Source organism: Deinococcus roseus (genome assembly GCF_014646895.1).
GTDB lineage: Bacteria > Deinococcota > Deinococci > Deinococcales > Deinococcaceae > Deinococcus_C > Deinococcus_C roseus.
In genome coordinates this window covers 112,986-169,612 of sequence record NZ_BMOD01000005.1, presented here as the reverse complement: position 1 = coordinate 169,612, position 56,627 = coordinate 112,986, and the positions used below count along the sequence as shown (strand labels likewise).

54 protein-coding genes (2 of these 54 cut by a window edge) are annotated in these 56,627 nt (G+C 57.4%); 29 read left to right on the top strand and 25 right to left on the bottom strand.

The window, feature by feature from the left end; genetic code table 11:
- Together IEY52_RS09475 and IEY52_RS09470 are read right to left on the bottom strand one after the other, a co-directional pair.
- Nucleotides 1-600, bottom strand: the 5' portion of a protein-coding gene (locus IEY52_RS09475; protein ID WP_229684701.1) for a sterol desaturase family protein. It extends 177 nt beyond the left edge of the window; only the first 600 of its 777 coding nucleotides appear in the window; it begins with the start codon at nt 598-600; its stop codon lies beyond the left edge, outside the window.
- 77 nt (nt 601-677) lie between these two features.
- Nucleotides 678-2,042 carry a DUF2252 domain-containing protein gene (locus IEY52_RS09470; protein ID WP_189002438.1) on the bottom strand — a complete coding sequence of 455 codons (1,365 nt, stop codon included), beginning with the start codon at nt 2,040-2,042 and terminating at the stop codon, nt 678-680.
- Nucleotides 2,043-2,110: 68 nt separating this feature from the next.
- Here IEY52_RS09470 and IEY52_RS09465 point away from each other — a divergent pair, with 68 nt between their 5' ends.
- From IEY52_RS09465 to IEY52_RS09455, 3 genes are read left to right on the top strand one after another with little or no spacing between them, the layout of a single operon-like run.
- Entirely contained in the window at nt 2,111-2,485 is a 375-nt protein-coding gene (locus tag IEY52_RS09465; protein WP_189002437.1) for a hypothetical protein, read from the top strand.
- A 51-nt stretch (nt 2,486-2,536) separates the two neighbouring features.
- Entirely contained in the window at nt 2,537-3,484 is a 948-nt protein-coding gene (locus IEY52_RS09460; RefSeq protein ID WP_189002436.1) for a sucrase ferredoxin, read from the top strand.
- Entirely contained in the window at nt 3,481-4,389 is a 909-nt protein-coding gene (locus IEY52_RS09455; protein WP_189002435.1) for a hypothetical protein, read from the top strand. Before IEY52_RS09460 ends, IEY52_RS09455 begins: the two co-directional genes overlap by 4 nt.
- Nucleotides 4,390-4,422: 33 nt before the next feature.
- Here IEY52_RS09455 and IEY52_RS09450 read toward each other — a convergent pair whose 3' ends face one another.
- The 3 genes from IEY52_RS09450 to uvrC form a co-directional block, all read right to left on the bottom strand.
- Nucleotides 4,423-5,193, bottom strand: coding sequence for a methyltransferase domain-containing protein (locus IEY52_RS09450; RefSeq protein WP_189002434.1), 771 nt, complete (start codon nt 5,191-5,193; stop codon nt 4,423-4,425).
- A 68-nt stretch (nt 5,194-5,261) separates the two neighbouring features.
- Complete coding sequence (locus tag IEY52_RS09445) at nt 5,262-5,504, bottom strand: hypothetical protein (RefSeq protein ID WP_146883898.1); 243 nt, start codon at nt 5,502-5,504, stop codon at nt 5,262-5,264.
- A gap of 80 nt (nt 5,505-5,584) precedes the next feature.
- A complete protein-coding gene (gene uvrC / locus IEY52_RS09440) occupies nt 5,585-7,429 on the bottom strand; it encodes an excinuclease ABC subunit UvrC (RefSeq protein WP_189002433.1) in 1,845 nt (614 codons plus the stop codon).
- Between the two features lie 681 nt (nt 7,430-8,110).
- Between uvrC and IEY52_RS09435 the strand changes: the two genes are divergently transcribed.
- Together IEY52_RS09435 and IEY52_RS09430 are read left to right on the top strand one after the other, a co-directional pair.
- Nucleotides 8,111-8,992 (top strand): EamA family transporter, encoded by an 882-nt coding sequence (locus IEY52_RS09435; RefSeq protein WP_189002432.1) that lies wholly within the window; start codon nt 8,111-8,113, stop codon nt 8,990-8,992.
- A gap of 45 nt (nt 8,993-9,037) precedes the next feature.
- Nucleotides 9,038-10,330 carry a CCA tRNA nucleotidyltransferase gene (locus IEY52_RS09430; protein ID WP_189002431.1) on the top strand — a complete coding sequence of 431 codons (1,293 nt, stop codon included), beginning with the start codon at nt 9,038-9,040 and terminating at the stop codon, nt 10,328-10,330.
- Between the two features lie 86 nt (nt 10,331-10,416).
- Here IEY52_RS09430 and IEY52_RS09425 read toward each other — a convergent pair whose 3' ends face one another.
- The 4 genes from IEY52_RS09425 to IEY52_RS09410 form a co-directional block, all read right to left on the bottom strand.
- Entirely contained in the window at nt 10,417-11,409 is a 993-nt protein-coding gene (locus tag IEY52_RS09425) for a dipeptidase (RefSeq protein ID WP_189002430.1), read from the bottom strand.
- Nucleotides 11,410-11,664: 255 nt separating this feature from the next.
- On the bottom strand, nt 11,665-12,339 hold the full coding sequence (locus IEY52_RS09420; protein ID WP_189002429.1) for an HAD family hydrolase: 675 nt from the start codon (nt 12,337-12,339) through the stop codon (nt 11,665-11,667).
- Nucleotides 12,336-13,745 (bottom strand): alpha-amylase family glycosyl hydrolase, encoded by a 1,410-nt coding sequence (locus tag IEY52_RS09415; protein WP_189002428.1) that lies wholly within the window; start codon nt 13,743-13,745, stop codon nt 12,336-12,338. Before IEY52_RS09415 ends, IEY52_RS09420 begins: the two co-directional genes overlap by 4 nt.
- A gap of 166 nt (nt 13,746-13,911) precedes the next feature.
- Entirely contained in the window at nt 13,912-14,505 is a 594-nt protein-coding gene (locus IEY52_RS09410) for a hypothetical protein (RefSeq protein WP_189002427.1), read from the bottom strand.
- A gap of 208 nt (nt 14,506-14,713) precedes the next feature.
- Between IEY52_RS09410 and gluQRS the strand changes: the two genes are divergently transcribed.
- The 3 genes from gluQRS to trpA are packed head-to-tail and all read left to right on the top strand — an operon-like array spanning nt 14,714 to nt 17,666.
- Nucleotides 14,714-15,628 (top strand): tRNA glutamyl-Q(34) synthetase GluQRS, encoded by a 915-nt coding sequence (gene gluQRS, locus IEY52_RS09405; RefSeq protein ID WP_189002426.1) that lies wholly within the window; start codon nt 14,714-14,716, stop codon nt 15,626-15,628.
- A gap of 8 nt (nt 15,629-15,636) precedes the next feature.
- On the top strand, nt 15,637-16,887 hold the full coding sequence (gene trpB, locus IEY52_RS09400; RefSeq protein ID WP_189002425.1) for a tryptophan synthase subunit beta: 1,251 nt from the start codon (nt 15,637-15,639) through the stop codon (nt 16,885-16,887).
- Nucleotides 16,884-17,666 (top strand): tryptophan synthase subunit alpha, encoded by a 783-nt coding sequence (trpA, locus tag IEY52_RS09395; protein ID WP_189002424.1) that lies wholly within the window; start codon nt 16,884-16,886, stop codon nt 17,664-17,666. The genes trpB and trpA overlap by 4 nt, the downstream gene beginning before the upstream one ends.
- Nucleotides 17,667-17,722: 56 nt before the next feature.
- On the opposite strand, the gene IEY52_RS09390 is transcribed toward trpA, so the two are convergent.
- Nucleotides 17,723-18,073, bottom strand: a complete 351-nt coding sequence (locus IEY52_RS09390) for a hypothetical protein (RefSeq protein ID WP_189002423.1) — start codon at nt 18,071-18,073, stop codon at nt 17,723-17,725.
- A gap of 43 nt (nt 18,074-18,116) precedes the next feature.
- A complete protein-coding gene (locus IEY52_RS09385; protein WP_189002422.1) occupies nt 18,117-18,437 on the bottom strand; it encodes a hypothetical protein in 321 nt (106 codons plus the stop codon).
- Nucleotides 18,438-18,574: 137 nt separating this feature from the next.
- Here IEY52_RS09385 and IEY52_RS09380 point away from each other — a divergent pair, with 137 nt between their 5' ends.
- Complete coding sequence (locus IEY52_RS09380; protein WP_189002421.1) at nt 18,575-19,570, top strand: NAD(P)/FAD-dependent oxidoreductase; 996 nt, start codon at nt 18,575-18,577, stop codon at nt 19,568-19,570.
- Between the two features lie 79 nt (nt 19,571-19,649).
- Nucleotides 19,650-21,476 (top strand): ABC transporter ATP-binding protein, encoded by a 1,827-nt coding sequence (locus IEY52_RS09375; protein ID WP_189002420.1) that lies wholly within the window; start codon nt 19,650-19,652, stop codon nt 21,474-21,476.
- 61 nt (nt 21,477-21,537) lie between these two features.
- Here IEY52_RS09375 and IEY52_RS09370 read toward each other — a convergent pair whose 3' ends face one another.
- Entirely contained in the window at nt 21,538-23,118 is a 1,581-nt protein-coding gene (locus IEY52_RS09370; RefSeq protein WP_194510045.1) for a hypothetical protein, read from the bottom strand.
- A gap of 530 nt (nt 23,119-23,648) precedes the next feature.
- Between IEY52_RS09370 and IEY52_RS09365 the strand changes: the two genes are divergently transcribed.
- Nucleotides 23,649-23,957 carry a hypothetical protein gene (locus IEY52_RS09365; RefSeq protein WP_189002418.1) on the top strand — a complete coding sequence of 103 codons (309 nt, stop codon included), beginning with the start codon at nt 23,649-23,651 and terminating at the stop codon, nt 23,955-23,957.
- On the opposite strand, the gene IEY52_RS09360 is transcribed toward IEY52_RS09365, so the two are convergent.
- Entirely contained in the window at nt 23,937-24,260 is a 324-nt protein-coding gene (locus IEY52_RS09360) for a hypothetical protein (RefSeq protein ID WP_189002417.1), read from the bottom strand. The genes IEY52_RS09365 and IEY52_RS09360 overlap by 21 nt on opposite strands.
- A gap of 116 nt (nt 24,261-24,376) precedes the next feature.
- On the opposite strand from IEY52_RS09360, the gene IEY52_RS09355 reads away from it, so the two are divergent.
- From IEY52_RS09355 to IEY52_RS09345, 3 genes are read left to right on the top strand one after another with little or no spacing between them, the layout of a single operon-like run.
- Nucleotides 24,377-26,137, top strand: coding sequence for a sensor domain-containing protein (locus IEY52_RS09355; protein ID WP_189002416.1), 1,761 nt, complete (start codon nt 24,377-24,379; stop codon nt 26,135-26,137).
- A gap of 11 nt (nt 26,138-26,148) precedes the next feature.
- Nucleotides 26,149-27,222, top strand: coding sequence for a DUF4097 family beta strand repeat-containing protein (locus tag IEY52_RS09350; RefSeq protein ID WP_189002415.1), 1,074 nt, complete (start codon nt 26,149-26,151; stop codon nt 27,220-27,222).
- 1 nt (nt 27,223) lies between these two features.
- Nucleotides 27,224-27,853, top strand: coding sequence for a response regulator (locus IEY52_RS09345; protein ID WP_189002414.1), 630 nt, complete (start codon nt 27,224-27,226; stop codon nt 27,851-27,853).
- 41 nt (nt 27,854-27,894) lie between these two features.
- On the opposite strand, the gene IEY52_RS09340 is transcribed toward IEY52_RS09345, so the two are convergent.
- Together IEY52_RS09340 and IEY52_RS09335 are read right to left on the bottom strand one after the other, a co-directional pair.
- A complete protein-coding gene (locus IEY52_RS09340; protein WP_189002413.1) occupies nt 27,895-28,620 on the bottom strand; it encodes a copper homeostasis protein CutC in 726 nt (241 codons plus the stop codon).
- Nucleotides 28,621-28,747: 127 nt separating this feature from the next.
- The gene (locus IEY52_RS09335) at nt 28,748-30,604 is read right to left on the bottom strand and encodes a glycosyl hydrolase family 18 protein (protein WP_189002412.1); all 1,857 of its coding nucleotides are present in this window, start codon (nt 30,602-30,604) and stop codon (nt 28,748-28,750) included.
- A gap of 223 nt (nt 30,605-30,827) precedes the next feature.
- Here IEY52_RS09335 and IEY52_RS09330 point away from each other — a divergent pair, with 223 nt between their 5' ends.
- Nucleotides 30,828-31,289 (top strand): cupin domain-containing protein, encoded by a 462-nt coding sequence (locus tag IEY52_RS09330; RefSeq protein WP_189002411.1) that lies wholly within the window; start codon nt 30,828-30,830, stop codon nt 31,287-31,289.
- 96 nt (nt 31,290-31,385) lie between these two features.
- Here the strand turns inward: IEY52_RS09330 and IEY52_RS09325 are convergent, their stop codons facing one another.
- Nucleotides 31,386-32,045, bottom strand: a complete 660-nt coding sequence (locus tag IEY52_RS09325) for a class I SAM-dependent methyltransferase (RefSeq protein WP_189002410.1) — start codon at nt 32,043-32,045, stop codon at nt 31,386-31,388.
- Between the two features lie 163 nt (nt 32,046-32,208).
- On the opposite strand from IEY52_RS09325, the gene IEY52_RS09320 reads away from it, so the two are divergent.
- The gene (locus IEY52_RS09320) at nt 32,209-32,409 is read left to right on the top strand and encodes a hypothetical protein (RefSeq protein ID WP_189002409.1); all 201 of its coding nucleotides are present in this window, start codon (nt 32,209-32,211) and stop codon (nt 32,407-32,409) included.
- A gap of 219 nt (nt 32,410-32,628) precedes the next feature.
- Nucleotides 32,629-36,006: an ATP-binding protein gene (locus IEY52_RS09315; RefSeq protein WP_189002408.1), complete on the top strand. Its 3,378-nt coding sequence runs from the start codon at nt 32,629-32,631 to the stop codon at nt 36,004-36,006.
- Between the two features lie 58 nt (nt 36,007-36,064).
- Here the strand turns inward: IEY52_RS09315 and IEY52_RS09310 are convergent, their stop codons facing one another.
- Nucleotides 36,065-37,444 carry an FAD-binding oxidoreductase gene (locus IEY52_RS09310; protein WP_189002407.1) on the bottom strand — a complete coding sequence of 460 codons (1,380 nt, stop codon included), beginning with the start codon at nt 37,442-37,444 and terminating at the stop codon, nt 36,065-36,067.
- Between the two features lie 230 nt (nt 37,445-37,674).
- Here IEY52_RS09310 and IEY52_RS09305 point away from each other — a divergent pair, with 230 nt between their 5' ends.
- Nucleotides 37,675-38,103, top strand: a complete 429-nt coding sequence (locus tag IEY52_RS09305) for a hypothetical protein (protein ID WP_189002406.1) — start codon at nt 37,675-37,677, stop codon at nt 38,101-38,103.
- Nucleotides 38,104-38,257: 154 nt separating this feature from the next.
- On the opposite strand, the gene aspS is transcribed toward IEY52_RS09305, so the two are convergent.
- From aspS to IEY52_RS09290, 3 genes are all read right to left on the bottom strand, one after another.
- A complete protein-coding gene (gene aspS / locus IEY52_RS09300; RefSeq protein WP_189002405.1) occupies nt 38,258-40,009 on the bottom strand; it encodes an aspartate--tRNA ligase in 1,752 nt (583 codons plus the stop codon).
- Between the two features lie 76 nt (nt 40,010-40,085).
- Nucleotides 40,086-41,363, bottom strand: coding sequence for a histidine--tRNA ligase (hisS, locus tag IEY52_RS09295; protein ID WP_189002404.1), 1,278 nt, complete (start codon nt 41,361-41,363; stop codon nt 40,086-40,088).
- A gap of 120 nt (nt 41,364-41,483) precedes the next feature.
- A complete protein-coding gene (locus IEY52_RS09290) occupies nt 41,484-41,843 on the bottom strand; it encodes an IPT/TIG domain-containing protein (RefSeq protein WP_189002403.1) in 360 nt (119 codons plus the stop codon).
- A 247-nt stretch (nt 41,844-42,090) separates the two neighbouring features.
- Here IEY52_RS09290 and IEY52_RS09285 point away from each other — a divergent pair, with 247 nt between their 5' ends.
- The 3 genes from IEY52_RS09285 to IEY52_RS09275 all read left to right on the top strand — a co-directional run bounded on the left by IEY52_RS09285 (nt 42,091) and on the right by IEY52_RS09275 (nt 45,114).
- Nucleotides 42,091-42,609, top strand: coding sequence for a hypothetical protein (locus IEY52_RS09285; RefSeq protein ID WP_189002402.1), 519 nt, complete (start codon nt 42,091-42,093; stop codon nt 42,607-42,609).
- A gap of 95 nt (nt 42,610-42,704) precedes the next feature.
- Nucleotides 42,705-44,048, top strand: coding sequence for an MATE family efflux transporter (locus IEY52_RS09280; protein WP_189002401.1), 1,344 nt, complete (start codon nt 42,705-42,707; stop codon nt 44,046-44,048).
- 55 nt (nt 44,049-44,103) lie between these two features.
- Nucleotides 44,104-45,114: a polysaccharide deacetylase family protein gene (locus IEY52_RS09275; protein WP_189002400.1), complete on the top strand. Its 1,011-nt coding sequence runs from the start codon at nt 44,104-44,106 to the stop codon at nt 45,112-45,114.
- A gap of 3 nt (nt 45,115-45,117) precedes the next feature.
- On the opposite strand, the gene IEY52_RS09270 is transcribed toward IEY52_RS09275, so the two are convergent.
- The gene (locus tag IEY52_RS09270) at nt 45,118-45,273 is read right to left on the bottom strand and encodes a hypothetical protein (RefSeq protein WP_189002399.1); all 156 of its coding nucleotides are present in this window, start codon (nt 45,271-45,273) and stop codon (nt 45,118-45,120) included.
- A gap of 250 nt (nt 45,274-45,523) precedes the next feature.
- On the opposite strand from IEY52_RS09270, the gene IEY52_RS09265 reads away from it, so the two are divergent.
- Nucleotides 45,524-46,003, top strand: a complete 480-nt coding sequence (locus tag IEY52_RS09265) for a hypothetical protein (RefSeq protein WP_189002398.1) — start codon at nt 45,524-45,526, stop codon at nt 46,001-46,003.
- Between the two features lie 350 nt (nt 46,004-46,353).
- Here IEY52_RS09265 and IEY52_RS09260 read toward each other — a convergent pair whose 3' ends face one another.
- Nucleotides 46,354-46,572 (bottom strand): hypothetical protein, encoded by a 219-nt coding sequence (locus IEY52_RS09260; protein WP_189002397.1) that lies wholly within the window; start codon nt 46,570-46,572, stop codon nt 46,354-46,356.
- A gap of 136 nt (nt 46,573-46,708) precedes the next feature.
- Between IEY52_RS09260 and IEY52_RS09255 the strand changes: the two genes are divergently transcribed.
- Entirely contained in the window at nt 46,709-47,668 is a 960-nt protein-coding gene (locus IEY52_RS09255; RefSeq protein WP_189002396.1) for a D-2-hydroxyacid dehydrogenase family protein, read from the top strand.
- Between the two features lie 18 nt (nt 47,669-47,686).
- Here the strand turns inward: IEY52_RS09255 and crcB are convergent, their stop codons facing one another.
- Together crcB and IEY52_RS09245 are read right to left on the bottom strand one after the other, a co-directional pair.
- The gene (gene crcB, locus IEY52_RS09250) at nt 47,687-48,064 is read right to left on the bottom strand and encodes a fluoride efflux transporter CrcB (RefSeq protein WP_229684700.1); all 378 of its coding nucleotides are present in this window, start codon (nt 48,062-48,064) and stop codon (nt 47,687-47,689) included.
- Between the two features lie 28 nt (nt 48,065-48,092).
- Nucleotides 48,093-48,575, bottom strand: coding sequence for a GGDEF domain-containing protein (locus IEY52_RS09245; protein WP_189002395.1), 483 nt, complete (start codon nt 48,573-48,575; stop codon nt 48,093-48,095).
- A gap of 567 nt (nt 48,576-49,142) precedes the next feature.
- On the opposite strand from IEY52_RS09245, the gene IEY52_RS09240 reads away from it, so the two are divergent.
- The 6 genes from IEY52_RS09240 to IEY52_RS09215 all read left to right on the top strand — a co-directional run bounded on the left by IEY52_RS09240 (nt 49,143) and on the right by IEY52_RS09215 (nt 56,166).
- Entirely contained in the window at nt 49,143-51,005 is a 1,863-nt protein-coding gene (locus IEY52_RS09240) for a glycosyl hydrolase family 18 protein (protein ID WP_189002394.1), read from the top strand.
- Between the two features lie 241 nt (nt 51,006-51,246).
- On the top strand, nt 51,247-51,885 hold the full coding sequence (locus IEY52_RS09235) for a Crp/Fnr family transcriptional regulator (RefSeq protein ID WP_189002393.1): 639 nt from the start codon (nt 51,247-51,249) through the stop codon (nt 51,883-51,885).
- Nucleotides 51,882-53,423, top strand: coding sequence for a bacillithiol biosynthesis cysteine-adding enzyme BshC (gene bshC / locus IEY52_RS09230; protein WP_229684699.1), 1,542 nt, complete (start codon nt 51,882-51,884; stop codon nt 53,421-53,423). Before IEY52_RS09235 ends, bshC begins: the two co-directional genes overlap by 4 nt.
- 7 nt (nt 53,424-53,430) lie before the next feature.
- Nucleotides 53,431-55,107 carry a chloride channel protein gene (locus tag IEY52_RS09225; RefSeq protein WP_189002392.1) on the top strand — a complete coding sequence of 559 codons (1,677 nt, stop codon included), beginning with the start codon at nt 53,431-53,433 and terminating at the stop codon, nt 55,105-55,107.
- Nucleotides 55,104-55,610: a hypothetical protein gene (locus IEY52_RS09220; RefSeq protein WP_189002391.1), complete on the top strand. Its 507-nt coding sequence runs from the start codon at nt 55,104-55,106 to the stop codon at nt 55,608-55,610. The genes IEY52_RS09225 and IEY52_RS09220 overlap by 4 nt, the downstream gene beginning before the upstream one ends.
- A gap of 73 nt (nt 55,611-55,683) precedes the next feature.
- A complete protein-coding gene (locus IEY52_RS09215; RefSeq protein ID WP_189002390.1) occupies nt 55,684-56,166 on the top strand; it encodes a hypothetical protein in 483 nt (160 codons plus the stop codon).
- A gap of 28 nt (nt 56,167-56,194) precedes the next feature.
- On the opposite strand, the gene IEY52_RS09210 is transcribed toward IEY52_RS09215, so the two are convergent.
- Nucleotides 56,195-56,627: the 3' portion of a nucleotidyltransferase domain-containing protein gene (locus tag IEY52_RS09210; protein ID WP_189002389.1), read on the bottom strand. Its footprint extends 362 nt past the window's final position; only the last 433 of its 795 coding nucleotides appear in the window; the start codon falls outside the window, past its right edge; it ends in the stop codon at nt 56,195-56,197.

The window sequence follows — 56,627 nt, the reverse complement described above, 5'->3', positions numbered from 1 at the left end:
TTTGATCCAGCCCAGTGGAAAGGGCTCCACTCCCACATGCCCCAGCAACCCGAAAACCACATTGAAGGTCAGGTACAGCACCATCCCCTCAACAGTGGCCGGGTAGACCAGCACGGCAAAAAGCCAAAGAAACCCGAATCCCAGCACTTCCAGGGGGTTCAGCACAAACAGGGTCAGGGGCCTGGGATTCTCGTACTTGTGGTGGGTCAGGTGTGCCCAGGGGTAGATTCTGGGATGGTGGGCCACCCGGTGCAGAACGTACATGCCCAGATCCATCCCCAGAAAGAACACCCCAAAATCCAGCAGCATCCTGCCCAGAGAAAAAGGCACGGGGTGAATCCACCCCATCCGCCACAACCACATCCCCAGCACGCTGATCAGGGTGTTGAGCACCACCGTAGACACAGCCAGTCCCACCTCAGTGAACGTCAGTGGAGGGGGCACTTCAGCCACCCGGTGTTGCCGGTTCAGGCGGATCAGCAGTTCACCCACTGCCACACAACCCAGCAAAATCAGGACATTCCATGTCAACGCCCAGAGGCAGGCCATTCCAAAAGGCATGTTGTAGAGGGCCTGGGTGATTTGCTGCACCGGAAACATGCTGTCAGTGTACCTCAAGCCGTCAGCCGTCAGCCGTTTGCAAGCTCAATTTATTGAGCTGTCAAAGGTGAGCTTCCTCAAATCCCCCGAACCACCTCGATTTCTCCAGCTTTTTCGGCTTTCAGCAAAGCTTCAAAATCCTGCTGGTTCAATTCGGCGTAATGCAAGGCAAAGCGGGCCAGGGCATCTTCAAAGGCATCAAAGGCCTGCTGGTCTGCCAGAAAACCCGCCAGGAGTGCCGCGTCTCCGCTGCGGGCATGGGCACGGGCCAGCACGTAAGCGCACAGTTCGCAGTACTCCCTCAGGTCTTCGGCACTGAGGTCTTCAATGTTGATGCTGCCCTTGCGGTCCCTGAGCTGCCGCACATAAAAATGACGGTTCTTGAAGGTGCTCCAGCCCAGAAAGATGTCCGTGGTGGCCTGCATCAGTTTCTGCCCTGTCACCACCCGCTGACCGTGATGGTCGTAAGGGCTGCCTCCCAGTGCCATTTCCAGTGCACTGGGAAAGGCCTGCTTGAGTTGCAGCAACAGGGTGTCCTGGCTGTCCTGGCCCTGCATCAGGGCCACATAAACCTGTCTTCCAGCACTGCCCACTCCGGTCAGTCGCAAAGCTGCATCTTCAAAAGTGTATTTCCCCAGCAGAAACTGTCGATCTGAAGGCAAACTGTCCAGGTATTCCCTGAAAAACCGCTCGATGCTGCCTTTCAATTCCCGGTCGTCCACGGGTTCCAGTTTGGGCGGATCGGAAATGAAGGTCCATTTTCCAGCCTTCAATTCTGCCATTTTTTCCACAGCGCTCTGGGAGGTTTTCTCCTCTGCCTTCCTGACGCTTTTGCGCAGGTGGTCTCTGGCATGGTCCAGCACCTCCAGCACTTTTGTGGTACTGATGTGGTGGTACCACACCTCCAGATGACCCTGCCCGGCAAATTCCTGCATGCGCTCCCGGTAAGTCCTCAGGCTGGATTGCACCATGGTCTGGGCGGTGCTTTCTGCAAACCCCAGATGCAGTGCTGCCACTGCACAACTGGCCAGCAAACGGTACAGGTCCCACTCGAAGGGTCCAGCAAGCGTTTCATCAAAATCATTCAAATCAAACATCATTTGCCGCTCTGGAGAGGCATACAGTCCAAAATTCCCCAGGTGGGCATCTCCACACAACTGCACCCTGACCCCAGAAGTCGGGAGGACTGCCAGATCAAAGGCCATCACATTGGCCCCTCCCCGGAAGGTGGCAAATGGGCTTTCCAGCATGCGTCCATAGCGGATGGGCACAAAACGTTTCAGGCGGGTCTGGTCGGAAAGCTGGTGCAAATGCAGCACATCTCTTTTTTTCTCTGCAGGTGCAAACCTGCCCAGCGGGCGCACATCGAATTGATCCCTCAGTTGTTTGCCCTGATCAAAACGCTCCTGGCGGGGAGCCTGAAATTGCAGTGTTGTGTCCATAAAACCTCCAGTTTTCCAGATTGTAGACCTTTGTCACAGGGATGTCTGGAAGGCATACACTGGATTTCATGATGAAAATTCATTTGCTTTTATGGACCCTTTGTTTAACCGCATGTGTGCCTCAGGTGGATTTGAACACCCATGAGGGATGCCGTGTCCCTGCCGTCTTTGATGAGCAGGCTCTGGACTGGAGCGATGGAAAACCCGTATCAGCAGGCATCAAAGACGGTTTTTATGTTTACCTCCTGCTGCCTGCATTGAACCCAGATGGGACACGTCCTGTCATCATCACCAATGGGCATCCAGGAAGGTTTGGTTATGTGTTGCAATCTCAAGGATCTCAAGAAACCCCTGTCTGGAAGTACGTTCATCCGAAAACAGGTGGAATCTGGATGTTCCTGAGTGACGCTGAAGGCACCAAGCTGGCCCACAATTGCATGTGAGGTGAAACCCTGACCTCGACTTTGCACTTCCCTGTGGTGTACGTTGGGACCGTGAGCCATTACCAGCTTTGTGCCATCACTGCCCGTGAACTGGGCGAAGATCCCCTGGGAAGTGCGCCTGCACCCGCTGCTGTGGTGATGCTGGCGGTGCCTTATGCCCGGTGGAAACACCACCGGGAAGTTTCCCACATGAGCCCGGCAGTGCAAGATGTGGTGCGTTCCCTTGCCTCCGTGCCCACTTTGTTGACCCTGATGCCTGATCCAGATTACGCTCCAGCAGGTTATGTTTTTGCTGCCCGCCTGAACCGCACCTACAGAGGCTTTCACCAGCAGTCGTTTCTGATTGCAGAGGCCAACCTGGAAGAGGCTTTCATTGCTTTGTTGCAGGAAGACTGGGATGCCCTTTCTCCCTGGGAAATCGAGTCTCCAGAGCGGATGCTGCTGGTGTGCACCCATGGTCGCCACGATTCTGCCTGCGGAAAGCTGGGATACCCCATTTACCGTCACCTCAGAGAACAGGCTTCAGCAGGCACCCAGATCTGGCGTTCCAGCCACATTGGAGGTCACCGGTTTGCTCCGACCCTGCTGGATTTCCCTGAAGGCCGGTCTTATGGGTTTCTGGACCAGCAAACGGCTGAACAGATCCTCTGGCAGACCGGAGGCACCGAGCAGCTCAGAGGCCACCTGAGGGGTTACATGGGCATGCCCGCTTTTGCGCAGTTTCTGGAAGGAGAATTGTTCTTCCAGCAGGGATGGTCCTGGACCCGCACCACCCGCACCCTGGAAGTGCAGGCGTTGGAAGGGGAGATCACCGGAAAGCCTTTCCAGCAGAAGAATCCTGTGCAAAAAGCCCACATCGAGATCTGTGCAGCAGGTCGGCTTTACCAGGGCACTGTGGTGTACCAGAAAACCGGCCAGACCGTCATGAATTCCGGGATTGTCCCCCTGGTGGAGGCCCACCATTACGCCTTGCAGGACTGGGGTGAAGTCCCTGTATGAGGCCACCCTGGTTTGCGCTGCTGCTGGTGGGCTGTGCGCTGGCTTCTCTTCCGGTGCAACCCATCAGCCATGTGCGGGATTTTGGTTTTGCCGGGATTGATTGCCTGTGGGATGACCCTCTCGATGCACAAAAAAACAGCAATTACCTCTCGGAAGTGGCTGCTTTCACCAATGTGGCCCAGCTGTGCGTCTTTTCCCCAGATGAACCCCTGAAAGACCGGCTGGAGGCTTTTCAGGCCGTGAAGGTCAGGGCTGTTTTGCACCTTGAAGCTGTTCTGTTCAGGAAAGTTCCTGATCCTGCAGCCCCTTCAAAGTACCGCCTGGAATTTTTTCCAGACGCCGAGGAGCGCTGGCAGCGTTTTGTGCAAAAAAACGGCCCCCAGCTCACTGCAGAACGGGTGGCAGCTCTGTATGTGGCAGATGAACCCCTCTGGAATGGCCTGAGCCAGACCGATCTGGATCTGGCTTTAAAGGAGGTCAAACGCAGTTTCCCCAATTTTCCCACCCTGCTGATTGAAGCTGCCCCAGCCCTCAACACGTTGCGCTTGCCCCCGGAACTGGATCTGGTGGGTTTTGACCAGTATGGTGTGCCTGATCCTGTTCAGGATGCTGGTTATCAGGCCAGTTTCAAGCTGCTGAAAAGCAAACTGAACCCATTGCAAAAGCTGGTTCTGGTGGCAGACACCCGCTGGCATCCCACATACAAAGGTGTTGCGCTGCAAGCTGCAGACATGGGCAAAGTGTTCACCCGATACCTGCAACTGGCCGCCTCTGAGCCCGGCGTGGTTGCTGTGCTGGGCTACATCTGGCCAGGCGGGCTGGATGGCCCTGAACAACTCGGGGCCAGAGAATTGCCTGCATCTGTTCAGCAGGTGTATCAGCAGTTTGGAAAGCAGTTTCGTTAAACGCAGCAACCTTTTGTTCTTCTGTGCCATGCTTTAAATTTCAGCAGCAGGTTTCTGGGCGCAGAACAGGGTTCTTTTGAAACCATAAAAAGCTGTTTCTGTGGGATACAGTTTCTTCAATTCAGCCAGCATGTCTTGCAGAAACGCGGTCTTCAGAGCATCCGGCAGGCTGCCCAGGATGGGCACCAGCAGGGTCCCTTTCACCCATTCCAGCAGGCCTTCTGCACCCGCAACCACATGGGGGTAGACCTTCTGGTAACACTGGATGTCCTGACCTCCCAGGTCGTACAGGATTTCTGCATATTGTTCGATCGGAAGCACATTGCGGTGTGCTCCTTCGGCCTGTACATGTTCCCGGTACGGCTCTTTGGCGATCAACCCTCGGGCAATGGTGTGGGTGGGATGGTCAAAGTTGCTGGGAAGTTGCACGGCCACTTGCCCACCAGGTTTCAGCAGGTTCCACAGGTGACGCAGCACAGCAGGATGGTCTGGCACCCATTGCAAAACCGCATGGGAAAACACGATGTCGTAGCTCCCTGAGATTTCGCGCAAATCCTGCATGGCAAATTGCACCTGCTCTGAGCTGAGTGCGGCGGCCCTGACCAGCATTTCAGGACTGGAATCAATGCCCAGCACCTGGGCGTCTGGATAAGCCTCCAGCAGTTTGACGGTCAGGTTCCCCGGACCACATCCCAGATCAATGATGCTGGGGGCCTGCAAGGGTTTCAGGTGGGAAACCAGATCGAGAAACGGTGCTTCGCGTTCCTGCTGAAATTTCAGGTACTGGTCAGGATTCCAGGTCATGCCAGCAGTCTAGCATGACCTGGAAGTGGGTTTGTTACTACTGCTGTGGTGACAATTCAGAAATCCTGTTACAGCGAATCGGGCTTCATCAGGGTGATGCCCGTATCGGTGTGAATCAGGCGCAACAGGCGGTTGGCGCGTTCCACAAAATGGTCCACATTCTCATAGAGGTACACAATGCGCCCGCTGGACAGGTGCACCTGCAAGCAGCCTTCCCCCAGATCCCGCAGCAGCTGGATGTGGGTTACATTGATCACATCCAGACCAATGGGACCATTGGCTTCCAGGGCAACGTTGGCAAAAATCAGCATACAGAGAGTTTAACAGGAAATTCCTGACAGATTACAAAACTGATCCCTGGTCTCACAAATGCCGGTGGCCTGGCACGGTTTCAGGACTCTGCGTTCTGGTTCAAACCATCCAGATACCCCTTGATGGATTTTGCTGCACCCATTCCCACGCCAGGCACACGGGCAATTTCCTCCAGAGAGGCCGCCTCCAGATCCGACAGGCTGGTGAAATGCTCCAGCAGGGCCTCCTGGCGCTTTTTGCCAATTCCAGGCAGGTCATCGAAGACACTCTTGAACATGTTCTCGCCCCTGAGTTTGCGGTGGTAGGTGATGGCGTAATTGTGCACCTCGTCGCGCACGGCAATCAGTGTGCGCAGGGCCGGGTGGGTTTCTGAGAGGAGCAACTCGCGGTTTTTGCCCACTTCGCTGCCAGAGTCCAGCCACCACTGCGCCCCATAAATGGAAGGCAGAATGATGCGCTCCTCTCGCTTGGCCAGACCGACCACGGGCACCTTCACCCCTGCATCCTTGAGGGCATCCAGAGCCGCATTGACCTGACCACGCCCACCGTCAATGAGCATCAAATCTGGCAGGGGCAGTTTGTCTGACAGGGAGCCCGTAAAGCGCCGGTACACCGTCTGGCGCATGCTGGTGTAATCGTCAGGGTGGTCCAGACCCTGCACCTTGAACCTGCGGTGCTGGCCTTTTCTGGCCCGGCCTCCCTCAAAGACCACCATTCCAGAAACAATGTGGGTTCCAAACAGGTTGCTGTTGTCGTATCCCTCAATGCGCCAGGGGCGATCTGGCAAGGCCAGCAATTCCTTCAGGGCCTCCAGACCCGGATGGTCTCCGCGTTTTTCCAGCAGCAACAGCTCGGATTCCAGGCTGTTCTGGGCGTTGCGCTGGGCCATCTCCACAAGTTCGGTTTTGTCTCCGCGCTGGGGGGTGCGCAGTTCCACCCTGCGGTCCACCTTGTTGCTGAGGAAATCCGTCCACAGTTTCTCGTCTTCAAGTTCGGTGGGCATCAGGATCAGCGGAGGAACGTGGGTGGCCTGGGTGTAGTAATCCTGCAGGAACGCCGTGAGGATTTCTTCTGGGGTGGATTCTGCAGCCCCGGACAGAAAGCGCTTGTCCCGACCAATCACCCGACCTGTCCGCATGCGGAACACCTGCACCATGGCGTACTCACCCGCCACCGCAAACCCCAGAAAGTCCAGGTCCTCCAGGTTCATGCTCATGGCGTGCTGCTCTGCCCCGAACAGTTTCTCAACGGCCTGAATGCGATCCCGCAGGTTTCCTGCCATCTCAAAATCCTGGCGTTTGGCGGCCTCTTTCATCTGCTCTTTCAGGGAAGCCGTCACGGTGGTCACCTTGCCTTCCAGCAAGGCTTTGACATCCTCCACAATGCGCTGGTACTCAGCGGGATCTGCCCGGTTGACACAGGGGGCCAGGCAGCGTCCCATGTGGTAATTCAGGCAGGGACGGGTTTTCTTCTGCATCGGAAAACCACTGTTTTTGCGCAGTGCGAACATGCCATCGATCAGGTTTTTGACCCGGTGCACGGCCCCTGCATCTGGATAAGGACCATAGTAAGAGCCACCATCTTTCACCACCCGCCGGGTGACCAGCAGCATGGGGTAAGCCTCGGCAGTCAGTTTCAGGAAAGGATAGTGCTTGTCGTCTTTCAGGAGCACGTTGTAATGCGGGCGGTGCTGTTTGATCAGGTTGGCTTCCAGCACCAGGGCTTCGATTTCATTGCGGGTGACAATGAAATCCAGGCTGGTTGCGGTTTCGGTGATTTTTCCGCTCTTGCCGCCTGCCTTGAAGTGGCTGGTGACACGGTTTCTCAGGACTTTGGCTTTGCCAATGTAAATGATGGTCTCGCCCTTGCGGAAGATGTACACGCCGGGCTCTAGAGGCAACACGGGAAGGTCGTCAAGACGCACCCCTCCATTTTACATGCTCTTTACGGTGAGAACGTAAACCATATGGCAGAGCAGGGGGTAGGTGTAAAGGCAGAAGGCGGAGCTGAGGGGCGGGAGCAGAAAGCAAAACGCCGAGGGCCCAGAGCCGGGAGCCCAGGGCAATCCCACAAGAAAGCAGACGGTTGCATGGATCTGAAACCCATCTGTGGAAACGTTTTTATCGTGACGTGGAAATCGGAAGGGGTATTTTCCCTCTTCAGGCCTCTGTTTTTATTGTCCGTAAATGCGGGGCTTGAAAAAAATGAGTACAGGTTCTATACTTTACGCAACCGTTTGCATACACATCCAAGAGATGAGCAGGTTTGACACATCTGGAAGGGATGGTCCAGCCGGACCCCCTGAAAGGTTTGTTTGCAGCGGCAGAATCCATCCACTGCACAAAAGGCAGGTTGTCTGGGCTGTTTGGTTTCCAGGGGGCGGCACCCTTCGGGACTGGGCAGCTTTTTCTCTGTCACTCTTTATTCAACAATAATTTCACAAATCACATGAAAAGCAAACTTCAACCTCAACCATCGGTTTTTCCGATGGTCCCGTGACCAGATGCGACACACCACCGATTCACTTCTGGATCCAGGATCCTTATAGTGGGGTCACTGGCTTCACAGCCGCTGCACAGTCACTGGCTGCAGTGGAAAGGCAAACATGACCCGAACCCTCACCTCAAAACCTTTGCTTCCTCCTGTTCCTGCCGCCCTGACCGCCATGCTCTCCATTCAGGCTGGAGCGGCTGTGGCCAAGGGCCTGTTTGCCACCATTGGTGCACTGGGCACCACCAGCCTGAGGCTTGCCCTCGCTGCCCTGATTCTGGGGGCGATCCACCAGAAAGCCCTGCGTTCCCTGGATGTGCAGGGCTGGAAGGCCATTTTGCCTTATGGTCTGGTGCTGGGCATGATGAACCTGACGTTTTACCAGTCGGTGCAGCATTTGCCGCTGGGCCTTGCCGTCACCATCGAATTCATTGGGCCCCTGGGGGTGGCGGTCTTCAGTTCCCGCAAACCCATGGATTACCTGTGGGCGGTGCTGGCCGGGCTGGGCATCCTGCTGATTTCTCCCTGGGCTCCGGGCAGCCGGGTGAGCCTGATCGGCATTTTCTGGGCGGTGCTGGCCGGGGTGTTCTGGGGCCTCTACATCGTGATGGGCCAGCGGGTGTTGAGACAGGTGTCTTCCCGTCAGGCGGTGGCAGGTGGGATGCTGATTGCCTGCTTGCTCCCCCTGCCTCTGGGCCTTTTCACCACCGGAGCAAAGCTTTTTGAGCCTTCCATTCTGCTTTTTGGCTTGATGGTGGCGGTGCTGTCCAGCGCCCTGCCGTACTCGCTGGAAATGGTGGCCCTGAAAGCCCTGCCTGCCCGCACCTTCGGCATCCTGATGAGCGTGGAGCCTGCCATTGCTGCTGTGCTGGGTTTGCTGCTGTTGCAAGAACACCTGACCCCGTTGCAATGGGTGGCGGTGGTCTGTGTGATTGGAGCGTCCATCGGGTCCACCCTGGGCTCCCGCGACACCTCGCACGCAGAAGTGCTTAATTGATCTGGCACAGGCCAGACTTTGCAGAATCTGCCACAATGAACCCTTATGGATGCCGTCAAGACCATCACACAGACCATAGAACAGGCCGGAGGCAGGTGTTACCAGGTCGGAGGTTCCCTCAGGGATGAACTGCTGGGCCTTCCCAGCAAGGACCGGGATTTGCTGGTCACACATCTGGACCATCAGGACCTGAAACGCCTGCTGCCTGGCAAGGTGGGTCTGGTGGGTGCATCCTTCGAGGTCTTCAAAGTGACCCTGGCAGGGGAGACCGTGGATGTGGCCCTCCCCAGAAACGGCCTGGACCTGCCAGACGACCTGCTGCACCGGGATTTCACCATCAACGCCCTGGCCCGTGGCAGCAACGGCGAACTGCTGGACCCCACGGGAGGTTTGCAGGACCTGCAAAACCGCATTCTGCGCATGACTTCAGTTGCCGCCTTTGACCAGGATCCCCTGCGCCTTTTGCGGGCCCTGCGTTTTGTGGCCAAACTGGATTTTGACATCGAACCTGCCACCCTGCAAGCCATGACCGAACAGGTGAAGCTTCTTGATGGGCTGGCTCCAGAGCGCATTCAGGAAGAATGGCTGAGGCTGCTGGCCTGCCCCAATGCAGATGCGGTTCTGAAAGCCCTCAGGCTGGCCAGAGACACTGGCATTCTGGCCCGGCTCTTTCCAGAGCTTGCCCCTTGCATTGGCTTTGAGCAGCACAACCCTCACCATCAGCACACCGTGGACGAGCACATCTTTGCTGCCGTGCATTACGCCGTGCAGAAGAAGTTCAGCCTCAGAACCCGACTGGCGCTGTTTCTGCACGACATCTCCAAACCAGCCTGCTTTACCAGGGGTGAAAACGGAGCAGGTCACTTTTACGACCATGAGCATGTGGGTGCAAAAGTTGCCAGAGATTTGCTCGTCCGTCTGAAATTTTCCACGGCCTGGACAGAAGAGGTCCGAAAACTGGTGCGCAACCACATGCGCCCGCCGCTGCACCCCAGCCGCAAAGCCCTGCGCCGCTTCATGAACGACCTGGGAGACATCTGGGAAGACGCCCTGAACATGCGGGAAGCCGATCTGGCAGCCCACCTGCTCCCAGAAGGTTTTGATCCGCAAGTCTGGTCTGCTGGCATCCGTCAGGATGCGCTTGCCATGCCCCAGGTCGCCACTTTTGATGAACGGCAACTGGCCCTCTCCGGGAACACCATCATGCGGGCTTTTCAGGTGCAAGGGCAGGAGGTGGGCCGCCTGAAACAGCTGGCCGTGCAGGCCATCATTGAAGGGGAACTGGAAAACCAGTCTGAGGCCATTCTGGATTTCTTGCTGCGCCTGACAGAGGAATGAGAGGCTGCAAAACAGGCCTCTCATTCCAAAAGCATGAACCAAACCGACAGGCTCCTGTGCTTTCTGAGGCTGGAAAGCCACCCAGCTCAGAGGTTCCTGACCAGCCAGTCCAGCCAGTTCTGGTGCTCCACACCTGCTCTGGCCTGTTCTGGCAGCAGCTCAAAAAACCTGTGCAAATCTGCCACGCGCTGCAATTCTGCGGGAGTGCGTTCCCATCCAAACCCTCCATCCAGATCCGAGCCCAGGCCAACTTTGTCCCAGCCGATCAGGCCAGCCATGTGTTGGGCATGTTGCAGCAGGTCCGAGAACCCCACAGCATTTTTGGGCATGCCTTTCTTGACCCCGGCCTTGATGAAAGTGTTGAACAGCACCAGCCCAATTCTGCCGTTCAGATCGCCGATTTTCTGGAGCATGGCATCCGAGAGCTGACGGTCGGTGGGCACCAGGGCCTGGGCATTGGAGTGGGAGGCAATCACCTTCTGGTGGATTTCCACCAACTCCCAGAAGGCCTGCTCTGCCAGATGTGAAGCATCCAGGGTCAGGTTCAGTTCCTTGATGGCGTGAACCAGTTCCCGACCTTCAGCGGTCAGTCCTCCGGGGGCATTGGTGCCGCCAGAATAACGGGTGCGTTCCCAGGCCAGACCCACCACCCTCAGGCCCTCCCGGTGCCAGAAGTGCAGGTCTTCAGGTCCTGAAATGGGATCAGCCCCTTCCATCAGCAACACCACGCCCAGAGGGGCATCCTGCGGGTTGTTCCAGTGCTCCAGCAGTTCCTGCCCGGAAGCCAGCAAGCGGATGTGCCCCTGGTCCTGCCAGCGCAGGTAGTGCTCCAGTTGCAACAGGGCCTGTTTTCTGGCTTCCTGAGCAGTGGTGTACCCCTCAGGATGGTCCTTGCTGCTGGGATAGGCCCACAGGGTCCCCAGGCAGGCCCGCACCCCTGCCTCCCTGAGCGCTGCAAAATTCACCATGGCCGTTTCATCGTGCAAAGGCTGAGGAAGGGGACGGGTCAGGTCCCTGCCCTGTACGGCACTGTAAGCCAGATCGAGGTGCGCATCGAAAATCACGCTCCAATCTAACATGCTGGAGTGTGAAGGCAGAAGGCAAAAAGCTGGGGCTGAGGGCAGCCCTCAAGTCTTGCTGAGGGACGTCCCGGAGCGACCCAGCGCGAAGCAGGCCTGCAAGCGCGTAGTAGGGTCAAGAAGGCACACTTTGAGGGGCAAGACGAAGGCAGAAATTTGTGGGTCCCGTTGCAGGAGGGTGCTGGCCTTTTTGATCAAGCAAGAAAAAACCTCCCAGAACTTCCTGGGAGGTTGGTGGCCCATCAGCAACAACTTTTAGTCCTTGATGGTCAATCCGAGGTGGTCCAGCACACCATGCAGATCATGAATGGCCTGTGGATCCCGGTTGGCCCGGTCAATCCACAGGGCGGCCATGCCTGCCTGTCGGGCAGCTTCCACGTTTTCCAGTTTGTCGTCCACAAACAGGATCTGCTCCGGGGTCTGTCCCAGCAGCTCAGCCACCTGGGTGAACACGGCCAGTTCAGGTTTGTGCACCCCCAGCGAGCAACTGGCAAAAGCCTGATCGATCAGGTCCTCAATGCCCAGGGCCACCAGGGTGGGTTCCATGCTGGGAAGGGTGTTGGAGAGCACGGCAGTGGTGTAGCCGTTTTGCTTGAGGATTTTCAGCACCTGCTCGGTGTCCTGGTAAGAGCGCAGGAACGCCCAGTAAGGGTAATGCTGGTGGATTTTCTGGGAGGTTTCCAGGGGTACATTCATGCGGGAAGCCAGTTCCTGACAGTACTGCTGCCAGAAGACCTCCTCGTCTGCAGGGGTGCGCAACTGGGGCCAGGCGCTGTCACTGGCAGCCCACTGCTCCTGCATGGCTTTCAGGACCTGCCGGGTGTTGAGTTCAGGGTGGTGTTGCAAAACCATTTGGGCGGCCTCCTGATACACAGCGTGATCGGAGTAGCCCAGGGTTTCGTCGCGGTCAAAGAGAACAGTCTGGATCATTCAGAGAAAGGGAAAGCTGCGGCCGAGCGGGGAGGAAGGGACAGGTGCAGGTAACCACCAGAGCCGCTGAGTTTGGCGTCCTGACCGAACATGTCCTGGGTTAAGGGGGATTGCACATTCATCTTCAGGCTGAAGGTGCGCCGTTCCTTCCCATTGTGCCAGACCACCAGCACTTTTTCTGTACCACTGTCACGAATGAACAGCAAGAGTTCTTCCCCATAGGCAGAAGGCACCTCCAGCAGTTTTAATGTACCTCTGGACAGGGCTTCGCTGGATTTGCGCACCGCAATGGCCTTCTGGGCCACCGCGTAGGTGGCTTTTTCAGCTTCGGTCCACTGGTCTTCAAAACGCATGTCCTTGCGGTTGTCTGGGTCGTTGCCTCCCCGCATGGCAATTTCGGTGCCCTGGTACAGCACGGGAATGCCCCGCAAAGTCATCAGGGCACGGATGCCGTACTGGGTGCGCCTGGTTCCTTCCGCTTCAAACAGGTTGCCCGAGGCAAAACGGGTCACATCGTGGTTGTCCAGAAACACTGCAAGTTCTGCAGGATTGACGTACTCTTTGTCCTGGTTCAGGATGGCCCGCACCTGGGTGAATCCTGCCCCTTTCATCACGGTCTGGTTGATGGCTTCCCGGAGGGGAAAATCAAACACGCTGGTCAGGCCCAGTTTCTGGAAGGAAGCCACTTTCTGCACGCTGACCGTCTCGAACACCTCTCCGAGGGTGAACACATTGTTCTTCTGGTCCTGGGCAGCAAGGTCCTGAATGAAATTGGCGGGCACATGCCGGATGGCGTCATAGCGGAAACCATCCACGCCCAGCCCTTGCCAGAACAGGTCGTTCTCAAGCAAGAACTGTTTCACTTCAGGTTTTTCCTGCTTCAGGTCCGGGAGGCCAGCAAGAGGACAGAACACTTCGGGGTTGCCCAGGCTTTCACAGCCCGTTCCGTGGAACCATTCGGGTTTCTCTTTTGGCAGGCTGGCCTCATAACCGGTGTGGTTGATCACCTGATCCAGGATGATTTTCATGCCGTTGTCGTGCACGGTTTTCACCAGAATCTGGAAGTCTTCCAGGGTGCCGAAGTGCGGATCCACATTGCGGAAGTCTGCAGGCCAGTACCCGTGGTAGCCTGCCGTTCCGAAAGAGTTGATGGGTTGCTGGGTGTAGATGGGGGTGAGCCAGAGGGTGGTCACCCCCAGGCTTTTCAGGTAGGGGATTTTTTGCAGAATGCCTTTGAGGTCGCCACCATGCCATGCACGCAGGTCATCCTTGTTGACCGCTGCGTTGTTGCTGGTGTCTCCATCGGCAAAACGGTCCACCAGAATCTGGTACACCACTTCCCCTTGCATGCTGGTAGCGCTTCCAAACCCGGCGCAGAGCGCCGCCAGAATCATCCATTTTTTCATGGTTTCATGATAAACCGCGGGTGCTGCACCTGACAAACCCAGATGACACAAAGTCCATGACGGTTCTCCTGCAGTTCCAGAAACCAGAACATGAAAATCAGACAGGGAATTCCCTGTCTGATTTGTTGTCCAAATTGTTGTCTGATTTTCTGATTTGCGGATAGGATCATTTGCCGAGATCCAGGTTGATGCCGCCATTGCCGCCCACGCCAATGTCCACGCCACCGGAACCGTTGCCAGAGTTGCTGCCAGCCCCCACGCCCACACCAACACTCACACCAACACTCACACCAACACTGTCAGAAGCGCTGCCAGAGCTGGCAGAACCGCTTTCAGAAGTGGAGGTGTTGCCAGAGCTGCTGGTACTGCTGCCACTGGCATCCAGAGCAGTGTTGCTCTTGGCAAACAGAGACACCAGTATGGTGGTTTTGCTGTTGTAGGTCACCAGCAAGGCCTGCAACTGGGTGCTGGCATTGATTTTGCCTGCCAGTTTGAATTCCTGTTTGCTGCCGGTTTTGCTGCTCACCACCACAGTGGTGGCCAGCTTCAGGTCGCCTTTGACCAGCAGTTTTCCATTGGAATTGTAGGTTCCAAGGGTGTTTCCTTTGCTGTCGATCACAGACACGGTACTGGTTTTCAGGTCTGCACTGAAATCTGCATTACTGAAATCTGCCTTGAGGTTGCTGGAAGCAATGGTGCTCTGGGCACTGGCGGCCCCCAGAATCAAAGTGGCAATCAAAAATGAGGTGTGTTTTTTCATGGTGTTGCTCCTTTCGCTGTCTCAGACTATAGACGCTGAATCTGACAGTTCCTCAAGGAATCCCTAAAGCGAAAATGAAGCCCTTTTCAGCGTGATTTCATGCTGGGTGCAAAAGGTCGGTGTTCCAGATGAGAAAAACCTTCTGGAAACCTTGAAGCAGCTCAGCTTCATGGCAAATGTGTCATGATGGCTGGGGTGCATTTCTTTCATGGCTGAATCTGTAGAAACACACTCCAGAACAAACAATCCTGTGGTGGGCCGCTATGCCCCCAGTCCCACCGGTCACATGCATCTGGGGAATGCCCGAACGGCACTGCTGGCCTGGCTGCATGCCCGCTCGCAAAATGGGCGTTTCATTCTGCGTTTTGAGGATCTGGACCACACCCGCGTGCGTCCCTACGCTTATGATTCCATTCGCTCTGATCTGGAGTGGCTGGGTCTGGACTGGGATGAGGAATTCATCCAGAGCGAGCGCATCGAACTCTATGATCAAGCCTTCAAGAAGCTGGACACCTATCCCTGCAGTTGTTCCAGAAAAGACATTCTGGAATCCGCATCAGCTCCACATGGGGCTGAACTGGTGTACCCCAGCACTTGCCTGAAAGGCGGCTTCAGGTCAGACCGTCCCTTTTCCTGGCGCTGGAAAGTGCCCGATGTGACCGTGACCCTCCAGGACCATCTGGCCGGAACCCTGACCCAGCATTTGCCCTCAGAGGTCGGAGATTTTGTCCTCAGGCGCAACGATGGGGTTTACGCCTACCATCTGGCGGTGGTGGTGGATGATGCCCGGATGGGAGTGACAGAGGTGGTGCGGGGTTTTGACCTTTTTGCAGCCACACCCAGACAGGTCGCATTGCAGCAAACCCTGGGGTATTCCGTACCGGAGTACTGGCATGTTCCCCTGATGAAAGACTTTCAAGGTGTAAGGTTGGCCAAAAGAAATGGCGCGCCCTCCCTGCATGATTTGCGTAACAATAACATTAACCCGAGTGCGATTGTGGCGGAGTTGACAAAGAGTTTAGGGTACGATGCACCCGGTCCAATTTCACCAATGGACCTTGTTTCAAGTCCTCTAGCAAAGTTAGACAATTGGTATAAGAAATCGGTTGACAACTGGCTATAGTGTCTCACATGACCGAAGAATTGAACATCCCGACCTTTGCTCTGCCTGACGCCAGAGGACGGTTTGACGAATTCGGCGGGCGTTACGTCCCCGAGACCCTGATCCCTGCGCTCGACGAGTTGAACAAAGCCTACCAGCAAGCCAAAGAGGACCCCGAGTTCCTCAAAGAATTCCAGTACTACCTGCAAGAATTTGTGGGTCGCCCCTCCCGCCTGTACTTCGCCCGCAACCTCACCGAGCACCTGGGCGGAGCCAAAATCTACTTCAAACGGGAAGACCTCAACCACACCGGGGCCCACAAAATCAACAACACCATCGGACAGGCGCTGCTTGCCAAACGCATGGGCAAAAAACGCATCATTGCAGAAACCGGAGCCGGACAGCACGGGGTGGCCACCGCCACCGCCTGCGCCCTGTTCGGACTGGAATGCGTGGTGTACATGGGGGCAGAAGACATCCGCCGCCAGAACCTCAATGTCTTCCGCATGAAACTGCTGGGGGCAGAGGTGCGCGAAGTCACCAGCGGAACCTCCACCCTCAAAGACGCCACCAACGAAGCCATCCGCGACTGGGTCACCAACGTGCGCGACAGCTTCTACATCCTGGGCTCTGTGGTGGGACCCCACCCTTACCCCATGATGGTGCGCGACTTCCAGAGCATCATCGGCGAAGAAACCAAGAAGCAACTGAAAGAACTCGAAGGCCGCGAAGTCCCCGATGTGGTCGTCGCCTGCGTGGGTGGCGGAAGCAACGCCATCGGACTGTTTGCCTCTTTTGCCTACCTTCCTGAGAACGAACGCCCCCGCATCATCGGGGTGGAAGCCGCAGGAGAAGGTGTCACCACAGGCCGCCATGCTGCCAGCGTTTCCGGCGGAAAAGTCGGGGTGCTGCACGGCTCCAAGATGTACCTGCTCTATGACAACGACGGCCAGATCATTCCTGCCCACTCCATCAGTGCAGGTCTGGATTACCCTGGCATCGGTCCAGAGCACTCTTATTACGCCAAAGCAGGCATTGCTGAATATGCCCCCATCACCGACGATGAAGCCCTGGAAGCCTTCCAGAAATTCACCCGTCTGGAAGGGATCATTCCTGCCCTGGAAACCAGCCACGCCATTGCACAGGTGTTCAAGACGGCTCCCACCCTCTCCAGAGACCAGATCATGGTGGTGTCCCTCTCTGGACGCGGCGACAAGGATGTCACCGAAGTGATGCGCCTGATGGAACTGCAGCAAAAAAAAGTTGAGGTGAATGCATGAACCGCATTCAGAACGCCTTTGATCAGGCCAAAAAGGAAGGCCGTGCTGCCTTCATCCCCTACCTGCCCGCCGGATACCCCAGCAAAACCCAGTTCGTGAAAGACGCCCTGGAGCTGCTGCAACACGCAGACCTGATGGAAATTGGCCTCCCATACTCTGACCCCCTCGGAGACGGCCCCACCATCCAGCGCGCCACCGAAAAAGCGCTGCGTCAGGGTTTCACCATGCTGGATTTCTTCGAGTCCATCCGGGAAGTGCGCAAGCACACCGAAAAAGCCCTGCTGGTCATGACCTACTACAACCCCATCCTGGCCTGGGGCGAAGAAGCCTTCATCCGGGACGTCAAAGCTGCAGGCATCGATGGCCTGATCCTGCCTGACCTTCCCCCGGACGAAGCCGACACCCTGATTCCTCTCGCCGAGAAGCATGACGTGAAACTCACCTTCCTGATTGCCCCCACCAGCACCGCCGAGCGCGTTCAGGTGGTCGCCCGTGCCTGCACCGGCTTCGTTTACGCCGTCAGTGTGGTGGGCGTGACCGGAGCCCGTTCTGGAGAAGCCCTCTACGAGGTGCCCGATCTGGTCAAACTCGCCAGGAAGCACACCAGCATTCCTGTGGCTGTGGGCTTCGGGGTCAGCGACCGGGCCAGTGCCGCCAAAGTCGCAAGTGTGGCAGACGGGGTGGTGGTGGGCAGTGCCTTCATCAACACCATCGAAAAAGGCGGAGACCTCTCCAGCCTGGCCCGCAACATCGTGGATGGAACGTACAAAGCGTCCTGAGATCCCATAAACCAACCCGGAAGCGTCCTGCTTCCGGGTTTTTCTTGTTTAGAACATCAGGACCACCAATATCTGCTGGAATAAATAAGAAGCCAGAATTGCAAAATGACCACAGAAGGCAAATAAGACCACCACATTCCCTTCAACTTCATTTTTCTCCACTGCAGGCCGTTGACCACCAGGATGATCATTGCTGCAAGCAACCAATTCGACATGGACAATAAAAGATGAAAAGTGTGTCCTTTGGGCGTGTTGACTTGCAAATTTCTGAGGATGACCACACCGAGCGCAAAACAGAACAAATTGCCTGCCAGAATCCTCGCGATCTGTTGGATAGAGACCTGATGGATCGACAGGCAAATGAAAATCAAAAAAGCCGTTGGAAAGGCCCAAAAGTTTAGAGGCATGACTCCAGTTTATGGCATTCTGTCAAAATCGCCCCAGTCAACTTCAGGTGACCTGATGCACCGGAATCACCAGCAGTTTACTCTGCCCATTTTCCTGGTAACTGAACTCAATGGATTCCAGACGTTCCGATTCCCCCACATCGCGGTTTTCGCTGCGGGTGTAGGGGTCCATGGCCACATTGCGGACCGGTTCTTCGGCAATGGATGGCTCCTGAGAGGGGTCTGCCTGCACGTCACCTGTGTGCGGATTGTTCAAAGCAAACGTTGTACCGCAATGCTTGCAGGTAAAGTCATTGACATCGGTGACCTGCGTGAGGGAGAGGGGCAGTTCACGACCACACACCGGACAGTTGAGGGGTTCCATAAATCCTCCAGATGAATCAGAAGTGAAACCAGTATAGGAGGAAGCGGCTGTTCTCCCTGTGGGAATTCCCCTGATCTGAACTTCCCCTCTGAACTTCTGGCCCCACCTTTTCCGTAAAGTAAAAAGAGGAGATCCCTGTGACCGAAACCCAGCTTTATGACACCATCATCATCGGAGGAGGTCCTGCAGGACTGACTGCCGCACTGCACCTCGCCTTCCACAAAAGAAAAGTGCTGGTGATTGACCGCCGCACCGGACCCCTCTGGTACACCACCACACCTTTGTGGAACGTTCCCGGATTCATTGGAAAGCCCGGAGTGACCATCCAGAAAACCCTGCTGAAAGAAGCCCAGGAAGCCGGAGCAGAAAGTGTGAAAGACAGTGTTGTTTCTGTCTCTGGCACCGAAGGCAACTTCACCGTGACCGGAGAAAAAGGCACCTACCAGGCCAGAACCCTGCTGCTGGCCACCGGAGTGGCCCGTCACCATCCGCTGGTGAATGGGGATTTCGAGCCCTGGTTCAAATATGCTGCCAAGGGCAACACCTATTACTGCCCCGACTGCGAATCTCCCGAACTGCTGGGTCAGGATGTGGTGGTCATCGAGGGCCGCAACCCCAATGGTGCAGTGTCCCAGGCCACTTACCTTGCAGAATTTGCTTCACGGGTGCGTTTGCTGCTCACCGGACCCACCGAATTCAAACCCGAATGGGAAGAGAAACGCAAGAAACTGGGCTTTGAGGTGATCCACGGATCCATTCAGGACGTGGACGGTGCAAAAGGCAAGGTCAACGCCCTGATTCTGGACGATGGCACCCGCCTGGAAGCCGACGCTTACTATGTCTCCAACCCCAAATTCCCCAGAAACGATCTGGCGGTGCAACTCGGGGCTGAAACTGGGCAGAGGGGGCACATCCTCACGGGACCCCGTGGACAGGTGCGCAAGGCGGGCGGGCACGACCATGACTTCATTGCGGGCGTGTGGGCGGCGGGGGACGTGCAGCCGCAGACCCAGCAGGTCACCATCGCCATGGGATCGGGCAACAAGGCTGCCGTGATGATCGACCAGCACCTCACCCATGAGCATGTGCGGCAACTGGGAAAACAGCCCATCCAGGTCGGCACCGACGACTGAGCCAGATCGAGCGGCCCATCAACTCAAAATCCTCACCTTTCCCCCAATTGTGCTTTCCCAGACGTAATACCATGCCTGTGTGACCTCGAATTCAGGCAAATCTGACCCGGCCAAAACGGAAAAGGCAGATCTGGGGACCCAGTGGAAGGACCTGAAAGCCACCCTGATCCTGGTGTGGGAAACCGCGCCGGGTCAGGCTTTCTTGCTGGTTCTGCTCAGCGTGGTGCAGGCGTTCCTTCCTGCAGCCAGCCTGTGGGTCTCCAAACTCCTGCTGGATGCAGTGACCGCAGCGATCTCCAGAGACCTCAACAACCTGACACAACTCATCGAGATTTTGCTGTTGCAGGTGGGGATTGGCATTGTGGGCAGCCTGCTTTCCACCTGGCAGGGACTGGTGCGGGAACTCTTTGCAGACAGCCTGCAAAACCGCATCTCCCGCAAGATCCTCAGCAAGGCCAGCGAACTGGAAGTTGAGCGCTTTGAGAATGCCGAAACCTACGACGCCCTGCAAAACGCCTACAGGGAGGTGGGTTCCAGACCCCTGGGGGTGCTCACGCAGGTGATCTCTCTTGGGCAGGCCCTGATCACCCTGGCTTCCATCAGTGCCCTGATGTCCCGTCTGGGCTGGGCCATTTTGCCCCTGGTCTTGCTGGCCACGGTGCCCACCGTGTGGGTGTCCAGCAAATTCGGGATGGAAGGTTACCGCATGATCCGCCGCCGCACCCACGATGCACGGGTGCAGAATTACCTGGGCAGCATCCTCACTTCAGACACGCTGGTCAAGGAGGTGCGGCTCTTTCACTTCGAGCCTTACCTGCTGAACCGCTGGCAGGAGTACTACCAGAAATTCCGGGCCCAGATGGTGCCCCTGGTGCGCACCCGCAGCCTGTGGGGCCTTTTTGCCTCCGTGTTTTCTGCGCTGGTGATTGCTTACGCCACCTACCTGATTTTGCGGCGGGCGGTGGATGGACAGATCACCGTGGGGGATTTCTCGCTGTTCATTCTGGGGATCAGCCAGGTGCAGGGGCAGTTCTCCACGCTGCTGAACGGATTTTCCAGCCTGTACCAGAACGTGGTTTACATGCGCAACCTCTTTGAGTTTCTGGAGCTCCCTGCCCGTGATCTGGATGCCGGTCAGGATTTCACAGGCACCATCGACAGCCTGGAATTCCAGCAGGTCAGTTTCCGCTACCCGTTCACGGACAGGGACATCCTGAGAGGGGTGAGTTTCCGCATCGAGAAAGGCCACGCGCTGGCTCTGGTGGGGGAGAACGGGGCAGGGAAAACCACCATCGTGAAGCTGCTGACCCGCCTCTTTGAACCCACCTCGGGGTGCATCCTGATCAATGGGCAGGATGCCCGCACCTTCAGCATTCGCAGTTTGCAGCAGGCCATGAGCATCATCTTTCAGGACTTTGGGCAGTACCAGATGACCGTCAGTGAGAACATCGCCCTCAGTGACCAGGGGATTGCTCTGCAACCAGAGCGCATTGCTGGTGCTGCAGAAACCGCTGGAGCCCACTTCATTGAAACCCTGCCGGGCCAGTTTGAGACCCAGCTGGGGCGGCTTTTTACCGGGGGCCGTCAGCTTTCCGGGGGGCAATGGCAGCGCCTGGCCCTCGCCCGCCTGTATTACCGCAAAGCCTCCCTGCTGGTCTTCGATGAGCCCACCGCTGCACTGGATGCCAACGCAGAATTTGAAGTGGTGGAAGCCCTCAGAAAAGAAGCCCATTCCCGCATCACCGTAATCATCTCCCACCGCTTCAGCACCGTGCGACTGGCCGACCACATCATCGTGCTGGAAAACGGGGTCATCACCGAAAGCGGTTCCCACAGCGAACTTCTGGCCCAGGGTCAGACCTACGCCCACATGTACAGTTTGCAGGCCAGGGGCTACCAGGGGTGAGAGACCACGAAAAAGAGCGCTTCTGGCGCTCTTTTTCATTGTGGAATTTGGGAGATTCGTCTTACTTGGTGCCTCTGGCCGTCACGTGAACGCCGCTGGAAGTGGAAATGGTGACATCTATATGCGTCAGTGTGTTGATGCACGATACCCCTGTGACCTGGGCAGGCAAAACCGTGTCAAATGTTTCTGCGCCTGAACGCAGGGTGAGGTTGGGCAGGTTCACAATGCACACGGCATCTGCACCATTGGAGGAGGGATTGTTGACCTCTAAAGCATACATGTTGTTGGCCACCAGACGGGCGAGGTTCTGGGCCACCACAAAATCAGGGCTCTTCAGGACTTTTGCGGTGACGGTCTGGCCGGTGGTTGTGGACAGGGTCACGGAAAATTCATTGATGGTGTTCAGGCACACCAGGCCGGTGACTGGTGCAGGTATCGCCAGACTGGTGATGGTTGCGCCAGAGGCAACAGTCAGGGTTCCATCGATGTATGAGCAGACGACATCATCCCCTGTGGCAATGGGATTGTCTGCTTCCAACTGTTGCATGGCGGCGATGGCTTTGAGGCCAATGGCCCGGACTGCTGCTTTGACCGGATCTTTCTGGGCTTTGACTTCAACAATTTGCCCATTCGAGGTGCCAATGGACACCCAGAATTCCGTGCTTGAGTTGACACAACTCAACGTGGAAACCAGCACTGGAGCCGCAATGTTGAGGGTGCGTTTCTGTGCTCCTGAAGTGACAATGACCTGTGAACTCTTGGTGCTGCAAACAGCATCCATGCCGTTGGTGTAGGGGTTTGCTTCTTCTGCGGATGCCATGGCTCCCAGAATGTTGGTGGCTGCAGCACGGGCAAGGGTTTTGGAGGTGTTCTTTGGAGCGGTCAGGGTGACGCTCTGACCATCAGAGGTGCCCACTTTGACCTGGAACTGGGTGAGGGTTCCTCCACTGCAGTCGATCAGGTTGATGGGGGCAGGTGCACTGAGGATGCGCTGCTGGGTACCAGAACTCACCCAGACTTTCTGAACAGAAGAAGCATAACCACAGCTGATGTCATTGCCGTTGGAGGTGGGATTGTAAGCTTCCACAGCAGCCATGGCCGTGAGAATGTTGGTGGCCACCGTTCGGGCAATCAGTTTTGCTGGATTTTTTGGGGTTGCCACTGTGTAAATCTGGTTTCCGATGATGGTGGTTACAGCAAAAAGGGTGTTGGTGGAGGTGCAGACCACATCGGTGATGGGGGCTGCAGCACTGACCACCAATTTCTGTGCCCCCGAGGCCACAGCCACCTGACCATTGGTGTAGTAACAGCTGGCATCCTGTCCATTGCTGGAAGGATTGAATGCTTCCACGGCAGCCATGGCATAAGCGATGTTGTTGGCTGTGGTGAATGCAAAGGCTTTTTCCTGGTCTGCAGTGGCATTTTTCTGGATGCCCAGTCGGTCAGAAGATGGAAGAAAGATGTCCAGATTGTTTCCTACACTGCCAGCCAGGACTTCTGTGCTCACGCTCTGTGCCGGAGCCTGTGGGGTGGGGAGGGTGCTGCAGGCCGTGAGGCCCCCAAGTCCCAGCAAGACACCGATTTGTAAAGCTCTTGCGGGTTTGAAAGACGTGAAAGCAGTGTGAACCATACGCTTTTGCATCATGTTCTCCTTGATCCCCAGATTTTGATTGCCTGGGGAGATTTTGGTATTGCAGAAAGGGTTTGATTTGTCCTCTGCTTCATCACTATAAAATGAGAAAACTTTCAGGTTTCTTAACAGAATCCTAAATGCAGGTGAATTTTCAGAAACACTGCTCTGCTGCCACAAAAAGCCCTTTTGATTTTGGAAAAACCCTGCTGATTTCAGTTTGGTTTCAGAATTTAAGAGGATGTGGGATTCAGGTGAAGGCTTCACCTGGAAAAACAAAGTCCTGGAAATCAAACAGGGCAAGCAGATTTGACAAAGCTGGTTTCTTCAGTTTCAACTCAGAAGATTGTCCATGCAACTTCCCAGTGTGACCAGAGCGCGGGCGGGAAAGAAGATTCATTTATAAAATAAAAAATTCACAAATCAACGGAAGATCAGTTCAATTCACAACCGCTCCAGCCCTGCCCTCTGCCAAACTCAGGTAGACTACAGCTGCAAATCAGTTTACAATCAGTTTAATCTCACTCACGGCAGGGAGCCCCATGACAAGGCAGTCAGGACGGATCAACTTGGTAGGCTTCAACGGACGGGTCGAACTGGTGCAATTCGGAGCCAGTGTGGAAGTGCGTGGATGTGGCCGCCTGGACGATGCAGGTTCCATCATCCGGGCTTACTTTGCAGGCAAGGACCTCATCTACGAGGGAAGCTGCAAATACCCCGATGGTGAAATCCGTCAGGTGCGCATCCCCATCACCCTGTGGAATCCAGATTTGATTGCAGACCAGGCCCGCAAAGCCCGTGAAGTGTTCTTTGAATCCCTGGGGACTGCGCTAGACCCCAGTCCTGCCTGACATCTGCTGATGCACCCCCACCAGCAAAGTCTGGGCCGTTCTCAACTGGGCTTCGGAAGGCTCATTTTCCAGCACCAGCAACACCTGCTGCACCACAGCCCTGGCTTCTGAGAACTGGGCTGTTTCAAACACCTGTGGCACATGCAAGGGGGTGGTCAGGTGCACTTCTGGAAACAGCAACTCAATGGCCAGCTGCAAATGATTGAGGGGCTGCTCAAGAGAAGGCAACTCTGGGTTTCCAGTCTGGTTCAAAAACTGCCTGAGGTGCTGGATCGCAATGGTGGTGATGTCTTTGGTGGTCATGGTGATCCCATTTCAGACGATTTTTTGTTTCCCTGCTGTACCAGAATTTACAGCAGATCCCCAGCCTCCTACTTTGGTCTGAGGACACCGCCTGCCCGCTCCCCTAAAGTGGCATCATGATGAGTGTGCAGTCCAACCCCAATCCTTCTGGCCCCCTGAGTGGCTATTTTGCTGAACTGTTCAGCCTGATGAGTTACCAGCGCATGCTGTATTTGCTGTGCAGCTTTCCGCTGGGCATCCTGTACTTTGTGGTGATGGTCACCGGCTTCTCGCTGGGCCTTGGCATGCTGGTGCTGGTGCTGGGTTTTCCCATCTTCATGGGCACCTTCTGGCTGATTTTGCGCTTCGCTGACAGTGAAAGGGCCATGGCGGGCCTGCTGGGCCAGCGCCTGCACCGCGAAAAACCCCTGATTCAGGCCTCGGGTTTCATGGGATGGGCCAGGGCCACCCTCAGCGATGCCGGGACCTACAAGGCCCTGCTATACGCCCTGCTGAAATTCCCCCTGGGCATCCTGTCTTTTGTGGTGCTGGTGACCCTGCTGTCCCTCAGTGTGGGGTTGCTGTTTCTGCCGGTGTCCCAGATTTTCTACCCCTTGCCCATCTATTTTGGCACCAGCCCTGTGGAAATGACCCCCCTGAACTGGGTGTTGTGGGAAGTGGTGGCCGTGGCTTTCACGGTGCTGTCGTTCAGCCTGATCAACCTGCTGGCAGAAGGCTGGATGCTGCTGAACCAGGCCCTGCTCACCGATTACGGTGAGGCGAAACAGGCCCAGCAGGAAGTGCAGGCCCTGAAAAACACCAGCAGTGCCGTGGCCTACAGCGGTTCCCTGGAAGACACCCTGTCCCACATTGCAGGTCAGGGCATGCAGGCCCTTGCGGCCTCTGCACTGGCCCTCACCGTCAAAGAAGGCAGCAGCTGGAGTGTGGGCGCTTCCCGCAACCTTCCCACTCCTTTTGTGCGGGCCTTCCCAGAAGCCCGTCCCAGGCTTTCCTTGCCCCAGGACCTCCTTCAGGGCCGTGCCCACATCGAAAAGAATTACCTGACCTCCTGGAAACAGGACACCCTGCTCGAAGTGCTGGTGCAGGACCTCCCGGATGGCAGTCTGGTCACGGTGCCCATGATGTACCAGTCGGAACTGCTGGGGCAACTCCACGCTTTCTACCGCCGTGGCAGCACGCCCACCCAGCGGGAACTGGAATTCATGGCAGCGCTCGCCGATCAGGGGGCCGTCGCCATCGAGACCTCACAGCTGATCGAACGGGTGCAGGCCCAGGCCTCCCAGCAGGAACGCCAGCGGCTGGCCCGCGAACTGCACGACTCGGTGGCGCAGGCGCTGTACGGCATCACCCTGGGGGCCAAAACCGCCAAAGGCTGGCTGGAACGCGATTCCGAAAAAGTCAAGGAAAGCCTGGATTACGCCATCCAGCTGGCAGAAGGGGGCACTGCTGAAATGAAAGCCCTGCTGTTCAGCCTGCGGGAAGATGCCCTGGATGAAGGAGGCCTCTGCGAAGCCCTCGCCCGGCTGGCCCACGCCATGAAAGTGCGTTACGGCCTGCAGATCCACACCGAACTTCCCTCTGAACCCTCCATCCCGGCTGCACGCAAACACGCCGTGTACCGCATTGCCCAGGAAGCCACCCACAACGCCGTCAAACATGCCCGGGCCACCGAGATGACCCTCACCTTCAAAGCAACCGCACTGGGCTGGGAACTGGACATTCAGGACAACGGCAAGGGCTTTGACCTTGCAGAGACTGCTGGAGGCACCCTGGGACTGAAGAGCATGCGTGAACGGGCCGAGGTTCTTTCTGGCACCCTCACCATCTCCAGCCAGCCCGGACAGGGCACCCGCATTCACCTCGCATTTCCCCTCTAAGGAGCACCCCCATGAAACAGATTTCCGATCAGAACCCCATGCAAAATCCCGTGAAAACCCCTGCCCTAGAGCACCGCCCTGACCCCCGCGTGACCCGCATCCTGATCAGCCTTCTGGTGATGGTCGCCGGAGCCGCCCTGCTGAAAACCACCGTGCAAGTCAACCCCGCCAGCAACAGCCTGCTGAATCAGGACTTTCAGGAACCCCTGGCCGGACTGCAACAGGCCAGCCTGACCTTCCGCACCGAAAGCACCGATCTGCACATCGAAGGCGGAAACACTTCTGGGCTGCTGGAAGCCACCTACTCTGGACCCAAAGGGGCCAGCATCGAACGCAATGGAAGCACCAGAGGCAGCACGGCAGACCTGCGTTTTGAGGAGCATTACCCCAGAGGTTTCCGTGCCCCCTTCTCATTCGGGTATTACGCTCCCAAATTGCAGGTGAACCTCTCAGACCAGATTCCCCTGCAACTGGCGGCCAGCACCGCCTCCGGCGACCTGAATTTGCAACTGGAGCAACTGCAACTCTCTGGTCTGAAAGCCAGCACCGTCTCTGGAGACCTGAACCTCACCCTCCCAGAAGCATCCGAAATGGAGGTGCACCTGAAAAGCACCAGCGGAGAAGTGCAGGTGGGCACCGAAGCCGAACAGGAACGCAGTGCGTCCAGTACCGGAACTTTTGAGTCCAGCACCATCAGTGGCAACCAGAAGCTGGACCTGAAAGACACCCACTTCCGGCACATCCTGGTGACCGCAAACTCGGGTGACCTGGCCGTGCAGCTTCCTGCCAGCAACCGCCTGAAAAGCGAAGTGCGCAGCATCTCCGGAGATCAGGTGGTTGAATTGGATGGTCTCTCAAAAGGCACCCTCACCCTGCTGAGCACCAGCGGAGACATCACCCTGACCCTCCCCGAGAACATCAATGCTGAAATCAGCACCGCAACGGTCTCAGGAGATGTGTACCCCGATGGATTCGTGCAACGCAGCGGCGGCATCTACCAGCTGGGCAACGGCCCCGCCGAACTGACCATCCAGATCAAAACCGTCTCAGGAGACGTGCACCTCAGCACCCAGGGAGGCTTCTGAAATGGTGCGGGTGCTGCTGGTCGACGACCACGATGTGGTGCGGACAGGCCTCAAGATGTACTTCTCCCTGGACCCTGAAATTGAAGTGGTGGCCGAGGCCAGCAATGGCCAGGAAGCCCTGGAAAGAATCCCCGAATGTCAGCCTGACGTGGTGATCATGGATCTGATGATGCCCGTGATGGACGGGGTGAAAGCCACCAGAGAGCTGCGCAAACTGCACCCTGGCATTGAGGTGCTGGCCCTCACCAGCGCCCTGGAAGAACACCGCATCCACGCCGCCATTGAAGCCGGAGCCATCGGATACATGCTCAAAGACGCAGGAGCAGAAACCCTGGTGGAAGCCATCCACGCCGCTGCCAGAGGAGAGGTGCGTCTGCACCCCGAAGCTGCAAAGAGACTGGTGCGGGAATTCCGCAGCCCACAAATGCGCGAAAACCTGACAGGGAAGGAAACCCTGATTTTGCAACTGATTGCACGGGGCCTCACCAACAAGAACATCGCAGAGCAGCTGGAGGTCAGTGAAACCACCATCAAAACCCACGTGTCCAGCCTGCTCAGCAAACTCAACCTGAATTCCCGCACCCAGGCGGCGCTGTACGCCCTGAAGCACAACATTGCCTCGCTGGACTGAAAACCCAGAAAACACAAAAGGACAGTGTGTGCTGTCCTTTTTTATTGCCCCAGCACAGCCCGCACCACAGCCCGCACATTCTCTTCAGAAGTCACCCAGTGCTCCTCCGAAACCCCGAATTTCAGGTGCTCCCGAACCTGCACCGGATGGCTGGGCGCACCCGATCTGGCACTGAAATGGATTTCCCTCACCCGGGTTTCCTGCAGCAAGGCCAGCACATTCTGGGGACTGACCCCGCTGCCCGCCAGCAGAATGATGCGTCCTCTGGCCTGCCGTTCCAGCGCAGCAATCAATTGCCTTCCTTCAAAAGCCGTCTTTTGCTGCCCGGACGTCAGAATGCGCCTGACCCCCAGCGCCAAAAGTTGCTCCAGCGCACGAACTGGAGTCCTGCACACATCAAACGCCCGGTGAAAGGTCACTGGCAGGTTTCCAGCTGCCCGCACCAACTGCTGCATGGCCTGCACATCCACCTCCCCCTGGCTGTCCAGTGCCCCGAACACCAGACCGTCTACCTCTGCAAAGTGGCAGAACTCGATGTCCGAAAGCATCACCTCAAGCTCAGGCCCCGTGTACAGAAAATCCCCGCTTCTGGGCCGCACCATCACATGCACCGGGAGCCCACAATGCCGCTTCACCTCCCGGATCAGGCCCGCACTGGGCGTGAGTCCACCCTCAATCAGGCTGGAACACAGCTCAATGCGGGTGGCCCCTCCCCGCCGGGCAGCAAGCGCCCCTTCCAGGCTTTCCACGCAGACTTCAAAGTGCATGAGATCAACATAGCAGAAGGCAGAAGGCAGAAGGCAGAAGGCAGAAGGCAGAAGGCAGAAGGCAGAAGGCAGAAGGCAGAAGGCAGAAGGCAGTCTGGGCCTCCACCTTCTGCGCATGTTCAGTTTCTTACCAGTGTGGCACGTGGGCGTTGTAGGTCTCTGTGCAATTGGAGGTGGCGTAGAGCATCTGGCACACCTTGGTGGCGATGGTGCTGGCCGTGGGGGTTTGCTTGAGGAAGTTCACCAGGTCGGTGTTCTGTTTCTCAGCATCTGTAAGCTCAGCGTAAGGATCGGTTTTGATGACGTGCCAGAGCATCATGCCGTCTCCGGGGTTGCTGTGGTCCAGCATGTGCTGGGTGATGTCCTGCACGTTGTAATGGGGGGCCAGGTTCACCAGCTCCTCGCCCAGGGAGGCAGGTTTGATGCCTTGCAGTCGGGTTACGTCGCTCTGGTTCATGCCGAGGGTTCCGCCCCCCCAGCCTTCCTTGGGCACTTCCAGACCGAGGGAGATGCTGGCACTGGTCCACCCGATGTCCCGGTAGTGCTTGTAGGCATCGAAGGTGTGGGTGGGTTGCAGGGCACTGCGGGCATCGTAGGCCATGATGTTGATCAGGTCGATGTTGTGCCCGGCCTGCTGGAAAATGCGGTGGGAGAAGCCTTTCATCTCCTGCCAGCCAGGCTCGTTGCCATAAGGACCACCCGGTGTATAAGCGCCCACGCTGCCTGCGGCAATGCTGACAATTCTGTCGGGCATGGCCCCTTTGATCTGGTTGATCACACTGGCGGTCAGCAGGTCGTAATTGTTGTTGCAGGAGAATTCCGTCTGGATGGTGCCGTGGCACTGGTCGAACAGTTCGAGGTCCACATCCACGCCATCCAGGTTGTAGTCTTCCACGAAGGCTTTCAGGCTGTTCACATTGAAAGCAGACCACTGGCCCAGACCTGCGGTGGCGCCTCCCACAGCCAGCATCACCTTCTGGCCTCTGGCCTGCAGGAGCTGGATGTTCTGCTTTAAAGTCTGGGAGATGCGGTCGTTGCCGCCATACCAGGACCAGAACATCAGCCCGGCCTGACGCACGTTCTCGGAGCCGTGCACGTAGGTCATGTCTGGCGCACCAAAAGACAGCACCAGGTGGGTGTAGAAGCTGGGGATGCGGTCCGGGTGGAAGTTCTCCACGGCCACCCAGGCCGGGAAGTACCCCACAAAAGTGCGGGTCGTGGGAACAGGTCCACCGGTGGGGATCTCCACCTGCACGCTGGTGGTTTCGCTGCTGCCCTGGTTGCCTGAGCCGTCATAGGCGGTGGCACTGTACTGGTAGGTGCCGTTCTGGGCGCTGGTGTTGAACCCATCCAGATGTTCATAGGGGGCATTGCTGTCCTCTGCGACTTTCACCCCGTTGCGGAAGAAGGCCACCTTGCTGATACCCACGTTGTCCTGGGCACTGGCGGTGATTTTCACGCTGCCAGCGCGGGTCAGGTGGCTGGTGTTGCTGCTGACCGTCACGGTGGGGTTTTCAGTGTCTGCTGCGGGAGTGCAGGACAGTCTGTTGATCAGGCACCCGCTGACCGTGCTGAAGACCCCATCCCCCATGAAGAAGGCTTCAATGGTGCTTCCAGCAGGGATGCTGGCCCCGCCCCAGGTGTTGGGTGTGAGCAGGTAAGAACCGTCTGCCTGGGTTTGCAGGTTGCCCGCTGCACCCCAAACAGGATTCTTGGCGGTGGCCCCTCCATCCATTTTGAACTCCACCTGCCAGCCACTGACCGGCTGGGCAGTGAGGTTCTGCAGCTTCACCTTCCCGATGAAACCGCCGTACCAGCTCTGGTGAAGCTCAAAGCTGACTTTGATGGGGCTGCTGACACTCTGGGTTTGCAGGGTCAGTTTTGGAGTCTGCTGAACGGGAGGGGTTTTCTGGCCGCAGCTGGCCAGCAGCAGCATTCCGGTGAGGGTGGCGCAGATCCATCTGGTTTTGATGCTTTGTGACATGGGAATCTCCTTGTGCCTGTCTCGGTTCACCAGGCAGTGACTGAAGTATGCGCTGGAAGGCATGGTTGCTTCGTGGTCTGCTGGAAAGCCGAACAGAACGCCCTGACGGCTCCCATCCTTGCAAAACCCACAAAATCCTTTTCATACCGCGAAAATTCCAGCTGGCCCTTCAATCACGCTGCAATCATGCCCCTTCCTATAACGTGTTTCCCAGAGGACACCCATGAACCATCTCCATGCCCGCATCATCCGAGCCCACCAGGGGCAAACCATCAACAGCCACCTGGAAGACGTGCAACTCAAACTCACTGGCATTGACACCGATGGCAGCTACACCCTGGGTCTGGTGACCACCCAGGTGGGGGGGAGCATTCCTCCGCACCTGCACCACCGGGAAGACGAACTCCTGATTTTGCTGCAGGGAGAACTGGAATGCCTGACCAGTGCAGGCTGGCAGACCGCGCACCCGGGTGACGTGGTGTTTTTCCCTTCAGGGGTGATGCATGCCTACCGCAATGTCTCCACCACCCCCTCCAAACACTGGGTGATTGCCAACCCTGCAGGGGTGGAGGCCTTCTACCAGCAACTGGCCCCCCTCCTGAACCCCATCCCCAGCTTGAGCCACCTCTCCACCCTCAGCCGGGATTACGGCATTGAATTCATGGGTGCCCTGGAGGACCAGTGAGCCGCCCCAGAGTGCCCTCCAGATGGATGTTTGTGGTTCTGCTGGCTTTCTCCTGCCACACGGTTTACCCGCAGTTTGCCCTTTGACTCAAGGGGTTCAGGGCCTCGCGATCACTGCGCATTCCCTGAAATGCGTTTCTCCGGAGACCACTTCTGCACCAGAAAATCCGGCCTGCAAGATCAATTCCACCAGTTCTTCTTCTGAGAACACCTGACAGGTGGATCCTACACCCCCATTGGGCCAGCGGCGTTTTGGCATGAAGGTCAGCACCAGTTTTCCTTCGGGTTTGAGCACCCGCAGGCATTCCTGCAGCACCCTGAGCGGGTCCTGCCAGAAGTACAGGCAGTGCACGCTGACGATGCAATCAAATTGGTGTGCCGAATAAGGCAAAGCTGCAGCATCTCCCTCCTGCACCCGAAGTTGCCCGCCCAGCACCTGCATGAGGTTCCTCCAGCGGGACAGGTTGACCATGCTGTCAGAAACATCCAGCCCGAACACCCTGCCCGTTTTCATTTCCCTTGCCATTTTGCCCAGCAAGAGTCCCGGTCCTGATCCGATTTCCAGCACCTGCTCTGTGCCACACAGCTTCAGCAATGAAAAGGTCCAGTGGATTTCGGGGGCATGCTGTCTGAGCATGTCCTGTCCGACCAGCAGACCCATCAGGCCTCTGGGGGTGCGGTACTGGTCGTCCAGGGAGATGTTCCCCAGTGAAATGCGGTCCAGGGCAGTGGCAATACGTCGGATGAGGTCGGGCATGCAGAAGTCCTTTCCATGAAAGCCTGACCACCAGATTCAAAGCCAGGTCTGAAGAAGTGTCCCCACTTTAGCTTTCAGAGATGCATAGAACAACCTGCAATTTACTGCTCTGTCCATAGGAAACATCTATAAAAGAAACCCTAAAAGCAACTATGCTTGAACCATGGACCAGCTTCTGGCTTTCCACATCCCGGCCCACCCTGGAGAACTGGAAGTCCCACTCCTGCTGGCCCTGGATTTGCTGCGTTCCGGAAGCTTTGTGTCCCTGTTGCCTGCGGCCTGGATCGAAGCAGATGTGCAGGCTGGTGCAGCTCAACATGCAAACCCTGGACATGCCGAGCTGGGTGTGGGGTGTGTGGGTTGAGGCTCCAGCCACCCACAGGATTGCAGCAGCGCTTTCTGGAATTGCTGTCCAGTCAGACCTGAAAATCTATGCACAATGGCCTACACCACAGCTCCCTCCCAGAGCTGACATGCGCATGCAACAGCAAAAATGCTCCCGCCTGCACCTTCTACCCGTGAACGCTTAAGGTCACCGTCACGGCAGCTGTAGGCACGCTCTGCTAGCATGAAAACGATTCCCATGACTGCTCTGACCTGGCACTGCTCCTTTTTCGGCGTTCCGACCCTCTTTTCTGCAGAACACACCCAGTTGCTGGAGCGCAAGACGGCGGCCCTGCTGGCCTACCTTGCGCAGGAAGGACCCACCACCCGGGCGCAACTGATCGCCCTGTTGTGGCCGGACACCCGGGAGGCCGCAGCCCGCAACAACCTGGTGCACCTGCTGCGCAAACTCAAAGCGCTCACGAACACCGAACTGGTCAGCGGTCAGGAGGTGCTGACCCTCAGTCCAGATTTGCAGACCGACACCCAGACCTGTCGGGAGCTGTTCACACGGGGGGATTACGCCCCCTTCAACAACCACACCGGGGAATTCCTCAGTGCCCTGGCCTACGACGACTGCCCGGACCTCGAAGACTGGATTGCCTCCGAACGGGAACAATGGAACGAGTGGCGCTCCCAGGCCCTGCTGGCAGATGCCAACAGCCTGGAGCAGGCCGGGGAATACCTGGAGGCCGTGGCCCGCATCCGGGAGTTGCTGGCCCTGGATCCCCTCAATGAAGAAGGGCACCGCCGCCTGATGCGCCTGCAGTACCTTTTGGGGAACCGCCACCATGCCCTGGAGACCTTCAAGAAACTGACCGTGCTGCTGCGAGAAGAACTCGGGGTGGAGCCGCTCCCGGAAACCGCCGAACTGGCCCGCTGGATTGAACGGGCCTCCCTGCCCATCCCGCAGCAACCCAGAAACCGTCCCGGTCTGCCCATCACGGTGCTGCGGCCCCCATCATTGATTGGACGGGAAAAAGAGTGGCGGCAGATGGAAGACGCCTGGAACAGAGGCCAGATCATCTTCCTGCGCGGAGAGCCCGGGGTGGGCAAATCCCGACTGGCCCGCGATTTTGCGGCCTCGAGAGGGGCTTATCTGGTCCTGGAAGCGCGGCCCGGGGATGCCCAGACCCCGTATGCCTCCTCGGCGCGCAATGTGCGTTCGATCCTGGCACATCAGCCTGATGTGCAGCTTGAACCCTGGATCAGGCAGGAACTGTCCCGCATTTTGCCTGAACTGGCTGGACCCACCCCTCCCGCCCCCCTGAACGGACAGGAGGACGTGCTGCGTTTTCACGAGGCGGTGCGCCTGACGGTGATTGCAGGCAGCCGTGACCTGGCCTGCTGTGTGCTGGACGACTGGCAGTACTTCGATGACCTCTCCAACCAGCAGGGCGGTTACATGATCTCGGCTTCATTTCCCCTGCAAGAGAGCGGCTTTCCCAGGTTCATTGAGTGCTTTCGCAAAGATGAACTCTCTGCAGAATCCGAAGAGATGTTGATGAAGCATCTGGTGGCCCCCGGACTTGCGGTGGTGATCGATGTGAACCCCCTCCCCGAAAATGAGACCCTGAAACTGCTCTCGGATCTGGGTGTGACGGTGCACCCCGGCATGCGCGGCAGGCTCAGCCAGTATTCTGGAGGCAATCCGCTGTTTTTGCTGGAAACCGTGCGTCACCTGCTGGAATCCAACCAGCTTGCCGAGGACAGCGAACTCACCATGCCTGAAAAAGTCGGGCAGATCATCGAGCGCCGCCTGCAACGCCTCTCCAACCCTGCCCTGCAAGCTGCACGCGCGGCCGCCGTTTTGCAGACCGATTTCGATCTGGAAATGGTGGCCGAACTGCTCAACGCACCCCTGCTGGATTTCATCGGAACCTGGGAGGAACTGGAAGAAGCCCAGATCGTGCGGGACGGCAAATTCAACCACGACCTGATTTACGAGGCCGTGGCCCGCCACACCCCGAAAGCCATCAAGCAACTTCTGCACCGCAGTGCTGCACGCATGCTGGGTTCCCGCGACGGCATGGAAGCCCGCACCGCCCACCACCACCACCAGGGCGGAGACTTCAAGCAGGCCGCTCCCCTGTACCTGCAGGCCGCCAAACAGGCCCAGAAACGCTTCGGGGTGCAGCAGGCCACCCGGTACTTCCTGCTGTCGGCCCAGTGCTTCCAGGAGGCAGGCAAACCCAGCGAGGCTTTTGAAGCCCTCTATGAACGCACCGTGGCCCTGGGGCACCTGAATGAACGCGCCCCCCGCGAAGAAGCCCTCAGTGTGCTCTTTGAATACGCCAGAACGCCCTACGAGCAGGCCTGTGCCCACTTCCAGCTGGCCGAATTCCACGCCACCTACCACGAAGGTCCAGAAGTGGAACAGGCTGCCAGAGCGGGCCTGAAAGCCCTCTCAGGGCAGACCCTCACCAGCATTGACGAGCAGACCCTCAGGGCCAACCTTCATGCGAGTCTTGCGGTGGCTTTGTGGATCCAGCAGCAAATTGAACCTGCCACCCAGGCCATGCGGGCCGCAGTGGAGACCCTGCAACCGCTGGGGGACAGCGTGAGCCTCGCCAGTAACCTTTCCAATCTTGCGGTGATGCTGGACCACCTGGACCGCCACCAGGAAGCCATTCCCTACCACCAGAAGGCCTGCAACATGCACGAGCAACACGGTGACCTGCCGCAACTGGCCACCACCCTGCACAACCTGGGGGTGTCCTACTCCGAGCAGGGCCGCATGCAGCAAAGCCTGGAGGTGGTCCTCAAAGCCCACAAACTGGAACTGCAGGCCGACACCGAGCACCGGGGTGTCGCGCTGGGCCACGCCGCCACCGGACAGGCCTACTTTGAGCTGGGCCAGTACGGACTGGCGCTGGAAAACTACCAGCAGGCCATTCAAACCGCACTGGAAGGCACCTGGCACCGGGGGGTCTTTGATGGCCTGAAAGGGGAGCTCTTCATCCAGCTGGGAGAATTTGAACAGGCCAGACAGTGCCTGACTTTCGCAGCAGATTACCCCAATGTGCCCGCCCAGTACCGCAGCCGCGCCCTGATCAACCTCGCCACCCTGCACCACCACCTCGGGCAGGACCCCGGCCCCTACTTCACCCAGGCTGCACTCCTGCTGGAACAATCCCCCCGCATGATTGCCCGTGTGCGCCTGTGGCTGGCCCAGTCGGAAACCGCTGAACCCCACACGGCCCTGGCCCTGGCAGAACAGGTGCTGGCAGTGGCGCTGGAAAAAGACCTTGGAGGCACCGAAATCTCCGCCCGCACCCGCATGGCCCAGGCGCACTTCAAGCTGGGAAACCTGCCAGAAGCCCTGCAGCAGATTGAGCAGGCCTGTGATTTGCTGGACCCCTTTGAACCGGCCCGCCTCACCCGTGGTGAAGTGCTCTACACCCGTTATCTGATCCGTCAGGCCACCGATCATCCTGCCCTTAAAGAAGCCCGTCAGGCCGTGACCTCCTGGCTGCAGATGGTGCTCAGCCACCTGCCCGAGCAGTACCATGCCAGCTTCAAAACCCGCAATCCGGTGGCCCGACCCTTTTACCAGACGGTGCCCACCCTCCCCTGAAGCACACCCATCCCAAAGAAATCAAAACAGGGGAGGGGTGACCTTCCTCCATTCATTTTCAGTGTTGCTGGGGCACCTTCAAGCTCCGGTCAATGCTCTGTGCAAAACCAAAAAACCCTTCTGGATCGTAACTGGCCTTGACCTGCTGCAACCTTTGCAGGTTGGGGCCATAATACATTTCCCCGAAATCCTCAATGTCCACATCGGGGTAATTCATGTAAGCCCCTCTGGTGTAAGGCAACATGTCTTTGCGGAATCCATTCACCCAGTCCAGATGCTCCTTTTCCTCTGAATCTTCTGCCCAGTAGGCCTGGTACTGCAAACTGAATTGCGCGGCACGGTGTGGGAAAGCGGTGGCTTCCACAGGCACCTGAGACACCCTGCCTCCCAGCGTTTCAAACTGCACCAGATTGTCTGCTGCAGGAGATTTCTCCAGGTGTTTCACGATGGTCTCAATGCCCTCTTCGGGCAAGAGCTGGTAAGCAAATGCAGAGGTGTTTTTGAATTTGCGGTGCGACCCGTGCCAGTAAGCCGCCCAGTCGGGTTGTGGATCTCCCGTGAAGAAATTGAGTCCCTCCAGATAAGGCATGGTTTGCACCTTCAGGTCCTGGGGAGGCAACACCAGCAAGCCGTCCAGGTTCTGCTGCAAATCCTCCCTGGACCCCACGAACATCCCCGAAGCAATGGCTGACCCGGGCTCTTTCTTGTCCGGTCCGTGCAGCATCAGGATGGAGGTCAGGCGGGGATCCAGGTTTTGCCCCCAGCGCTGCCAGTTCTGGATCACGGCGGGGAGGTCCTTCCATTCCCAGGCTGCCTGGAAAATCGAGACCTCCTCGATTTTGTGCAGCTGGAACTTCAGGCGGGTCAGCACCCCGAAATTGCCGCCCCCTCCGCCCCTGCAGGCCCAGAATAGGTCCGGGTGCTGCTCTGCATGGGCCACCAGAACCTCACCCTGGGCATTCACCAGTTCCACTTCCAGCAGGCTGTCACAGGTCATGCCCAGCCAGCGGGTCAGCAGCCCGATCCCGCCCCCCAGCGTCAGGCCTGAGATGCCCACAGTGGGGCAGATGCCCCCTGGGAAAGCAAAACCCTGCTGGGACACCTTGGTGTAAATCTCAATCAGTTGCGTCCCAGAGCCCACGTCCAGGGTTTGCAGCTCTGCATCGATGTGCAGGGTGGTGAGGTCACTGACGTCTATCACCAATCCATCATCGATCAGGGAAAAATTTTCGTAGTTGTGCCGCCCGCAGCGTGCCGCCACGGGCAGGGAATGGGCACGGGCATACCGCACAGCATTTTGCACGTCCATGGTGTTCTGGCAGAACACCACCACTTTTGGATGCTTCTGAATGCGCTCATTGAAATTCTGGCGGGCGGCTTCAAAGCCTGGATCTGCTGGCTGGATCACTCTCCCGGTCAAACGGATGGTTTCAGTCATGGAGCCTCCTGAGCTTCAAGAACAAGAATCAGGGCTTTGGGGTGTGGGTTCCGTGGGAATTCCCACATGCACACAGAAACATAAATCAATATAAATTTCACAAGCAAAATAAAAACATTTTAATTTCACAATCCAATCCAAATTTTTTGAATTTCCCAACTCCAACAAGAAAACAGACCCAAAAACCCAGGCCGGCACAGGGGAGGGCTGTACATCTGTAAACTGAAAGGGTGTTTTACAAACTTCAAATGGGCATGTCAGGCAAAAACCGCAAATACCAGATGTCTCACCTGCGCAATTACCCAGGGCGCATCCAGTACGATGAGGTCGATCCTTTCACGGAAAAGGTGGTTTTTGAACTGGACGGTGGTGAAATCTCCGATCATGTGTGTATCAGTGTGCGCCAGTTTGTCTTCACTGATCGGGCCAGAGGCATCATTGAGCAGCACCGTTTGCCAGACGATGATTATGCCTGGGCACCCGTTGAGGTCTACCGCACTTCGGACAGGCACACCTTTCACTGTCATGCTTTGCGCTTGCCTGCTCGGGATTTCCTGGACCTTCAGCAAACGGGGTTTTCGCCTTTTGGAACGATTGACAATCCTGTGGTGGATGAACAGAAGGCGGCAGGAATCAGCATCTACCGCCAGCAGGGCTGAAACTCCTTGCTGGTCAATGAAGCCCTGAGGCAGGCCATGGTGCGTGCAAAATGCACAGGATTGAAGTTTGTGCATTGCATCAATCCTGCCCTGCACCTTTAAGACCTCAAAAAAAGCCCTCCAGCGCAAACCGGAGGGTCTGAAAGCTTAAAATTTATTCCTGGGGCAAATTCAGCCCGATGAACAGTTCATCCAGTTGTTTCTGGTCCACTTCGCCAGGAGCGTCCACCATCAAATCCACCCCGCGGTTGTTTTTGGGGAAAGCAATGACTTCGCGGATGCTGAGGGACCTGGCCATCAGCATCACCAGGCGGTCCAGGCCCCAGGCGATTCCGCCGTGGGGTGGGGTGCCGTATTCGAGGGCTTCCAGGAAGAACCCGAATTTGTTCTGGGCTTCTTCGCGGCCCAGTCCGATGGCTTCGAACATTTTGCGCTGGGTTTCGGGGTTGTGAATGCGGATGGAGCCGCCCCCGACTTCAAAGCCGTTGAGCACCAGGTCGTAGGCCTGTGCGCGGATTTTGCCTTGCCCTTCGGTGCCGAACAGGTGCACGTCCTGGGGGTTGGGGCTGGTGAAGGGGTGGTGCATGTAGGTCCAGCTCTGGGAGTCCTCGTCGTAGTCGAGCTGGGGAAAGTCGGTGATCCAGGCGAAGTTGAAGGTTTCGTTGCCTTCCACCCAGCCGAAGAGGTCCCGCAGGGCCAGACGCACTGCCCCTAAAGCGCTGACGGTGTGTTTGAAGTCTCCCGCTCCGAAGAGCAGGGTGCTGCCTTCAAACATGTACCCGGTGAGGATTTCGCCCTGCTCGGCGGTGATGAATTTGCTGATGCCTCCGGTGAGGTGGCCCTGTTCCAGGCGCACCCAGGCGAGTCCTTTTGCTCCGTTTTGCCTGGCGACCCGTTCGAGTTCTTCAATCTGTTTGCGGGTCAGTTCGGGGGCCACCAGGAATTTGATCACGCCGCCTTCTGCGAGGGCGGTGGAGAAGGCTTTGAATTCGCTGCCCTGAAAGACGTGGCTGGCCTCGATGATCTCGCAGCCGAAACGCAAATCCGGTTTGTCCGATCCGTATTTGCTCAGGGCTTCATCGTAGGTGAGGCGCTCGAAAGGCACGGGGATGCTCATGCCCATCACGGTCTGGAAGATGTAGTCCATCAGGCGTTCGCAGAGCGTGAGGATGTCTTCCTGCTCCACAAAGCTCATTTCGATGTCGAGCTGGGTGAAGTCGGGCTGGCGGTCGCTTCTGAGGGCTTCGTCCCGGAAGCAGCGGGCCACCTGGAAGTAACGGTCCAGGTTGGAGACCATCAGGAGTTGCTTGAACAGCTGGGGGCTCTGGGGCAGGGCGTAGAAGGTGCCGGGGTTCAGGCGGCTGGGCACCAGGAAGTCCCGTGCGCCTTCGGGGGTGCTCTTGGTCAGGAAGGGGGTTTCCACGCTGATGAAGCCTTCGCTGTCCAGGAATTTGTAGATGGCGGTGGTGACTTTGTGGCGCAACCTGAGGTTGTTTTGCATTTCGCTGCGGCGCAAATCCAGGTAGCGGTACTTGAGGCGCAGGTCTTCCTTGACGTTGTCGCTGACGATGCCGTCCACCTGGAAAGGGAGGGTGCGGGCCTCGTTGAGGATGGTGACCTGGTCGGCCCAGAGTTCAAAGTCGGCGGTGCCGCCCTTGCGCTGGTTTTCTGGGCGGTATTTGAGCACGCCCTGCACCTCCACCACGTATTCGCTGCGCAGTTTCTCGGCGGTCTCAAAGGCAGGGCTGTCGGGTGGGACCTGCACCTGCAGCATCCCTTCACGGTCCCTGAGGTCAAAGAAGATCAGCCCTCCGAGGGGGCGGCTGCGGTTCACCCAGCCTTGCAGGATGATGCGCTGTTCGACGTAGGCGGCGTTGACTTTTCCAACATAACAGGTTCTTTTCATGGGGTCTCGATTCATGCAGGTTCATGCAAATGGGCGGGGACTGGTTTTCAGCCTCCCGCCCATTGTGGCTTTCAGGCTAGAGGTAGTTTAACAAATCATCCTGGGAAACAGTGCTCTGTTCGCCGCTCTGCAGGTTCTTGAGGGTGACCACTCCGGTTTCCGCCTCACTGGACCCGATCAGGGCCACAAAGCGGGCGTTTTTCTTGAGGGCATCCTGGATCTGTTTGCCTGGAGCTTTGGGTTTGTAGCTGAATTCGGCTTTGCCTTTTGTGCGGGCTGCAAAGGCCAGTTTTGCGGCCAGGGGCAGGGTGCTGTCTTCCAGTGCGCCGACGTAAAGCAGGAGGCCTTCGGGCTCCGGGAGCTTCACCCCTTCGGTGTCCATGGCGATCAGCAGGCGTTCAATCCCGAAAGCCCAGCCGATGCCGGGTGTGTGTGGGCCTCCCAGCAGCTCTGCAAGCCCGTCGTAGCGGCCTCCGCCTCCCAGGGCACTCTTGGCTCCGACGCCCTCGTGGTGGATCTCCCAGGCGGTGCGGCGATAGTAATCCAGACCCCGCACGATGGAAGGATCGATGGTGTAGGGAACCTCCCAGACCGTGAGGTATTCGCACACTTTCTTGAAGTGGCTCGCGGCAGCTTCTCCCAGGAAATCCAGCATCATTTTCGGCTGCAGTTCGGAAATGAGGTCCTGGTCTCCAGGGCTCTTGGAGTCCAGGATGCGCATGGGGTTGAGGATGAGTCGGGCTTTGCTGTCCTCGCTGAGTTTCTCTTCAAAAGGGCTGAAGAGGTCCCTGAGGTACTGGTTGTACTGCACCCGGTCCTCGGGGTCGCCCACCGAGCCAAGTTTCAGTTCGATGTTCTTCACACCCAGCTGGCCAATCACCTGCATCATCAGGGCAATGGCTTCTGCATCAATGAGGGGGTCATCGCTGCCCAGCACCTCGTAATCGAGCTGGTGGAACTGGCGGTAGCGGCCTTTCTGGGGGCGTTCTGCACGGAACATCGCCCCGAAGGTCCAGAGTTTGGCCGGGGTGGGAAGTTGTTTGAGGCCGTTTTGCACAAAAGCCCGCACGATGGGCGCAGTGCCTTCAGGACGGAGGATGAATTCATCCCCCTGGGCACGCGCCGTGAACATCTCCTTGCGGACGATGTCGGTGCTGTCCCCCACGCCCCGTTTGATGACCTCCACCATTTCGAACATGGGGGTTTGAATGTAGCTGGCTCCGGCGTTCTCCAGGACTTGCGCGGCAAGTTCCACCAGATGACGGTGGCCCCGTGCGGAGAATTCCGCTTTGAGCTGGGGGCTGCCATCTGGTAAGAGGTCCTGTGTGCCTTTGGGCCTTAAAATTCCTGACATTCCAGAATTATAGCCTGATTCATCAGGACGACAATCCCTCAGACCGCTTAAAGACAGACAAAACAGCAAAGCACAAACCCCCAGAGTGACCTCTGGGGGTTTTGAGGGATGTGGTGTGCTTTAGCGGGTGAAGCTGAAAGGGAAGGAGAAGGAACGCTTCCCTGCCACTTCCACCACAATGAAACTGCCGCCAGGGGTGGCATTGGCTGGAACATTGAAAACAATTTTGGATTCCGTCCAGGAAACGATGTTCTCTTTGGGAACCACCACGCCTCCCTCGCCGTTTTCGTTGGCACCAATGCGGATCACGCCGGTGTCTTTGGAACCCAGGTAGCGTCCCTGCAGGGTGAACTGCTGCTTGCTCTCCGTAGGGGAGACCTGAACAATTTGCGGGTAGATGGTGACCCCGGTGTCAGCGGCTTTGGGAGCACAGGCACCAAGGATCAGGGTGATCAGGCTCAGGGCAATGACTCGCTTCATCAATTCCTCCGTTATGGCTTAGTTTAAAAGAATTGCAACTGTAAAGCAAACCCTTACAAAATTCAGCCGATCAGGGCGGAGAAAGGGCTGCCCTGATCGCGCCCTGGTGTTACATGGCCGTTGCATAATGATCCTTCCAGAAGCATTTTTATGATGGATTGTTGTTCCCCCCTATCCCTAAAGGAAAGCAGCCTTTAAGATGTAATGAAAGAGTCACAACCCAGCACATGGATGCAAGGAGCGCAGCATGATCGGTAAACTTCGGGCTCTCCTCGGGTGGTTCCATTCCCCTTCCAGACCCTCCTCAACCCCAATCCAGACTTTGCTGTCCAGACTGCAAGCCCCGCAGGAAAACCCCGCACTGCCTGAACAACACCCAGAAGAAATCCCCGTTCCCCGCTGGGAGGAACGCAGCCTGCATGGGCATGTTCTGCTGGATTTGATGAAAGCCGCTGCAGGAGGATCAGGCAGAAACACCCTTTATGGTGCCGAGACCATCACCAATTCAGGAAAGCGTTACACCCTGCCCTTCACCCGCACCCTGCCCACCTTGCCCATGGTGGTGGGCTGGCAGGTGCACTTCATTGCCCCTGAAGGCAACCGCCTGAAAGCAGGGCGCGTGACCCGCCTGATTCGCCTGGAACCGGACGGAAACGCTTACGTGAATTTGCTGCGACCAGATGCCACCACATACATTGCCGCCCTGCAAGCCGATTCGGCTGCCTTGCAGCAGTACCTGCGGGCCCTGCACTGGGAACCCATCTGAATCCCACGCCATCCCTCTGAATCGCTGGTCAGAACCCATCTAGATGTAAGCCATTTGGCGGTCTAACCACCCCCAGGGGTCTGTTACGGTAAAGTATGCTTTTCCCGGATTCCCGCCAGCTCAGAGACATTGCCCGCATCGCCATTCCGGTCAGCCTGGAAGCCGTCAGCCAGCTGCTGCTGGGATTCATTGACCAGATCATTGTGGGCACCCTGGGCGCCCTGGCCATTGCTGCGGTGGGTCTGGCCAACAGCACCACCTTCATTTTCATCCTCACCCTGGCGGCGCTGGGGAACAGTTGTGCCATCCTGACCGCAAGGGCTTACGGAGCAAAGAACACAGCTGCGCTGTCCCAGAGCGCCAATGTGGGATTGCTTTCGGGCTTCTTGATTTCCCTGCTGGTGGTTCTCCCCATGTGGATCTGGGCAGAACCCCTGATGGCTTTCGCAGGAGGGAATCCCCAGCTGGATCAGCCTGCCAGCTCCTTCCTGAAAGTGATGCTGCTCAGCCTGCCTCTGGTGGTGCTGGGCTCGGTCTCCACCGGAACCCTCCGGTCCATGGGAGATGCCCGGACCCCCATGAAAACCACCATGGTCAGCATGCTGATCAACACCGTGCTGGCCTACCTGCTGGTCTCGGTGTTCGACCAGGGGGTGCTGGGGGCTGCCTGGGGCACCCTGCTGGCCAACCTGATCAAAACCCTGTGGTTGCTGCACACCCTCTACCAGCGGTCAGGTGTGCGCTTCCAGATTCCAGGCTGGAAGGCCATCCAGAGCACCCTGCGGGAACTGCTGCCCCTCAGCACCCCCATGATGGTAACAGAGCTGTTCTGGACCTCCAGTGTGTTCATCTACAACATCCTGTTCGGCAAACTCAGCACCCAGGCCCTGGCGGCCAACCAGATCGTCAACACCCTGGAAACGGTCTTTGTGGTGGCCTCCTTCGGACTGGCCTCCGCTGCCACCACCCTGCTGGGACAGGCCATCGGGCAGGGAGACACCCACCTGGCCCAGCACCGCAGCAGGGCCATCCTGAAAATGGGCATCCTCACCGGACTGGTCACAGGCCTGCTGTACTTTGGTACGGCCTTCCTGCTGCCCACCCTGTTCAGGGCCGTGGAAACCGAAGTGCTGAACATCGCATTTCTGGGCGTGGTCCTCAACGCCCTCTTCCAGGCCGTGAAAGTCCACAACATGATCCAGGGCATCGGCATCCTGCCCAGCGGAGGAGACCCCAGAGGGGTGCTGTTCGGAGATGTCTTCGGGGCGTTTGCTGTGGGGTTGCCCCTGGCCGTGTGGTTCGGGTTTGGTCTGGGCTGGGGGGCGGCAGGCATCTTCAGTGCCCGTCTGATTGAAGAAGCCGTGAAGCTGCTGATCTTCCATCTGCGTTACCGCAAAATCAACTGGCAGAGGCTGGCCCAGCACCTGCAAACCGCCTGAGGCCCCCGCCTGAAGAACAGAGAAGACCTCTCATGGGTCACCCTTAAGATGAAGCATGCTCAGATCTGCCCTGCCGTCTGCTTTGCTGCTTTTGCTCTGCTCCAGTCCTGCTCTGGCCCAGGTGTACCAGGGGCAAATCGGCCCTTATCCCATCGTCCTGCAACTTGAAAAGGATTTCACGGGCAAGTACGCCTACCTGAAGAAGGGCCTCAGCATCGAACTGAAAGGCCACAAACAGGGCACCCTCACCCTGATGGAACAGGTCTTTGATCTGGAAGCAGGGGGCTTCAAAAACACCGGAACCTTCAAGCTCAAACCCTCAGGGAAAGGCTGGGCAGGCACCTGGAGTGCCCCAGGCAGCCAGAAAACCCTCAGTGTGCAACTGAATCCCTACAAAGCCACAGCCCTCAAGCTGCCCGCCTCGGACGGCCTGAAAAAACTGCAGCAAACCGACCCTTATACCTTCACCCTGCTCAACCACCCCTGGGAGACCCTGAAGAACGGCTGGGTGCGTGAACCTTACTCCAAAGTGCAGTACCCCAGAGTGAAAGGCCAGTTCCGACTCAACCTGGCCCTGCAGGATCTGCAGGTGCAGGAAGCAGCCAGTGCACTGGCTTGCCTGTCCATGGCTGGAACCTCCGAAGGACACTGGGAAAGCAACCCGGAAGTGACTTACCAGTCCCAGACGCTCTACAGCCTGAAGGTGGACACCGGATATTACTGTGGTGGAGCCCACCCGGACAGTTTCACCAGCGGGCATGTGCTGGACGTCAAGACTGGAAAACAGCTGGCCCTGAAAGACTTCTGGAGCAAACTGACCGCCCAGAAGCAACGCGATCTGTACCTGCAAACGTACCTGAAAAAAGCCGATGCAGACTGCAAGGATGTGCTGCAGCAAGACCCCTCGGACAGCTTTGAATGGCACCTGACCCGCAAAGGACTGGCACTCTGGCCAAACTTCTTGCCGCACGTGGCGGCCGCCTGTGCTGAAGAAGTGGTGCTGCCCTACAGCAGCCTGCAAACCTACGGCACTCCAGGCAGTGCCCACCTGAAAAACCTGCAGTGAGGTTTAGCGGTCTGAGGTGCCAGCGTCGGAGTCGTTGGTGGGAATGGGCAGGAAAGCGGAACGGTTGTGAAGCTGGTGGTCCATGGTTTCAATGGACCGCAACAACACCACCATCACGGACACCACGATCAGCAGCACGATGCACAGGAGCCAGGTCATGTCTTCATGATGCAGAAAACGCCTGACGGAAAGCTGATCAAACCTGTCAGAAACCTGACTCTGGACGCAATCCAGAATTTGAGCACTTCTTTAACAATTCTACGATAAGATTATTTATCGTAGAAGCACTTGAAGAAGCACTTGAAAATTCACCCCATCGGTTTTGTGGGCAAAAACTTCAGAAACCCTCAAGCCCGGCACACAGCCCTCACTCAGGCCCCACAGGCACAATGGCAGCACGGAGGTTCCCATGAACACACCTCACCCTGCCTTTTGCACTGCCATTTCTTTCTGTCTCCTATTGAATGTGCCCGCTTTCGCCCAGAGCGAGTTGCAAAGCCAGCCCTCAAAAACCAGCGTGTACAGCATCATACAGACCCCTTCCAGCATCCCTGCACGCCAGAACTTGCCCCTGAGGATCACTGTGGTCAACAACGGCCAGCACATCCTGGAAGCCAGATACTCCGGTTGCTTCCTGCGGTACCAGGTGCTGGACCTGCACCGCCGGGTGGTGGCCCAGTCCAGCCGTGAAGGCTGCCTGAAAACCAGTGGAGGGTTCAGCATCCTCAACCAGTCCGATTATCCTTTTCTGGAGACTTTTCTGGTGGACACCCAGAAACTGAACAAGGGGCACTACCAGTTGCAGGTGACTTTGCAGGTGCAGGGGCAGCTGGGCACTGAAGGGATCACACGCATCGCCAGCAAACCATTGAAATTCAGTGTCATTTGACCCCCCATGAACGGCATTTCTGGATGTTTTTGCCTTCTGGTCAGCTTAAAGTGAAATATACCGTTCTGAACATCATTTTTCTTCCTGTCTCTGAAATGATCAATTTGACCCATCCCAGAAGCACTGCAGGCAATACCACTCTCGCTTTTTTGGAAGGCCCTTAAAAACGATTACACGAGGTGGTTAAATTTTATGCCGTCCAGAACATTCTTTTCTCTGGACGAATCCAAAAGGCATTGCAAAGGGGAGATGCCCTCCCCCATCTCAGGTCATCAACCTCCCAAGAACACCCAGATGTACCACCAGGTGCATGTCCAGAAGCAACCGCTTGAACACGACGCCTGTGGTGCTCAGGAGTACTCCACAGTTTCTTTGACCACCCGCGCCAGAAGCTGGCCTTCGCTCCACAACTCAGAGACCACGTTGCCGTCATCGGGTCTGCCCTGCCATTCGCCTGAAAGGTGGTATCTGCTGGCTGCCCGCATGGCGGCTCTGGGGGCCTGCGTGAAATGGGCACGGATGGGGCCAGAGGGCTTGAGGATTTCAAGGACATAGACCAGCTGGATCATTTTTGCAGGATAGGAGATTTTGAGGGAGCAGAATGTGGGATGAACGAGAACGTGAAAATTGTGTTTTATCAAAACAATTGTGAAAAATGTATTGAATTGTGATGAATGAATCGCTGTCCGCCTGATATCTTGATGCATGACCTTCAAACGCTGTGCAGTCCTCGATGATGACCAACAAGTGGCCCTCCAGCTGGCAGACTGGAGTGTGCTGGCACCCCAGGTGCACACCACCGCATTTCATGAGCACTTTGACAGCGAAGCCCGACTGATTGAAACCCTGCAGGACTTTGAAATGGTGGTGATCATGCGGGAACGCACCCCCTTCCCTGCCCAGGTGCTTCAGCACCTCCCCCACCTCAAGTTGCTCGTCACCAGTGGGATGCGCAATGCCTCGATTGACCTGACCGCCGCCCGAAACCAGGGCATCACCGTGTGTGGAACCTCCAGCAGTTCCCAGCCCCCCATCGAATTGACCTGGGCACTCATCCTGGGACTGGCCCGCCACCTCCACACCGAAAGCCACCACTTCAAAACCTCCGGTCCCTGGCAAAGCACCCTCGGAACAGGGCTGTCTGGCAAGCATCTCGGGGTGCTGGGCCTCGGCAAAATTGGCAGCCAGGTGGCCAGGATTGGGCAGGCCTTCGGGATGCAGGTGAGCGCCTGGAGCCAGAACCTCACCCCAGAAAAAGCCCGTGAACATGGGGTCACGCTGGCAGCAAACAAAATGGCCCTGCTTGAACAGGCAGATGTCATCACCCTCCACCTGGTGCTCAGCGAACGCACCCGGGGGATGATCGGGCAGGGCGAACTGCGCAGCATGAAACCCAATGCCCACCTCATCAACACCTCCAGAGCCGCCATCGTGAACGAACACGCCCTGATTCAGGCCCTCAAGGAAAACTGGATTGCCGGAGCAGGCCTGGACGTGTACGAACAGGAACCCCTGCCTGCAAACCATCCCCTGCGCACCCTCCCCAATGTGCTGGGCACCCCCCACCTCGGATACGTCACAGAAGAAAATTACCGTGTGTACTTCCAGCAAGCTGTCGAGGACATCCAGGCTTACTTGCAAGGCCAGCCCATTCGGGTGTTGTGAGAATCAGGAAGCCCGAAATCAGGGGGCCAGCCGCTGGGCCACCCAGCGCCCCAGTTGCACGGCCACAAAACCCAGCAGCAGGTTCCCCAGCACATACAGACCCGCAGACCCCAAACGCCCATCCCGGATCAGCTGGTCGGTGTCCCACTCAAAAGTCGAAAAAGTGGTGAACGCCCCGATGAAGCCCGTTCCGATGGCCAGACGAACCGACTCTGAAAGCAAACCTTTCAAGGCCAGGGTGGACACCAGGGCCAGCAAAAAAGACCCCAGCACATTGATCAACAAAATGCCCAGAGGAAAACCACTGGCAGCCGCCTGACCCTGCACCGCAGCATTGAGCAGGTGCCTCAGCAAAGCCCCCAGCGCCCCTCCTAACATGATTCCCAGGTACACCACGTGATCAGCATACCGCAGGTGCTGCCCTTCAGGAAAACAGCACCTGATGCTTGCCCCTTGCCTTGTTCTGCCGCATCAAAACCCGCATTTTTTCCAGAAAAACCTCAAAGGATTCATCTGCAATGGACGTGGTGACAATGCCTGCCGTGGCGAAATAAACTCCATCAGGCCCAGCAGGAAAATCAAAAGGTTCATCAAACAAAGCCCGCAATTCCCTCACCCTCAACTTCAGGACATCGGAGGCACTGTCTCTGGGAAAAACCACCATGAACTTGTCTCCGACGGTGCGGTACAGTTTTTCATCTTCCCGAACACAGGCTTTCAAACGTCGGGCCAGCCCTTGCAACAACTGGTCGCCTGCCGCATGCCCATGATCGAGATTCACATGGGCAAACCCATCAAGATCCAGCCATGCCACCTGTGCACCCTTCAATGAAGCCCAGTGGCCCTGAAGCGCAAATCGGGAAAGCAACCCGGTGAGGGGATCCAGCAGCGAATGAAATTCGGTCATGGTCTGGTCTCCTTGGTCTGGGGGATTTTCAGTGTTCAGCCATGGTGATAAACCATGGTAACAAACAGAGCAGCACCCGGGGCAGCTCAAATTCCACCTCCAGCATCGGGGGATCGATGAACTTCAGGGAAAGTTGTGCAGTGTTGCACCCCGAGGGTTTCCTGGAGGGGTTCAGAGGGGGTTTATTTCGCCACAGAGCCTCTCCCCTGTTTCCCCGGAGTTTTTCTGGGGTGTGTGGTTTCGAGGTTGGGGATTCAGAAATTTTAGATGACATTGTGATTTTTTTGTGTTTTAAATTGTTTGTGAATTATTTGTTAAATTGATTTAGATATAGATATATTCATTAGATGTTGATCCGGGTTCAACTGGACCCGCTGTCCAACACCAACACCACAGGTTTTGCCCCCACAAAACCCAATCATTTTTCAATCATGTCCCCCATGGTTTCATACAACAGGAAGAAGGCCTTCTTTCCATGCCATGCCAACAGCACACGATCCCGCTGTTCATCCGGAGTTGTTCCTGCTCGCCCTCCCCTCCCCACATTTCATCTGCGAGGTTTTGAAAATGCACCAGCGTTACTGGGTTCTCACGGCTGCTTTTGCAGTTCTGCTCAGCGCCTGCGGGACCCCCACCCCCAGAGCGTCCGTTCAAAAACAGGCCAACACAGCCCCCAGAATCACCTCTTTCACCGCCAGCAAGACCAGCGGCCCGGCTCCCCTCACCACCACCTTCAGCTTTCAGGCCTCTGATCCGGACAGCAACAGTTTTTCCTGCATTCTGGACATCAACGGAGATGGTTACGGTGACCTGAATTACGGCAGCTGCGCTTCCCTGAAAACCCAGGAGTACACCTTCAAGACCACAGGTGTGGTCAATGTGGCTTTGCTGGTGGAAGACAGCCTGGGCAGCAAAACAAAACAGGTGCTGCCCATCACTGTGGGATCAGGCACGCCCACCCCGACACCTGATCCCACTCCTACCCCTGCGCCCACTCCTGGCACGTCCTATGACATCTCCTACAAGATCGACAACGACTGGAAGAGTGGCTTTGTTGCAACGGTGACGGTCAAGAACAATGGTCCTGCACTGAACAACTGGACCCTGGGCTGGACGTTTGCCGGAGACCAGAAGATTTCCAGTTTGTGGAACGGCACGTTCACCCAGACCGGGCAGAAAGTGGAGGTCAAGAACGCCTCGTACAATGCCAGCCTTCCCACTGGAGGAACCATCAGCATCGGCTTTGTGGGTTCCTACACGGGCACCAATGTGATTCCCACGGGGTTCACCCTGAATGGAACCCCTGTGGGAACCCCAGGACCCACGCCCATTCCTGATCCCATTCCTGACCCCAATCCCACCCCCATTCCTGATCCTTCTGGACAGTGGGTGCTGGGGTACTATGTGGGATACCTGAAAGACAAATACCCGCTGGACAGAGTGAAATGGGACGCCATGACCCACATCGTGGTGGGCCGTGCTGTGCCCCGTGCAGACGGTACCGTGGGCACAGACTTTGACATCGATTCCTACAACGGTCCCATCTGGGCAAAGTCCGTGGTGCAAAAAGCCCATTCCAACGGCAAAAAGGCCATTCTGATGCTGGGCGGAGCCGGGGAGTACTGGGGCTTTGTGAGCGCCGCCTCGGATGCCAACCGCGCCACCTTTGTGAACAATCTGCTCAAAGTGGTGCAGGATTACGGCTTTGATGGCATCGACCTGGACTGGGAGCCCGTGCAGACCCAGGATGAACCGAAACTCAAAGCCCTGGCACAGGAGTTGAAGGCCAAAAAACCCGGCCTCCTGCTGACCCTTCCTGTGGGCTGGGCAAATGCCAACTTCCCTGCAGATGAAGCCCGCCCTTACTACGGTCAGATTGCTCCGCTGTTTGACCGCATCAACATCATGAGTTACAGCATGGCGGGGGTGTGGGGCGGCTGGAAATCCTGGCACTCCTCTGCCCTGTTCGGGCACACCCCCAACACCCCTTCCAGCATCGAGACCAGCGTGAAGGCCTACCTGACAGCCGGAGTTCCTGCCTCAAAACTGGGTCTGGGCATCGGGTTTTACGGCACCTGCTGGCAGGGCGTGACCGCTCCACTGCAGACCAGCAGCACCATGAAAGTGGTGGCAGACGACAACGTGATGAGCTTCACCAACATCATGAGTGACTACTACAGCAGCAGTGCCTATGTGTGGGACGACAGCGCCAAGGCCCCTTACCTGACCTCTACAACAGGTCTGGGCAGCCAGAAATGCAACTTCATCTCTTACGAGGATGCCCGTTCCATTGGCCTGAAAGGGCAGTACGCAAAACAGAAGGGCCTGGGTGGAGCCATCATCTGGAACATCAATGAAGGTTACCTGCCCAATGCCACCACCTCCAAAGATCCTCTGATGGACGCAGTGAAACAGGCTTTCCTGCAGTAAACCAGAACCATTGTCAAACTGAACCAGATCCTTCGGGGTCTGGTTTCTGATGTGTTTTTTGAGCAGGTTCCTGAAACAAGACATTTCAGCCCTGCAAGGCCAGGGAGCACACTCGGGCCTGACCTGGCAAACTTTGCCCTACCCTACACAATGTTTCCCCATGCCCCTGTCTTTTTGCCCTCGGCATCTTTGCCTTCTGCCTTGCCCAAGCATTTTTCGTCTGGATGCTTATACTCTATATATGCTGCGTTTACCTCCCCCCGAGCACTGGCCTGAGGCCGTGCGGTTGTCCTCAGAAGTGGTGTCGCTTCGCAAGGGAGAGATGCTCTTCCAGGAGGGTGATGCTGCGGATCACCTGTACCAGTTGTGTTCCGGGCATGTGCGGCTGTTCAGGTTGTCTGCACAGGACCGTGAGGTGACGTTGTGTGTGGCCTCGCAGGGACAGTGGCTCTCTGAGGGCAGTTTGCAGGGGGAAACCCAGTCTTTTTTTGCGGAGGCGCTCGATGCTGCGGTGCTCATGAAAATCCCCACCCGGCAGGTGGTGCAGGCGGCCCGGCAGGATCTGGGGGTGGCCCGCTTTCTGCTGGAGGTGGTGACCTCGCAGATTGCTCTATTGCAACAGCAGCACCAGCAGCTGGTGTTTCAGGATGTGGCGCAGCGTCTGGCCAGCAGTTTGCTCACCCTGGGGCATGTCTCGCGGGTGATTGGTGGGAAGCTGTCCCATCAGGATCTGGCCTTCATGGTGGGGTCCACCAGAGAGACCATCACCAAACTGCTGGGGGAATTTCGTGACCTGGGTTTCCTTGAGCTGGGCTACCGCAAGATAGTCTTATTGGACGAGGAGGGCCTGCGTCGCCTGGCGACGCAGCGCAACACGTGATCTTGAAAAACATTGCCAGCCACCAACACACTTCCGATTTGCGGCATTTTTACCGTCTGGCCCCTGGTGACCTTGCAGGTGCTTCTGCTTCCCCTCCATCCAATGTGGACCGCTCTGCGCTGGTGAGGGGCCTCCGGGCCTACCACCAGAAACTGGGCACCCTCACGCCTGTGCTGGAGCACCAGCTTTCGCGCCTGGAGCATCCGAACAGCCGGGTGGTGGTGGCCGGTCAACAGGCGGGTTTGCTGCTGGGTCCGGCGTTCACGGTGCACAAGGCGGTGGATGCCATTTTGCTGGCCCGTGAACTGGACCGTGAGGACCAGCCGGTGCTGCCGATCTTCTGGGTGGCCAGCCAGGACCACGATGCCCTTGAGGTGGCCTCGACCATGCTGCTGGATTTCCGGGAGCGGATTTTGCACCTGAGTTTGCCTTTGCCGCAGGGGGTGCCGATTTATCGCATTCTGTTGCAGCCAGAGTGGGTGGATCACATCTCCCGATCCATCCTGGAGATGGACGCCCCTTACCGGGAGGATGCGGTGCGCCTGATTCAGCAGAGTGCAGGCGGAAATTATGCCGACTGGTTTGCCGGGATGGCCCAGCGTTTGCTGGGTGAAGAAGGCCTGATCACTTTTGATCCGATGTTCCCGGAGCTGGCGGCGCTGTTTGCGCCTGCGCTGGAACGCGAACTTCAACACCCGCTGGCCAGTCCGCACCGCATTGAGGACGCAGCCGGAGAACTGATTGCGCTGGGCTTTGAGCCACAGTTGCGCCGTCAGGCCGGGGCCACCAATCTCTTCCTGGAAGGCAACGATGGCCTGCGCAGGCTTTTGAAATACGATGGGCGCTCTTTCCATGCCGACCGCCTGTACAGCCAGCGTGAACTCCTGGATGTTCTGAAGCACGACCCCAGCCGCATCACGCCCGCGGCGGGCCTCAGACCGATTGTGCAGGACACGGTGCTGCCCACCATTGTGAATGTGCTGGGCCCGGGAGAACTGGCTTACGCCACGCAACTGGGCAAGGTGTACGACCTGCACCATGTGGCCCAGCCGCTCTTGTGGAAACGCCTGTCGGTGACGTACCTGGAGCCTCCGGTGCAGCGCATTCTGCAGCGGTATGGCATCACCGCACGGGAATTCCAGAGCAACCCGGATGGGCTGACGGAACAACTGCTGTTGCAGGAGAGCGGCATTCAGCAGGCTTTCCGGGAGAAGCTGGGTGAGCTGGAGTTGCTGTTTGAGCAACTGGCCGAAACTTCCGTGCAGCTGGACATCAACCTGGAGGGCAGTGTGCACCGTTCCAGACAGCGGGTGGTGGGCCATGTGCAGCGCCTGGAACGCAAACTGGCCCGCCATCTGATGCAGGCAGAAGGTAAGCGTGAAGGGCAGTTTCAGCGCCTGCGCACCCACCTGCTTCCTGCCGGGATTCCCCAGGAGCGGGGCTTAAGTTACTTCACCTATCTGGCCAAGTATGGGCCCTTTCCCCTGAGGCAGCTGCTGACCTTGCCCGCTGGAGCCCAGACTCCATTAAACTTATAACAGACCGATGCGCGCACCTTTACCCTTTCGTTTTCGCAACCGCCTGGAGACCAGCCGGATGGTGCTGTACAGCGCCCTGGCCGGAGTGCTGGTGGGGGTCAGCAGTGCCCTCTTGCTGAGCGCCCTGGATGTGGTCCAGGATTTCCTGATGGGCCTTGCCGGGTACCATCCCCCTTCCCTGCCCTCCCGGGGTGGGGTTTTGATGGCTTTTGAGGGGAATGTGCGCTGGTGGGCTTTGCTGGTGCTGCCCACCATGGCCGGGCTGGCGGTGTGGCTTTACAGACCCAGCCACATTGATCCACTGGCTGAGACCATTGAGCATTACCACAGTGGGGAATCCCGACCCATCGTGTGGACGCTGCAACTGCGCCGGATTCTGGCCGGGTTTCTTTCGGTGGGTGCAGGGGTCCCGCTGGGACGGGAGGGGATGCTGCTGAGTGTGGCGCAGGCCACCGCCCACCTGACCTCCCGGTTTGGGTCACTGTCCAAGAGCGAGGCCCGCACCATCCTGATGGCGTCCGGGGCAGCGGTGCTGGGGGTGGTGTTTCATGCGCCGCTGGCCTGCGCGGTGATCATTGCCGAAATCCTGTACCGGCGCAACGAATTCGAGTTTGAAATCCTGATGCCTGCGGTGCTGTCCAGTGTGGCTGCGTATGCCATTTATGGCACCCTGATGGGATTCTCACCGCTGCTGGACTTGCCTCCGGTGGAGACCCCTTCTTACTGGTCCATGCCGCTGTACCTGCTGCTGGGGGCGATCATTGCCGGAATGGCCAACGTGTACTTGCAGGCCATCCGGGCTTTGCGCCGCAATCTGCGCAAGGTGCGGGTCAATGTGCTGGTGATCACGGTGGCAGGAGCCGTGGGCGTGGCGTTGTGCAGCGTTTTCTTTGACGGCACCCTGGGAGACGGTCTGGGCTGGACACAACTGGCCTTCATGGGCATGCTGGACGACCTGAGCGTTTATCAGCATTTCATGGTGCGTTTCGTGGTGACCCTGATGGTGTCCGGGGCTTTCATGGTGGGTGGTTACTTCACCCCTCAGCTGGTGATTGGTGCGTTTGCAGGGGCCAGTCTGGGCGCAGCCATCAATGCCGTGTTCCCTGCAGATCCGGTGAATGTGCTGGTGTTTGGGCTGGTGGGCGCAGCGGCGTTCCTGAGCAGCACCACCAACATCCCCCTGGGGGCCACCTTGCTGCTGGCCACCTGGAGCGGCGAGGAGATTCTGATTCCGCTGGTGCTCTCCACGTTCACCGCTTACGCCGTGGGCGGGGTCTACAGCCTGTATGTGGAACAGAAAAACGTGCGGGCCGAATCCGGGGCGCACATCAGCAACATCGTCAGCGAGGCCCTCAGTCAGCCAGCCCCGCAGGACTTGATGGAACTGCTGCGCAACCAGCCTGTCACCGTTTTGCGTGGAGACACCGAACAGATCAGCGAGATTGATGTGCCCTCCAGCTGGTTTGGCAAGACCAAAGGGGAAGTGGAGATCCCGGAGACCATCCTGGTGTTCGCCATTGCCCGCGAAGGCAAAATTCACGTCCCAAACAACAAAACCCCTTTCATTGCTGGAGATCAGGTGATGCTGATTGGAGAGCCGCAAGAGGTGGCACAGTTTCAGGCTGCCCTGGAAGCGCAGAACAGTGAGGTGGCCCCTGCAGGTTCTGGCGTGGCGGCCTCATGAACCTGCGGCCCACCCAGCCCCTGCCTGAAACCCCCAACGGGTACATGCAACTGGAGAATTACAGCAGCCTCAAACGCCTGTGGGTGTACCTGCAGGGGGCCAGTGCGCAGGGCCTGACGGTCAGAACACTCCGATCTGATCCAGAAGAAGCCTGCAGGCGGCACATCTCGGGTTACCAGTTGCTGAAAGCCGGGGGGTTGCTGGACCCGGCCCGCACCTTGAAGCACCTGGACGAGCATGTCTACACGCCCGATCCGACCTTGCTGGCGGCCCTGGACAGCGATTTTGATCCTTTGAAGCAGCTTTTGAGTGAGGAATACCTGCTGAAAATCGAATTCACACTGGCCTTCACCCGCAACCGGCAATTGGTCCTGAAAGCCGCAGCCCAGTATGTCCCTTTGCCGGAAGCCAGCGTGAAGCTGGATTTGAAGCTGGAACCCCGTCGTTTTTCACGGGACGAGTGGAAGGTCATGCTGGACCGGGCCTGCGGCCTGATGGGTTAAAGGCCTGCAGGGGGTCTACACAACACCTGATGGACACGTGACCATTCTGTGGGGTTTCATTTATCATTTTTGAATGACCATTCGCCGAATGACCCTCTCAGACATTTCACAGGTGCTGGACCTCATTGAACGCAGCAGCCTTTCCGAACTGGTGCACACCACAGCTGAAGCCCTGCACAGTGGCAGCCTGGAGTTTGAGCAGACTTTTCCTGAAATGCAGTGGAAACAGTATGTCTGGGAAGAAAATGGGCTGCAGGGAACCTTTGTTTTGCACTGGAATCCCCAGAACCTGCTGCTGGAAGGCACCCCTCACTACTGTGTTCTTTATGAAACCTTCTGGGACCCGAAGCAGCCGGAACTGCTGGCCCGCCAGGTGATGCTGGAAGCTGCGCTACAACTGGTGCGTGAAAAAAACCTGCAAACGCTGGTGGTGCTGCAAAATTCACTGAATGGAGACCTGCAAACCTACCGGAACCTGGGAGGCGAATGGGTTCAGTTGAAAGACAGCAGAGGCAGAATCCTCAACAAACCCACCATCGCATTTTGCCTGGAGTGAAGGGAGCAGACTCCACTTCACAGAACCTTCAAAGGTCCTCGATGGGCGTGTGGCCAGTCAGCCAGTTCAGTTCGCTGTCCTGCAAGAAGAAATTGGTCCAGTAGGTGGAGGGGGTGCCCCAGTCCCGGAACTGCAGCACCAGATCGCACAGTTCGCGGGTGCCTTCCACGCTGGGGTGACGCATCAGCTGGTCTGCTTTTTGCAGGTAACTGTCAGGCACATCCGGGGCCAGTTCCAGCATTTTCAGCATCCACTTGTGGTACGGGAAAAACAATCGGTTGTGGGCCAGCAGCATGCGGGATGTAAAGAGCACCGCACGGGTGGCCGACCAGTTGAGCAGGTAGGGGTTGTCGTGCTTTTCTCCTTCTCCCACGTACCAGTGCATGGCCTGCACCTGGGCCATGAAGCGGTGGATGCGCTCTGCAACACCAGCTTCCGGGTAGGTGGTGATGCGGTCCAGC

Coding starts and splice junctions, on each gene's coding strand:
- IEY52_RS09225 (WP_189002392.1), top strand. CDS start 53,431: ATGCGCGCACCTTTACCCTTTCGTTTTCGCAACCGCCTGGAGACCAGC.
- IEY52_RS09420 (WP_189002429.1), bottom strand. CDS start 12,339: ATGATCCAGACTGTTCTCTTTGACCGCGACGAAACCCTGGGCTACTCC.
- IEY52_RS09390 (WP_189002423.1), bottom strand. CDS start 18,073: ATGCCTCTAAACTTTTGGGCCTTTCCAACGGCTTTTTTGATTTTCATT.
- IEY52_RS09290 (WP_189002403.1), bottom strand. CDS start 41,843: ATGAAGCGAGTCATTGCCCTGAGCCTGATCACCCTGATCCTTGGTGCC.
- IEY52_RS09350 (WP_189002415.1), top strand. CDS start 26,149: ATGAAACAGATTTCCGATCAGAACCCCATGCAAAATCCCGTGAAAACC.
- IEY52_RS09215 (WP_189002390.1), top strand. CDS start 55,684: ATGACCATTCGCCGAATGACCCTCTCAGACATTTCACAGGTGCTGGAC.
- IEY52_RS09255 (WP_189002396.1), top strand. CDS start 46,709: ATGACCTTCAAACGCTGTGCAGTCCTCGATGATGACCAACAAGTGGCC.
- aspS (WP_189002405.1), bottom strand. CDS start 40,009: ATGAAAAGAACCTGTTATGTTGGAAAAGTCAACGCCGCCTACGTCGAA.
- IEY52_RS09470 (WP_189002438.1), bottom strand. CDS start 2,042: ATGGACACAACACTGCAATTTCAGGCTCCCCGCCAGGAGCGTTTTGAT.
- IEY52_RS09425 (WP_189002430.1), bottom strand. CDS start 11,409: ATGTTAGATTGGAGCGTGATTTTCGATGCGCACCTCGATCTGGCTTAC.
- IEY52_RS09280 (WP_189002401.1), top strand. CDS start 42,705: ATGCTTTTCCCGGATTCCCGCCAGCTCAGAGACATTGCCCGCATCGCC.
- IEY52_RS09220 (WP_189002391.1), top strand. CDS start 55,104: ATGAACCTGCGGCCCACCCAGCCCCTGCCTGAAACCCCCAACGGGTAC.
- IEY52_RS09270 (WP_189002399.1), bottom strand. CDS start 45,273: ATGACCTGGCTCCTGTGCATCGTGCTGCTGATCGTGGTGTCCGTGATG.
- IEY52_RS09325 (WP_189002410.1), bottom strand. CDS start 32,045: ATGCCCGACCTCATCCGACGTATTGCCACTGCCCTGGACCGCATTTCA.
- IEY52_RS09385 (WP_189002422.1), bottom strand. CDS start 18,437: ATGGAACCCCTCAACTGTCCGGTGTGTGGTCGTGAACTGCCCCTCTCC.
- IEY52_RS09340 (WP_189002413.1), bottom strand. CDS start 28,620: ATGCACTTTGAAGTCTGCGTGGAAAGCCTGGAAGGGGCGCTTGCTGCC.
- IEY52_RS09330 (WP_189002411.1), top strand. CDS start 30,828: ATGAACCATCTCCATGCCCGCATCATCCGAGCCCACCAGGGGCAAACC.
- IEY52_RS09265 (WP_189002398.1), top strand. CDS start 45,524: ATGAACACACCTCACCCTGCCTTTTGCACTGCCATTTCTTTCTGTCTC.
- IEY52_RS09360 (WP_189002417.1), bottom strand. CDS start 24,260: ATGACCACCAAAGACATCACCACCATTGCGATCCAGCACCTCAGGCAG.
- IEY52_RS09310 (WP_189002407.1), bottom strand. CDS start 37,444: ATGACTGAAACCATCCGTTTGACCGGGAGAGTGATCCAGCCAGCAGAT.
- IEY52_RS09465 (WP_189002437.1), top strand. CDS start 2,111: ATGATGAAAATTCATTTGCTTTTATGGACCCTTTGTTTAACCGCATGT.
- IEY52_RS09435 (WP_189002432.1), top strand. CDS start 8,111: ATGACCCGAACCCTCACCTCAAAACCTTTGCTTCCTCCTGTTCCTGCC.
- IEY52_RS09365 (WP_189002418.1), top strand. CDS start 23,649: ATGACAAGGCAGTCAGGACGGATCAACTTGGTAGGCTTCAACGGACGG.
- IEY52_RS09320 (WP_189002409.1), top strand. CDS start 32,209: ATGGACCAGCTTCTGGCTTTCCACATCCCGGCCCACCCTGGAGAACTG.
- IEY52_RS09370 (WP_194510045.1), bottom strand. CDS start 23,118: ATGCAAAAGCGTATGGTTCACACTGCTTTCACGTCTTTCAAACCCGCA.
- IEY52_RS09315 (WP_189002408.1), top strand. CDS start 32,629: ATGACTGCTCTGACCTGGCACTGCTCCTTTTTCGGCGTTCCGACCCTC.
- IEY52_RS09345 (WP_189002414.1), top strand. CDS start 27,224: ATGGTGCGGGTGCTGCTGGTCGACGACCACGATGTGGTGCGGACAGGC.
- trpA (WP_189002424.1), top strand. CDS start 16,884: ATGAACCGCATTCAGAACGCCTTTGATCAGGCCAAAAAGGAAGGCCGT.
- IEY52_RS09450 (WP_189002434.1), bottom strand. CDS start 5,193: ATGACCTGGAATCCTGACCAGTACCTGAAATTTCAGCAGGAACGCGAA.
- IEY52_RS09445 (WP_146883898.1), bottom strand. CDS start 5,504: ATGCTGATTTTTGCCAACGTTGCCCTGGAAGCCAATGGTCCCATTGGT.
- IEY52_RS09285 (WP_189002402.1), top strand. CDS start 42,091: ATGATCGGTAAACTTCGGGCTCTCCTCGGGTGGTTCCATTCCCCTTCC.
- IEY52_RS09260 (WP_189002397.1), bottom strand. CDS start 46,572: ATGATCCAGCTGGTCTATGTCCTTGAAATCCTCAAGCCCTCTGGCCCC.
- IEY52_RS09455 (WP_189002435.1), top strand. CDS start 3,481: ATGAGGCCACCCTGGTTTGCGCTGCTGCTGGTGGGCTGTGCGCTGGCT.
- IEY52_RS09430 (WP_189002431.1), top strand. CDS start 9,038: ATGGATGCCGTCAAGACCATCACACAGACCATAGAACAGGCCGGAGGC.
- IEY52_RS09240 (WP_189002394.1), top strand. CDS start 49,143: ATGCACCAGCGTTACTGGGTTCTCACGGCTGCTTTTGCAGTTCTGCTC.
- IEY52_RS09415 (WP_189002428.1), bottom strand. CDS start 13,745: ATGAAAAAATGGATGATTCTGGCGGCGCTCTGCGCCGGGTTTGGAAGC.
- IEY52_RS09275 (WP_189002400.1), top strand. CDS start 44,104: ATGCTCAGATCTGCCCTGCCGTCTGCTTTGCTGCTTTTGCTCTGCTCC.
- IEY52_RS09235 (WP_189002393.1), top strand. CDS start 51,247: ATGCTGCGTTTACCTCCCCCCGAGCACTGGCCTGAGGCCGTGCGGTTG.
- trpB (WP_189002425.1), top strand. CDS start 15,637: ATGACCGAAGAATTGAACATCCCGACCTTTGCTCTGCCTGACGCCAGA.
- IEY52_RS09335 (WP_189002412.1), bottom strand. CDS start 30,604: ATGTCACAAAGCATCAAAACCAGATGGATCTGCGCCACCCTCACCGGA.
- IEY52_RS09355 (WP_189002416.1), top strand. CDS start 24,377: ATGATGAGTGTGCAGTCCAACCCCAATCCTTCTGGCCCCCTGAGTGGC.
- IEY52_RS09410 (WP_189002427.1), bottom strand. CDS start 14,505: ATGAAAAAACACACCTCATTTTTGATTGCCACTTTGATTCTGGGGGCC.
- IEY52_RS09245 (WP_189002395.1), bottom strand. CDS start 48,575: ATGACCGAATTTCATTCGCTGCTGGATCCCCTCACCGGGTTGCTTTCC.
- hisS (WP_189002404.1), bottom strand. CDS start 41,363: ATGTCAGGAATTTTAAGGCCCAAAGGCACACAGGACCTCTTACCAGAT.
- gluQRS (WP_189002426.1), top strand. CDS start 14,714: ATGGCTGAATCTGTAGAAACACACTCCAGAACAAACAATCCTGTGGTG.